Source organism: Escherichia sp. MOD1-EC6098 (genome assembly GCF_002965865.1).
Taxonomy (GTDB): Bacteria; Pseudomonadota; Gammaproteobacteria; order Enterobacterales; family Enterobacteriaceae; genus Escherichia; species Escherichia marmotae.
In genome coordinates, this window is sequence record NZ_PTSN01000013.1 from 115,045 (window position 1) to 161,786 (window position 46,742).

At 50.5% G+C, this 46,742-nt stretch carries 39 protein-coding genes and 3 tRNA genes (1 of these 42 running past the window's edge); 18 read left to right on the forward strand and 24 right to left on the reverse strand.

The genetic code is table 11. The features are described from left to right. Both csdA and csdE read left to right on the forward strand, forming a co-directional pair. A protein-coding gene (gene csdA / locus C0K55_RS14770; protein ID WP_016249142.1) for a cysteine desulfurase CsdA crosses the window boundary here: on the forward strand, window positions 1-273 show its final stretch. Its footprint begins 933 nt before the window's first position; only the last 273 of its 1,206 coding nucleotides appear in the window; its start codon lies off the left edge, out of view; it ends in the stop codon at window positions 271-273. Further along, window positions 273-716: a cysteine desulfurase sulfur acceptor subunit CsdE gene (gene csdE / locus C0K55_RS14775; RefSeq protein ID WP_000184239.1), complete on the forward strand. Its 444-nt coding sequence runs from the start codon at window positions 273-275 to the stop codon at window positions 714-716. The genes csdA and csdE overlap by 1 nt, the downstream gene beginning before the upstream one ends. Window positions 717-771: 55 nt before the next feature. Here csdE and tcdA read toward each other — a convergent pair whose 3' ends face one another. After that, window positions 772-1,578: a tRNA cyclic N6-threonylcarbamoyladenosine(37) synthase TcdA gene (gene tcdA / locus C0K55_RS14780; protein WP_000117724.1), complete on the reverse strand. Its 807-nt coding sequence runs from the start codon at window positions 1,576-1,578 to the stop codon at window positions 772-774. Window positions 1,579-1,816: 238 nt separating this feature from the next. Next, on the reverse strand, window positions 1,817-2,914 hold the full coding sequence (gene mltA, locus C0K55_RS14785) for a murein transglycosylase A (RefSeq protein WP_000678632.1): 1,098 nt from the start codon (window positions 2,912-2,914) through the stop codon (window positions 1,817-1,819). 208 nt (window positions 2,915-3,122) lie between these two features. Between mltA and C0K55_RS14795 the strand changes: the two genes are divergently transcribed. From C0K55_RS14795 to C0K55_RS14805, 3 genes are all read left to right on the forward strand, one after another. Further along, window positions 3,123-3,199, forward strand: a tRNA-Met gene (locus C0K55_RS14795). Window positions 3,200-3,233: 34 nt separating this feature from the next. After that, window positions 3,234-3,310, forward strand: a tRNA-Met gene (locus C0K55_RS14800). A gap of 34 nt (window positions 3,311-3,344) precedes the next feature. After that, window positions 3,345-3,421: transfer RNA gene (locus C0K55_RS14805), tRNA-Met, on the forward strand. Window positions 3,422-3,495: 74 nt separating this feature from the next. Here C0K55_RS14805 and amiC read toward each other — a convergent pair. Next, window positions 3,496-4,749: an N-acetylmuramoyl-L-alanine amidase AmiC gene (amiC, locus tag C0K55_RS14810; RefSeq protein WP_000016909.1), complete on the reverse strand. Its 1,254-nt coding sequence runs from the start codon at window positions 4,747-4,749 to the stop codon at window positions 3,496-3,498. Window positions 4,750-4,979: 230 nt separating this feature from the next. Between amiC and argA the strand changes: the two genes are divergently transcribed. Further along, window positions 4,980-6,311 carry an amino-acid N-acetyltransferase gene (gene argA / locus C0K55_RS14820; RefSeq protein ID WP_001516982.1) on the forward strand — a complete coding sequence of 444 codons (1,332 nt, stop codon included), beginning with the start codon at window positions 4,980-4,982 and terminating at the stop codon, window positions 6,309-6,311. A 391-nt stretch (window positions 6,312-6,702) separates the two neighbouring features. Here argA and recD read toward each other — a convergent pair whose 3' ends face one another. The 13 genes from recD to C0K55_RS26905 all read right to left on the reverse strand — a co-directional run bounded on the left by recD (window position 6,703) and on the right by C0K55_RS26905 (window position 25,546). Next, window positions 6,703-8,529: an exodeoxyribonuclease V subunit alpha gene (recD, locus tag C0K55_RS14825; RefSeq protein WP_000775997.1), complete on the reverse strand. Its 1,827-nt coding sequence runs from the start codon at window positions 8,527-8,529 to the stop codon at window positions 6,703-6,705. After that, the gene (recB, locus tag C0K55_RS14830) at window positions 8,529-12,071 is read right to left on the reverse strand and encodes an exodeoxyribonuclease V subunit beta (protein ID WP_001516984.1); all 3,543 of its coding nucleotides are present in this window, start codon (window positions 12,069-12,071) and stop codon (window positions 8,529-8,531) included. Before recB ends, recD begins: the two co-directional genes overlap by 1 nt. Further along, the gene (gene ptrA, locus C0K55_RS14835; protein WP_105266676.1) at window positions 12,064-14,952 is read right to left on the reverse strand and encodes a pitrilysin; all 2,889 of its coding nucleotides are present in this window, start codon (window positions 14,950-14,952) and stop codon (window positions 12,064-12,066) included. Before ptrA ends, recB begins: the two co-directional genes overlap by 8 nt. 175 nt (window positions 14,953-15,127) lie before the next feature. Continuing rightward, on the reverse strand, window positions 15,128-18,496 hold the full coding sequence (gene recC / locus C0K55_RS14840; protein WP_105266675.1) for an exodeoxyribonuclease V subunit gamma: 3,369 nt from the start codon (window positions 18,494-18,496) through the stop codon (window positions 15,128-15,130). A gap of 12 nt (window positions 18,497-18,508) precedes the next feature. After that, window positions 18,509-18,832 carry a prepilin-type N-terminal cleavage/methylation domain-containing protein gene (locus C0K55_RS14845; RefSeq protein ID WP_001276464.1) on the reverse strand — a complete coding sequence of 108 codons (324 nt, stop codon included), beginning with the start codon at window positions 18,830-18,832 and terminating at the stop codon, window positions 18,509-18,511. After that, window positions 18,817-19,224, reverse strand: coding sequence for a DUF2509 family protein (locus C0K55_RS14850; protein ID WP_016249147.1), 408 nt, complete (start codon window positions 19,222-19,224; stop codon window positions 18,817-18,819). Before C0K55_RS14850 ends, C0K55_RS14845 begins: the two co-directional genes overlap by 16 nt. Then, the gene (locus C0K55_RS14855; protein WP_000111600.1) at window positions 19,221-19,784 is read right to left on the reverse strand and encodes a prepilin peptidase-dependent protein; all 564 of its coding nucleotides are present in this window, start codon (window positions 19,782-19,784) and stop codon (window positions 19,221-19,223) included. The genes C0K55_RS14850 and C0K55_RS14855 overlap by 4 nt, the downstream gene beginning before the upstream one ends. After that, window positions 19,775-20,245, reverse strand: coding sequence for a prepilin peptidase-dependent protein (locus C0K55_RS14860; protein WP_000857060.1), 471 nt, complete (start codon window positions 20,243-20,245; stop codon window positions 19,775-19,777). The genes C0K55_RS14855 and C0K55_RS14860 overlap by 10 nt, the downstream gene beginning before the upstream one ends. Before the next feature lie 185 nt (window positions 20,246-20,430). Beyond that, window positions 20,431-21,225, reverse strand: coding sequence for a thymidylate synthase (gene thyA, locus C0K55_RS14865; protein WP_000816232.1), 795 nt, complete (start codon window positions 21,223-21,225; stop codon window positions 20,431-20,433). 6 nt (window positions 21,226-21,231) lie between these two features. Beyond that, window positions 21,232-22,107 (reverse strand): prolipoprotein diacylglyceryl transferase, encoded by an 876-nt coding sequence (lgt, locus tag C0K55_RS14870; RefSeq protein ID WP_000204650.1) that lies wholly within the window; start codon window positions 22,105-22,107, stop codon window positions 21,232-21,234. A 150-nt stretch (window positions 22,108-22,257) separates the two neighbouring features. Continuing rightward, on the reverse strand, window positions 22,258-24,504 hold the full coding sequence (ptsP, locus tag C0K55_RS14875; protein ID WP_000957931.1) for a phosphoenolpyruvate--protein phosphotransferase: 2,247 nt from the start codon (window positions 24,502-24,504) through the stop codon (window positions 22,258-22,260). A 12-nt stretch (window positions 24,505-24,516) separates the two neighbouring features. Then, window positions 24,517-25,047 carry an RNA pyrophosphohydrolase gene (gene rppH, locus C0K55_RS14880; protein ID WP_000564487.1) on the reverse strand — a complete coding sequence of 177 codons (531 nt, stop codon included), beginning with the start codon at window positions 25,045-25,047 and terminating at the stop codon, window positions 24,517-24,519. Between the two features lie 352 nt (window positions 25,048-25,399). Then, the gene (locus tag C0K55_RS26905) at window positions 25,400-25,546 is read right to left on the reverse strand and encodes a hypothetical protein (RefSeq protein WP_001516990.1); all 147 of its coding nucleotides are present in this window, start codon (window positions 25,544-25,546) and stop codon (window positions 25,400-25,402) included. A 185-nt stretch (window positions 25,547-25,731) separates the two neighbouring features. Here C0K55_RS26905 and mutH point away from each other — a divergent pair, with 185 nt between their 5' ends. The 6 genes from mutH (at window position 25,732) to C0K55_RS26615 (ending at window position 29,638) form a co-directional block, all read left to right on the forward strand. Beyond that, on the forward strand, window positions 25,732-26,421 hold the full coding sequence (gene mutH, locus C0K55_RS14885; RefSeq protein WP_000082178.1) for a DNA mismatch repair endonuclease MutH: 690 nt from the start codon (window positions 25,732-25,734) through the stop codon (window positions 26,419-26,421). A gap of 70 nt (window positions 26,422-26,491) precedes the next feature. Next, the gene (locus tag C0K55_RS14890) at window positions 26,492-27,205 is read left to right on the forward strand and encodes a TerC family protein (RefSeq protein ID WP_000895631.1); all 714 of its coding nucleotides are present in this window, start codon (window positions 26,492-26,494) and stop codon (window positions 27,203-27,205) included. Between the two features lie 137 nt (window positions 27,206-27,342). Continuing rightward, window positions 27,343-27,561, forward strand: coding sequence for a lipoprotein YgdR (gene ygdR / locus C0K55_RS14895; protein ID WP_061090702.1), 219 nt, complete (start codon window positions 27,343-27,345; stop codon window positions 27,559-27,561). A 107-nt stretch (window positions 27,562-27,668) separates the two neighbouring features. Beyond that, window positions 27,669-28,709 (forward strand): NADP(H)-dependent aldo-keto reductase, encoded by a 1,041-nt coding sequence (locus C0K55_RS14900; RefSeq protein ID WP_001199280.1) that lies wholly within the window; start codon window positions 27,669-27,671, stop codon window positions 28,707-28,709. A 157-nt stretch (window positions 28,710-28,866) separates the two neighbouring features. Then, the gene (locus C0K55_RS26610) at window positions 28,867-29,304 is read left to right on the forward strand and encodes a DUF4140 domain-containing protein (protein WP_236942228.1); all 438 of its coding nucleotides are present in this window, start codon (window positions 28,867-28,869) and stop codon (window positions 29,302-29,304) included. Next, window positions 29,264-29,638: a DUF4139 domain-containing protein gene (locus C0K55_RS26615; protein WP_236942154.1), complete on the forward strand. Its 375-nt coding sequence runs from the start codon at window positions 29,264-29,266 to the stop codon at window positions 29,636-29,638. The genes C0K55_RS26610 and C0K55_RS26615 overlap by 41 nt, the downstream gene beginning before the upstream one ends. 38 nt (window positions 29,639-29,676) lie before the next feature. Here the strand turns inward: C0K55_RS26615 and lplT are convergent, their stop codons facing one another. After that, on the reverse strand, window positions 29,677-30,870 hold the full coding sequence (gene lplT, locus C0K55_RS14910; RefSeq protein WP_000004668.1) for a lysophospholipid transporter LplT: 1,194 nt from the start codon (window positions 30,868-30,870) through the stop codon (window positions 29,677-29,679). Continuing rightward, window positions 30,863-33,022, reverse strand: a complete 2,160-nt coding sequence (gene aas, locus C0K55_RS14915) for a bifunctional acyl-ACP--phospholipid O-acyltransferase/long-chain-fatty-acid--ACP ligase (RefSeq protein WP_105266674.1) — start codon at window positions 33,020-33,022, stop codon at window positions 30,863-30,865. The genes lplT and aas overlap by 8 nt, the downstream gene beginning before the upstream one ends. A 587-nt stretch (window positions 33,023-33,609) precedes the next feature. Here aas and galR point away from each other — a divergent pair. Beyond that, on the forward strand, window positions 33,610-34,641 hold the full coding sequence (galR, locus tag C0K55_RS14925) for an HTH-type transcriptional regulator GalR (RefSeq protein WP_016249151.1): 1,032 nt from the start codon (window positions 33,610-33,612) through the stop codon (window positions 34,639-34,641). 6 nt (window positions 34,642-34,647) lie between these two features. On the opposite strand, the gene lysA is transcribed toward galR, so the two are convergent. After that, window positions 34,648-35,910, reverse strand: a complete 1,263-nt coding sequence (gene lysA, locus C0K55_RS14930; RefSeq protein ID WP_105263833.1) for a diaminopimelate decarboxylase — start codon at window positions 35,908-35,910, stop codon at window positions 34,648-34,650. A 121-nt stretch (window positions 35,911-36,031) separates the two neighbouring features. Here lysA and lysR point away from each other — a divergent pair, with 121 nt between their 5' ends. After that, the gene (gene lysR / locus C0K55_RS14935) at window positions 36,032-36,949 is read left to right on the forward strand and encodes a DNA-binding transcriptional regulator LysR (RefSeq protein WP_105266673.1); all 918 of its coding nucleotides are present in this window, start codon (window positions 36,032-36,034) and stop codon (window positions 36,947-36,949) included. 4 nt (window positions 36,950-36,953) lie between these two features. Here lysR and ygeA read toward each other — a convergent pair whose 3' ends face one another. The 5 genes from ygeA to C0K55_RS14970 form a co-directional block, all read right to left on the reverse strand. Then, window positions 36,954-37,646 (reverse strand): amino acid racemase, encoded by a 693-nt coding sequence (gene ygeA, locus C0K55_RS14940; protein WP_001516999.1) that lies wholly within the window; start codon window positions 37,644-37,646, stop codon window positions 36,954-36,956. 130 nt (window positions 37,647-37,776) lie between these two features. Next, a complete protein-coding gene (araE, locus tag C0K55_RS14945; protein WP_000256427.1) occupies window positions 37,777-39,195 on the reverse strand; it encodes an arabinose-proton symporter AraE in 1,419 nt (472 codons plus the stop codon). Between the two features lie 314 nt (window positions 39,196-39,509). Then, entirely contained in the window at window positions 39,510-40,271 is a 762-nt protein-coding gene (gene kduD, locus C0K55_RS14955) for a 2-dehydro-3-deoxy-D-gluconate 5-dehydrogenase KduD (protein ID WP_000602501.1), read from the reverse strand. 29 nt (window positions 40,272-40,300) lie between these two features. Next, complete coding sequence (kduI, locus tag C0K55_RS14960; RefSeq protein ID WP_105266671.1) at window positions 40,301-41,137, reverse strand: 5-dehydro-4-deoxy-D-glucuronate isomerase; 837 nt, start codon at window positions 41,135-41,137, stop codon at window positions 40,301-40,303. A gap of 288 nt (window positions 41,138-41,425) precedes the next feature. After that, window positions 41,426-42,607: an acetyl-CoA C-acetyltransferase gene (locus tag C0K55_RS14970; RefSeq protein ID WP_105266670.1), complete on the reverse strand. Its 1,182-nt coding sequence runs from the start codon at window positions 42,605-42,607 to the stop codon at window positions 41,426-41,428. A gap of 255 nt (window positions 42,608-42,862) precedes the next feature. On the opposite strand from C0K55_RS14970, the gene C0K55_RS14975 reads away from it, so the two are divergent. From C0K55_RS14975 to C0K55_RS14990, 4 genes are all read left to right on the forward strand, one after another. Continuing rightward, window positions 42,863-44,092, forward strand: coding sequence for an amino acid permease (locus C0K55_RS14975; RefSeq protein ID WP_105266669.1), 1,230 nt, complete (start codon window positions 42,863-42,865; stop codon window positions 44,090-44,092). Between the two features lie 458 nt (window positions 44,093-44,550). Continuing rightward, entirely contained in the window at window positions 44,551-45,183 is a 633-nt protein-coding gene (locus tag C0K55_RS14980) for a helix-turn-helix transcriptional regulator (protein ID WP_001517001.1), read from the forward strand. A gap of 342 nt (window positions 45,184-45,525) precedes the next feature. Further along, window positions 45,526-46,341, forward strand: coding sequence for a winged helix-turn-helix domain-containing protein (locus tag C0K55_RS14985; protein ID WP_010378573.1), 816 nt, complete (start codon window positions 45,526-45,528; stop codon window positions 46,339-46,341). Beyond that, the coding region (locus C0K55_RS14990) for a hypothetical protein (RefSeq protein ID WP_105283417.1) at window positions 46,328-46,742 on the forward strand (415 nt) is incomplete at its 3' end. The genes C0K55_RS14985 and C0K55_RS14990, both read left to right, overlap by 14 nt.

Here is a 46,742-nt window from a genome sequence, read left to right on the forward strand (position 1 = left end):
CTGGCAAAACGTCCTGGCTTTCGTTCATTCCGCTGTCAGGACTCCAGCCTGCTGGCCTTTGATTTCGCCGGTGTTCATCATAGCGATATGGTAACGCTGCTGGCGGAGTATGGCATTGCCCTACGCGCCGGGCAGCATTGCGCTCAGCCACTGTTGGCAGAATTAGGCGTAACCGGCACTCTGCGCGCCTCTTTTGCGCCATATAATACAAAGAGTGATGTGGATGCGCTGGTGAACGCCGTTGACCGCGCACTGGAATTATTGGTGGATTAATGACGAACCCGCAATTCGCCGGACATCCGTTCGGCACAACCGTAACGGCAGAGTCGTTACACAACACTTTCGCGCCGCTGACGCAATGGGAAGATAAATATCGCCAGTTGATTATGCTGGGGAAACAGCTTCCTGCTTTGCCAGACGAGTTAAAAGCGCAGGCCAAAGAGATTGCCGGATGCGAAAACCGCGTCTGGTTGGGGTATAGCGTCGCTGAAAACGGCAAGATGCATTTCTTTGGTGATAGCGAAGGACGCATTGTGCGCGGTCTGCTGGCCGTGTTGTTGACCGCAGTGGAGGGGAAAACCGCTGCCGAGTTACAGGCACAGTCGCCGCTGGCATTGTTTGATGAGCTGGGATTGCGTGCGCAACTTAGCGCCTCACGCAGTCAAGGGCTGAATGCGTTAAGCGAGGCGATTATCGCGGCGGCGAAGCAAGCTTGATGTTGCACGTTCAAGGTCGGATAAGACGCACCAGACGTCGCCTCCGACCTAATGTTTACCCCTGACGCGCCGCTTTCGCCATCATCTTCTTCAGCGCATGAGAAACCGCAACAAAACCAAAGGTGGCGGTTACCATCGTTGCCGCGCCAAATCCTGACGCGCAATCCATCCGCTTCGGCCCTTCTGCCGTGGCTTTCATCGCACACACCGTACCGTCTGACTGCGGGTACACCAGTGCTTCGGTAGAGAAAACGCAGTCCACGCCGAGCTTACCTTTACTGTTTTTCACCACGCCAAAATCACTTTTCAGGCGCTCGCGCAGTTTCGCCGCCAGCGGATCCTGAATTGTCTTTGCCAGATCAGTAACCTGAATCTGCGTCGGATCAATCTGCCCGCCTGCGCCACCGGTCGTGACCAATGGGATTTTATTGCGACGGCAATAAGCGATCAGCGCCGCTTTAGGTCGCACGCTATCAATGGCATCAATCACATACGAATAACCGGCACTCATATATTGCGCTACGTTATCCGGCGTCACAAAATCATCCACCACCGTTACCCGGCACTCCGGGTTAATCTGGCGAATACGTTCCGCCATCACTTCAGCTTTTGCCAGCCCGACGTTATCGCGCAGCGCGTGAATTTGCCGATTAGTATTGGTGACGCACACATCATCCATATCAATAAGTGTGATTGCGCCAATCCCCGTTCGCGCCAGAGCTTCCGCCGCCCAGGAACCGACACCACCGATACCGACGACACAAATATGCGCATCAGCAAACAGTTGCAACGCTTTTTCACCATACAGACGCGCTGTGCCGCCAAAACGCTGACGCCAGGCATCACTTATTACAACAGACATAGCACCTCAGAATTAAAAAGGGTGAGGTTATCCCTCACCCTAAACGCATAAATGCCTGATGCGCTACGCTTATCAGACCTACATAACTCCTGCAAAATATTGAATTTGCATAATTTGTAGGCCAGATAAGGCGTTCACGCCGCATCTGGCATGAACAACGCGCAGTTAGTCAACAATCAAAAGGTGAGGTTATCCCTCACCCTGGCTTATCCGTAAAAACGGCGTACAGAATATCACATCAGCCGCTAAAAACGTTACCTGCGCCCGGGGCCGTTTTCAGCACCCAGACACGACCATAGTGATTGTACCAACCGGCGCGGTGGCCAGCTTCAGGGCCAATCCCCTGATAGATATCGAAGTGTTGGCCTTTGATTGCGCCACCGACATCCAGAGCCACCATCAGACGCAGTTCGTACTGACCATTGAATTTGCCGTTATTATCCAGCAGCGGCACTTCTGCCAGCAAGGTAGTACCTGGTGGGATAAGCGAACGATCAGAGGCAACCGACGCACGGCCAACCAGCGGCACTGCACTTGCCCCTTTCACCGGCGCGAAAGATTGCGGTTTAAAGAAGACGAAAGATGGATTCTGTTCCAGCAGTTCACGAACTTCGGCTTCACTGTGCGTTTCACCCCAGTGACGAATCGCCTGCATCGACATATCTTCTTTTTTCACTTCGCCACGATCGATCAAAACCTTACCAATACTGCGATAGGCATGACCGTTCTTTCCGGCATAGCTGAAGAAGTTAAGCGGGCTGCCATCGCCAAAATCGATATATCCACTCCCCTGCACATCCATAATGAAGTTATCCATCAGAGAGTTGCTGTAAGCAAGGATATATTTATCGCTCAGTGCCCCCGCGTAGATCTCCGCACGAGACGGCAGACGACCGCGTTTTGGCGGCATACGGTAAATAGGGTACTGAAACTCGCCCTGGCGAGTATGGCGCGCCTGAATTACCGGTGTGTAGTAACCCGTAAACTGCACGTTGCCGTAGTTATCCGCCCCTTCCATCTGCCAGGCGTCAATACCAAACTGACGCATATTGCGGGTATCACCACCTGCGCGCAGCCACTCCTGCACCGCGTTATAAACATTACTCTGGTTGCCATACAGACGCGGCGACGCGTTACGGATATGGTTAATTTGCTCGGCAAAATCACCGGCGTTAATTGGCGCGCCAACGGCATCTGGCTGGTTCACCAGAGAGAAAGGCTGGGTAAATTTCCCGTCTTTATATTGCTGTCCGCGATCGGTTGGTTTGGAGGAGCAGGCGGCAAGTATCGTTACGACTGCGCCCATAAGAAGGTACTTTACCCAACGTCCTTTCATTGTTCTCTTCTTCAGGTTAAAAAATAAGGCGCAACGAAGATAACAAACCGTTGGGTTTAATGAAATGCGTAGCCGCTCCCTGACGCAAATTTTGCACAAAAAATAGGCTTTAATGGTTTGTTTTTGTTCAAAAACATCCCAATTCCGTGATCCGGGTAAAAAAAAGGTTGCATGAAAACGCGAGCGGAGTATAGTGCGCATCCACGGACGCGGGGTGGAGCAGCCTGGTAGCTCGTCGGGCTCATAACCCGAAGGTCGTCGGTTCAAATCCGGCCCCCGCAACCAATTAAAATTTGATGAAGTAAAAGCAGTACGGTGACGCGGGGTGGAGCAGCCTGGTAGCTCGTCGGGCTCATAACCCGAAGGTCGTCGGTTCAAATCCGGCCCCCGCAACCAATCAAAATTTGACGAAGTAAAAGCAGTACGGTGACGCGGGGTGGAGCAGCCTGGTAGCTCGTCGGGCTCATAACCCGAAGGTCGTCGGTTCAAATCCGGCCCCCGCAACCAATTATTAAGCACCCTTATGGGTGTTTTTTTATTTCTGCTCTTCCATAAAAAAAGCGCTATTCAGCGCTTTTTTACTATCCCCTTCTCGCCAGCGTCGCCCCATCAGAAAAATACGCTTTAATCCCCGCGAGGATAGACTCTGCAACTTCCTGCTGGAAAGTCGCCGTTTTCAGTTTGCGCTCTTCCTCAACGTTACTGATAAACGCCGTTTCGACGAGAATAGATGGAATATCTGGCGCTTTCAGTACAGCAAACCCGGCCTGCTCGACCTGATTTTTATGCAGCTTGTTGATTTTGCCAAGTTTATTCAGGACTGCCCTACCAAACTTCAGGCTGTCGGCAATGGTCAGCGACTGCACCATATCGAACATGGTGTGGTCGACATAGCGGTCACCGCTTTTGCTCACGCCACCAATCAAATCCGAGGCGTTCTGAGTTTGTGCCAGATATTTTGCCGCAGTACTGGTCGCGCCTTTGGTCGAAAGCGCAAACACGGAAGAACCGCTCGGCTGGCGGCTGGTAAAGGCATCTGCATGGATAGAAACAAAAAGATCAGCACGTTGTTTCTGTGCTTTTGCTACACGCACTTGCAACGGAATGAAGATGTCTTCATTACGCGTCATGTACACCTTCATATTGCCCTCTTTCTCGATCAGAGAGCGCAGACGGCGGGCAATTTGCAATACCACGTCTTTTTCACGCGTTTTGTATTTCCCCACCGCGCCGGAGTCTTCGCCGCCATGGCCCGGATCAAGCATGATGACAATAGGACGATCGCGCCCAGCCTTGCCAGGCTGTGGGCCACTCTGCGCAGGCGGCACCTGCTTTTCGAGATCGCCTTTGTTGTAATCCTCCAGCAGTGCCAACAGTGGATCCTGCATATCCTGGGCATTGACCGGGTAGAGATCCATCACCAGACGCTCTTTAAACCCGGCAACTGGCGCGAGGGCAAACATCTGCGGTTTTACGTTTTGCTTTAACTCAAAAACCATCCGCACGGTTTGCGGATCAAATTGCCCGACGCGTGCAGACTTGATGAACGGGTCGTCAGCACGAATTTGCGCAGCCATCCCCTTAAGCACCGAGTTCAGGTTTACATCTTCGATATCCACTACCACGCGTTCAGGGTTACTCAACGCAAACTGCTTATATTTCAGTTGACGATTTGATTCTACCGTTACACGGGTATAGCTGGACGCAGGCCAGACGCGCACCGCCACGACCTGACTGACCGCAGCCAGACTCACCTGACTTACGCTCAATAGCCACATGGCACCCGCGCCTTGCAGTAAACGACGACGGCTGATTGCAGTGTTGGATCCCGACATGCCTCTCCCGAGCAAATAAATCTAAGCTGTGTAACAAGTAAACGACTAATTTGACCGGAAACTTTAGCGAAAGACGCATATTCTGTCATCTATAAAACGGTAAACATTCTTTTTATATTCACGGCATTACTGATAAAAAAAATGTTCACGCATAAAATTTGCACTTGCACACGGCAAAAAAACAGAATAAAAATACATTAATTTCGAATAATCATGCAAAGAGGTGTGCCGTGGTGAAGGAACGTAAAACCGAGCTGGTCGAGGGATTCCGCCATTCGGTTCCCTATATCAACACCCACCGGGGGAAAACGTTTGTCATCATGCTCGGCGGTGAAGCCATTGAGCATGAAAATTTCTCCAGTATCGTTAATGATATCGGGTTGCTGCACAGCCTCGGCATCCGTCTGGTCGTGGTCTATGGCGCGCGTCCACAAATAGATGCGAATCTGGCAGCGCATCGCCACGAACCGCTGTATCACAAAAATATACGTGTGACCGACGCCAAAACACTGGAACTGGTGAAGCAGGCTGCGGGGACATTACAACTGGACATCACTGCACGCCTGTCGATGAGCCTTAATAACACGCCATTGCAGGGAGCGCATATCAACGTCGTCAGTGGCAATTTTATTATTGCCCAGCCGCTGGGCGTCGATGACGGCGTGGATTACTGTCATAGTGGGCGCATCCGGCGGATTGACGAAGAAGCGATTCATCGCCAACTGGACAGCGGTGCAATTGTGCTGATGGGGCCGGTGGCGGTTTCGGTCACTGGCGAGAGTTTTAACCTGACCTCGGAAGAGATTGCCACTCAACTCGCCATCAAGCTGAAAGCCGAGAAGATGATTGGTTTTTGCTCTTCACAGGGGGTCACCAATGACGACGGTGACATCGTCTCCGAGCTTTTCCCCAACGAGGCGCAATCGCGGGTAGAAGCTCAGGAAGAGAAAGGCGATTACAACTCCGGTACGGTGCGCTTTTTACGTGGTGCAGTGAAGGCTTGCCGCAGCGGCGTTCGTCGCTGTCATTTAATCAGTTATCAGGAAGATGGCGCGCTGCTACAAGAGCTGTTCTCACGTGACGGTATCGGTACGCAAATTGTGATGGAAAGCGCCGAGCAGATTCGTCGCGCAACAATCAATGATATCGGCGGTATTCTGGAGTTGATCCGCCCGCTGGAGCAGCAAGGTATTCTGGTGCGTCGTTCTCGGGAACAACTGGAGATGGAAATCGACAAATTCACCATTATTCAGCGCGATAACACAACTATTGCCTGCGCTGCGCTCTATCCGTTCCCGGAAGAGAAAATTGGCGAAATGGCCTGCGTGGCGGTACACCCGGATTACCGCAGTTCTTCCCGTGGTGAAGTCCTGCTGGAGCGTATCGCAGCCCAGGCCAGGCAAAGCGGCTTAAGCAAATTATTTGTGCTGACCACGCGCAGTATTCACTGGTTCCAGGAGCGTGGTTTTACCCCGGTGGATATTGATTCACTGCCAGAGAGCAAAAAGCAGATGTACAACTATCAGCGTAAATCCAAAGTGCTGATGGCGGATTTAGGGTAAGCGATGAAAATCGCCAGATGCGATATGCGCAATGCCCGGGTGCATAATAAACACGCTAGCATCGCATCAGGCATTGACGCTCATCGTCGGATGCGGCGTGAACGCCTTATCCGACCTACGTCAAGTCGAAGACGTTGATGGCGGATTTAGGGTAAGTGGTTGAAATCGCCGGATGCGATATGCGCAATGCCCGGGGGCATGATAAACACGCTAGCATCGCATCAGGCATTGACGCTCATCGTCGGATGCGGCGTGAACGCCTTATCCGACCTACGTCAAATCGAAGACGTTGATGGCGGATTTAGGGTAAGTGGTTGAAATCGCCAGATGCGATATGCGCAATGCCCGGGGGCATAATAAGACGCGCATGCGTCGCATCAGGCATTCGCGTTTATCCCCGCGAACTAAATAACGCTGCCAGTCCGCTACGCCGCTCGGTACGTGTGGCGATTGCCGCACTTAATATGCGCTCATCGGCATACAACGATAAACGGCGACGCGCACGGGTCACTGCGGTGTAAACCAGCTCTCGCGTCACGACCGGCGTGCGCTGGCTCGGCAAAATCAACGCCGCATGGTCGAACTCAGACCCCTGCGATTTATGTACCGTCATCGCCCACGTGGTTTCGTGTTCCGGTAAACGACTTGGTTGCACTGACTTGATATTACCGTCCGGCATTGCAAACCAGACGCGCGTTCCTTGCCCGCGATCCAGTGCAATACCAATATCACCATTAAACAACCCAAGGGCGCTGTCATTGCGGGCAATCATCACCGGCCTGCCTTCGTACCAACGCGAGTGCGGATGGCGATGGATTTTGCGCTTCTGTTGCATAAACTGCTCAATTCGCTCATTCAGCCCGGCTACGCCAAACGGCCCTTCCCGCAGGGCGCACAAAAGCTGGTATTCATTGAATGCCTGAATAATTAAATCCGGCTCGGCACGCGCTTGCAGCAGATCCAGATAGCGTCCGTAACCCGCAAGAGCTTCCTCAAGCATCGCAATATAATCTTCGCCACTCTGTAAAATCCGTTTTTCGATATCAGTAAAATCCTGCTGAAAAACGGTTTTTACTGCCGTTTTATCGCCGCGATTGATAGCCGCCGCGAGCTGACCAATGCCAGAATCGCTGCCGAAACGGTAACTTTTTTGCAAAAGGCAGAGACTATCGCGCAAAGATGCCGCCTCTGTGCCACTGCCCGCAGGAACGTAGCTCCCCGTCAGGCGACTTAGCTGCTCCGCTCGTTCTGCGGTAAAGCCCGCATTGGCATAAGCGCAAATATCGCCAAGAACAGCCCCAGCCTCAACAGAGGCCAGTTGATCACGGTCGCCAAGAAAGATCACTCTGGCATGATCGGGCAATGCGTCGATCAATCGTGACATCATGGGCAGATCGATCATTGACGCTTCATCGACCACCAACACATCAAGATGCAATGGGTTACCCGCATGATGGCGTAAACGCTGACTGCCCGGCTGCGCGCCCAGCAAGCGGTGCAGAGTGCTGGCATCTTCCGGAATACGTTTCTTTTGTTCATCCGTCAGCGGTAACTGGCGCAAAGCTTTGCCAAGTGATTCGGTTAAGCGCGCGGCGGCTTTCCCCGTCGGCGCAGCCAAACGGATGCGACAACGTTCACCGTCGGCCATCTGAATTAACGCTGCCAGCAACTTCGCCACGGTGGTCGTTTTACCGGTGCCGGGGCCACCGGAAATCACCGAGATCCGCCTCGTCAGCGCCACCGCTGCCGCCACTTTTTGCCAGTTAATGTCATCGCTTACTGGAAAAAGTTGGTCCAGGGTTTGCGCCAGTAGAGCTTCATCAACCTCAATGGCATGATTCACTTCATTGAAAAAGCGCGCCACCGTGCGCTCGTTACACCACATGCGGTTGAGATAGAGACGATCGCCACAAAGGATCATTGGTGTAGGTTCATCTCCCCGGCTGACCGCGTGTGAAGCCAGCAGACACTCTTCCCAGTTTTGTAGCTCACCGATTTCACTGACGCAGGTCGCCAGGAGCGGGTGCGAGGCTTCGTTGTTCTCCAGCCGTGAAAGCGGCAAACAGACATGTCCTTCCCCGGCATCATAACTTAACAGTGCCGCCGCAAGGGTGACGGCGGGATGTTCATCACCCGCCACGGTCAGGGCAAACTGCACGTCCAGCGGGCGTAGCTGTTTGTGCTCCACAGCTTCCAGTAATTGCTTTTGCAATTTCATTACGCCTCCTCCAGGGTCATACCAGCAAACATCTCATCCATCAGGGCAATCAACCCGGCATCGGGGCGGGTCGCGTAAATCCCTTGTTGCGGATGCTCTTTATCAACGCCGCGCAGGAACAGATAGATAACGCCGCCAAAGTGGCGCTCATAGTCGTAATCAGCAATGCGATGGCGCAGATAACGATGCAATGCCAGGGTATAAAGCTGATATTGCAGATCATAGCGGTGTGCTTGCATCGCCGCTGCCATAGCCTGTTGGGTGTATGCTGAGCTGTTTTCACCCAGCCAGTTGGATTTATAGTCGAGCAGGTAATAACGCCCTTCGTGGCGAAACACCAGGTCGATAAAGCCTTTTAACATGCCACGCACCTGCATGAACTCCAGCGACGGGCAGCCAGCAGAAAGCGGGTCAAACTGGCGGATTAGCGCATCAAGTTGGCTGGCGACGAGCGGTTCACTAATTGGCAGATAAAACTCCATCTCCACCTGTTTATCGCGGGCGGAAAGCTGACTCAGGCTGACTCCCGTTTCATTGAGCGGTGCCTGGAGAACAGCCATGATCCACTCGGTCAACACCGGTTCCCAATGCGCTTCAAAACCGCCAAGTTCCAGTTTTTCCCGCACCCAGTCAGGCTCAACCGGCTGGGTAAAATCCAGATCCTCAAACAAACTGTGCAAGAACGTCCCCGGTGACGCTCCGCGCGGAAACTGATGCGGTGTTAACGTCGGTTCTTCAACGACGCTGACCACACCTGCGGCGTCAACATCCAGCCGTGGCATCAAATCCTGAGCGATACCGTGACCACGCTGCTGCAAACCAGAGTAGCTGGTGACCCGCCAGTTATCGCCAGGTAAACGTTGTAACGTCTTCGCATTCAGTTCTGCTGTAGAAACATCATTAACCTGCCAGGGCTGATTATCACCGGTTTGTGCCGTTTGCCAGGCAATATCCTCATCGCACAATGCTTCAATACAGGCGCGAAGTCCTGCCGCATCCTTTGGTTCCCCTTTTTGCAGCAAGCGTCCGAGCGCACTTTGATGGACGTCGGTGTCACCTTTTTTATCGCCTCGACGGCGCACCAGTGGCGCGACGCCAAGACTGCAATGCCAGACCGAACGCGTCAGCGCCACATAAAGCAAACGCAGATCTTCCGCCAGACGTTCGGCCTCAGCGAGATCGACGCTTTCTGGCGCAGCGTTAAGATCCAGAACAGCCTCAAATGAGTGACGATCGTGATAGAACGCCTGATCCTGGACGCGGAAATTGGTAATAAATGGCAACCAGACTAGCGGATACTCCAGTCCTTTCGACTTGTGGATCGTAACAATCTGCACCAGATGTTTGTCACTTTCGAGGCGCATTTGCTGGCTGGACGCGTTACTGTCTGGCTCGAGGATATGCTGTGATAACCAGCGTACCAGCGCATGTTCACTTTCAAGCTGCGTTCCCGCTTCCTGAAGTAATTCACTGATATGTAAAATATCTGTAAGACGCCGCTCACCACCCGCCGTTGCCAGCAGGTTTTCTGCAATGTTGCGCGCCGACATCAGCGCCCGCAGCATTGGCATAACGCCGCGTTTTCGCCAGATTTGTCGATAACCATCGAACTCTTCAACGACTGCATCCCAGGCATGTTCGTCATTATTCAGCATTTCGATATCCAGCGCGTTCAGCCCCATCATTGACGTTGCCAGCGCGCTACGCAGAGTATTTTCACGTTCAGGCGTCATCACTGCCTGCAACAGCCAAAGCATCTCCTGCGCTTCCAGAGTTTCAAAAACACTGTCGCGGTTCGAAAGGTAAACGGAAGGGATTTCCAGCAGCGTTAAGGCATCACGTATCTGGGCGGCCTCCTGGCGGCTGCGCACCAACACACTGATGTCTGAAGCACGCACCGGACGCGCGTCATCGCCATTCATCAACAACGCGTCTCCGCGCTGCCCGGCCTGCAGCCAGTCGCGGATTTGCGCGGCGCATACCTGCGCCATGGTACTTTGATAATCGCCAACGCCGCAGCTTTCGCCTTCCATCAGCCACATTTTCATCGAAGGCTGCGTTTCACCTTTAAATACGAAACGCAGCGCCTGATTTTTCCCGGCTGATTTCACAGGAATAAACGGTATTTCGCGAAACATAAAAGCGTCATCAGTCTGGCTAAAAAGCGTGTTCACACTGTTCACCATTCCTGGTGCGGAACGCCAGTTGGTATCCAACGTGTAATGAGCGTGAACTTCGCTACGCGCCTTCATGTAGGTGAAGATATCCGCACCACGGAACGCATAAATAGCCTGTTTCGGATCACCAATCAGTAACAATGCGGTTTCCGGCTGATGGTGCCAGATGTGGCGGAAAATCCGGTACTGCTGAGGGTCGGTATCCTGAAACTCGTCGATCATTGCCACCGGGAATCGCGTGCGGATCGCCGTCGCCAGCGCCTCTCCGCTTTCGCTACACAACGCGGAATCCAGCCGACTTAACATGTCGTCAAAACCCAGTTCGCCACGGCGGCGTTTTTCACGCGCTACCGTTTCACGGATCTCAGCTAATGCGCGAGTGATCACCAGATCGCGGATCGATAATGGTTCGGCAAGTAATTGATCGATCGCCTCAAACAGCGGATGGCGCGGTGTCTCGCCCCCTGCTTTTGTGCGATCTTCTAAGAAACGCTGAGAGAATTTTTCCAGCGACTCCGGCAACTGATAACTGTTGGTCTCTTCTTCTGCCCAGGCGCTAATCTTGTCAATCCATTTAGCCTGATTGCTACGGTTAAACTTGCGTCGATCAATACCTGAAGATTCGATTAGCGCATCCAGTTCACCTACCGCATCACGCCACTGCTGTTTTACGGTATCGATACGCGCCACAATTTGCGCGTGGCGGGAAGCCAGCGTTTCATCATCGGGCGGCGGCGCTTTAATAACTGGCGCTTCCCCTTGCAGATATCGATTAATATCGCGCAGCAACGCCTGCGGCCCTTTCCATGTTTCAAAGACCACCTGAGCAATTTCACGCGGCAGAGGATAGCAGTGGCGACGCCAGAAATCGGCGCAGGCCTGGTAGCGCAGTAGCGATTCATCTTCAATCAGTTGCTGCTCAAACAACATACCGGATTCAAAAGCATTCAGGTTGAGCATTCGCTGACAAAAACCGTGAATGGTAAAAACTGCCGCTTCATCCATCTGTCGTTCGGCTAACAGCAGCCACTGCGCGGCCTGCGCTTTATCGTCAATCTCTTCCAGCAGGCGCGCATACAGAGGGTTGTCGGTGGTTTCACGTAGACAGGCGATGCGCAACTCATGAATATTGCTACGGATACGACCGCGCAACTCTGCGGTGGCAGCCTCGGTAAAGGTCACCACCAGCAGTTCTTCAACGGTCAACGGGCGGGGAAAGGCAGCAGAACCACCTAGTCCAAGTAACAGGCGCAAATAGAGCGCTGCTATCGTAAAGGTTTTGCCTGTGCCGGCAGAGGCTTCAATCAGGCGCTCACCCAGTAAGGGCAAGCGCAAAGGATCTAGTGTCTCAGCGACATCACTCATTCTTTTCACTCATCAGGGGCATTGTTTGCTGCAACGCGCTGACGTTCTCCCACACTTTCCAGCCTTCAGGATGCACATATTCAGCTTTCCCATTCTGGCTGCCGGAAATCTGCGACAGGATAGCCATGCCTTGCGGCTCGACCACTGCCTGATGGAAGAAATCGGCAAGTTTTTGCGGCGTCAGCAGTTTTATCTGTGCCACGATTTTATCACGCGAATCAAAGCGCATATTGCCGCGATCGAAATCTTTACTTAACTTCGATGCTTCTTCGCCCAGCGTTTGCGGTGCCTGTAGCATCTGGCTGATAACCGCCTGCTGGATTTGCGCGAACTCTTCTGGCTTCATCGCGCGCAGTTTCGCCTCAGCCGTTGGGAAAAAGGCCTTGTAACGATCCCACAGGTACGAAGGCTGTTTATCATTACTTTGCAGTAAGAAGCCCATGCCCCACTGACGTCCCACGCTCATTGGGAACGCGAACACGGCGTACCCCAACTGCTCTTCAGTACGCAACTGATTGTAGAACCACGGTTGTACAATCTGCGCCAACAGAGAACTGTAGGCTGAACTGGTGTATTCATCGTAACCAGTCGGTACAAATACTGCTGCCAGTGCGGAGTCGGTACTGTTACCGGCTTTTTCAAAAATGACGGACTGTTTTTTATCGACCAGGACATCTTTGTTACGACACCACTCTGAGCCATCAGCCCCTAACTGTTTTTGCACATCGCGCGCCAGCGTTGTTGCCTGGGCTTCGGTCATGTTGCCGATAACCATGAACTCTGGTCGTGCCCCGGATTTTAAGGCGTCGCGATAGGCCATCACCTCTTTCAGGGTGATAGTGGGCAAAATTTTACGTCGCTCATCTCGCGAGAAGTACGGCACCTGCGAGAGCATCTGCGCGGGCATAATCGCCTGCTCAAACGCTTTGCCTTTTTCTGCGGAATCCATCATCTGGTTATACCAGGATTTCGCCTGTTCAAGCTGCTCTGGTGTAGCGGTATAGCTAAAGTAGCCCTCCAGCAGAGCCTGAAAAAGTTGCGGCAGACGCTGAGTGTAACCATTAGCATTAACCATAAGGCCGTTGTTAGCATTGGTGGAAAAACTAATGCCGCCAACCGACGCCTGGTTGCTTAACTGATCAAGCGCCAACCCTGCGAGATAATCATTGAGCGCAAACATCACCTGGTTACGGGCGCTGTCCATCGCTTTCGGGTTACGCAAAATCAGGCTGACATCGGCTTTTGGTTCGCTGGCAAAATAGCGACTCGGCGCATACACCACACGCAAATTGGATTCATCAACAATCAGCTCTGGATGGTCGTATTTCTTCTCTGATTTAATCAGCGAGAAATCGTCAGGAATATAGGGATTAAGCTCCGGCAGGGAGAGCGCTATGTCGACAGCTTTTTTCTGCCAGTCAGCGAAAGTTTGCTCGCTGATTTTATCGACCTGATACGGCGCATCGACAAAGTAAGCCATTTTATTGTGCGGCTCTTTCGGGCTGATATACCAGATACGCGCGTTTTGCGGCGTCATCATCGCCAGACGTTCTTTTACTGCTTTAGCATCATACTGATCGGCTATATTGACCGCGTCCAGCGTATGCTCAACGGGAACGCGAATCATGGTATCTGCCAGCCACTCGACGTAATCCATATCACGAGTGATTGACGGATAACGGAAATCGATATCCAGCACATTCGCCAGTTCATCGAAATACTGTTTATCAATCCCTTTTTCGCGTAACAGATTGAGGTAGCTGAAAATAGCCGCTACAACCTGATCGCGATTAGCCAGACCTTTATCGGTTAAGGACGCAGAGATCGCTAACACGCCACTGTTGCCATTGACGATAGGATCGGAGTTGGCGCTAATGCCCTCAACTAATCCCTGTTTTTGCAACCAGTCAGAAAGCGTTCCTGGGCTGCGATTGCCAATCAGATAGGTAATTAACTCATCAGTTTTACTACGGAACTCCGCCGAATTGTTATCGATGCGAAACTCGACACGCAGCACTTTACGCGGCAACGCCGGGACGTAATGAATGATAATGCCCTTTTGTGCATCGGTGACTACCGGCACGGTGATTTCCGGTTTTTTGCTCTCTTTGTTCGGCACTCGACCGAAGGTGTCCGCCGCCATCTTCGCCAGCTCCTGCAGCGGTTTGTTACTGTAGATAACAGCCTTCATCAGATTGGCGGAGTAATATTTCTCATGGAAATTTTTCAGCGCCTGCTGCACCGGATTACCGGGTTTGTCGCTTAAGGTTTCCAGGTTGCCACCAGAAAACTTTGCACCAGGGTGGGCCGGGTTAATGGTTTCTGCGCTGGCCTGCGCCATACGCATCCCGTCACGCGTGCGCGCCATAGTTAATTCGGCGTTCACTGCATTACGCTCACGTTCGGCATATTTCTTGTCGAGTAAAGGTTCCGCAATGGCGTCCGCCAGGCGGTCTACCGCCCCTGGTAAGGCGTCATTTTCCACTTCCAGATAGAAAGCGGTGCGATACGGTGCCGTGCTGGCGTTATGACTGCCACCGTGCATTTTGAGGTATTCGGCCAGACTGTCAGCCTGCGGGTACTTTTTCGACCCCATCAGGCTCATATGTTCAAGATAATGTGCCAGCCCCTGATAAGCCTCGGGATCTTCCAGCGATCCAACGGGCACCACCAGTGCAGAAAGGGATTTTACCGCCTGCGGGTCAGAAACCAACAATACCACCATGCCGTTATCCAGACGCACAGCCTGATACTGACGGTTATCTTTATCACTTTTACGGATGGTTTCCTGAATCGGCTGCCATCCCGTTTCTGCCTGACTTAAGGGTGCCCAAAGGGCAACAAACAACAGTACTGCTTTGAACCAGGTGCTGCGGGGCATTCACGGACCTCATTATCAACTTTATTTTTCAGCCAGATTCAACACGTTAACGTAAATCATCCGGCAGAATTTAATCTCGCGCTGAACAAGTCAGCCTATGTCTATATAACCATCAGTCCGTGACTGGTGCGCATCATAAAGTAAGCAAATGGATTGCGCAATTTTTATACAACACTCATGACTGATTAAAACGAAACAGCGGTAACAGGAAACGTTGCGACTGCTCAACGATGGCTTCCATTGTCTCTGGCGTTAATTGCCGCCAGAGCCTCTGATACCAGATATCGTCACCTTCTCCACGCACCATCATGTTGCCTTCGTAAGCCTGAAGGAATTTCGTACGGGCTTTTTGCACAGTGGACTCGTCATCCAGCATGACATCGTGTTCAGCGTCATAACAGGTTTTTAGCCACGCGCCGCCACTTTCAGGTAACACCAGTAACGGCGCGGACATTCCTTCACGATACCCTTCAATCAGTTGTGAGAGGTAATGTAAAGCCTGTTCGGCTGCAAGCGGCGGAAAACGCCACTCACCGCCTTTACGCAGGAAAAGGCGACTCTCACCGTTACCACCGCTGGCACAGTAGACAAGGTGTTCCAGCCAAAGTTGCATTCCCTGTGCCACACTGAGCAAAGAGGGACGCCAGCGCAACAGACCATCCGGCTGGACCTGCGGCAACCAGCCCGTAATTTGCACGCCATTGCAGGTGAGATCGATTTCTAAACTCTGCCCCGGTTGCCGACAGGCAATGACTCTGTCGGCAAGTTGCTGCATCTCCTGGCACTGCGTTTCCCAGAAAATTTCACCAAATGCGCCATACGGCAAATCACCTGCCGCCCGGAACCGGCGGAACAAACGTTCGGCATCATCCTGCTCGACCAATGCATTTAATAGCTGCTGGTTGATCTGATAACGGCTAAGTCCCTCCAGAATAAATGGCTCGGTGTCGGGGATTTCGCTGTCTTCGGTGCGGAAGTTCACCTGCAAGCGCATCTGGAAAAATGCTCGCACCGGATGTGACCAGAATCGTTGTAGCGTCTCCAGTGACACAGTTTCCGGCAAGGTAAACGGCAGTGGCTGAACAAATTCAGAGTGCGCCTTGCCTGCCTGGCTGGCTGCCGGTAGCCACTCGCGCGCATAGCTTTGTCGCTCACCGGGTTGGTAGTTTTGCGGATCAAACGGCATCCGGGTATGGAGGCAAGTAAGATGCGCTTTCACCCTCGCCTCACTTTCATCGCAGTTAAGCGCTTCATCGCCCGGCAGATAATGGCTTTGCCCGATGTAGTCGATCAGTTCCTGCACCAAAACCGACGGGAAACGTTCGCTGTTATCCTGAATGGAGCGCCCAATATAGCTGATATAGAGTTTTTGCTGCGCGGAAATTAACGCCTCCAGGAACAGATAGCGGTCGTCATCGCGACGACTGCGGTCGCCACGCTTTGGTTTCTGGCTCATTAAATCAAAACCCAGCGGCGCGAGCTGGCGCGGGTAAACACCATCGTTCATTCCCAGCAGGCAAACTACTTTGAACGGGATGGAACGCATTGGCATCAGGGTACAAATATTGACCGGACCGGCAAGAAAACGCTGGCTGATACGTTCTTGATCCAGACGTTGTGCCAGTTCATCACGTAACAGTGACAGCGGCACCACGTCGCCATACTGCGCTCCCAGCCCTTCTGCGATGATAGCCAGCCACTGTTGTTCAATAAGCGTCATCGCCGCTTCGGTTTCCGCATCCGGCAGGAAGAAAGCATTGAGCATGTCGCGGCATACCGGCAGCCACTCTTCCAGCGGTCGCTCCTGTGCCAACCCGCGACGCCAGATGTTGAGCTGCATCAGCAGTGACGCCAGATGCCCCACCAGCTCTGCAATTAAGCCGCTCGACTCATCATAAGGAAGAACAGATTGCCATTCTCCCTGAGCACTCTCCATCGCGTAGCCCAGCAACATACGCGTCAGGCCAAATTGCCAGGTGTGTTGCCCGGTGGCGGGAAGTTCCAGCTCGCGAACGTTGTCGTCATCAATCCCCCAGCGAATGCCGGATTCATTGACCCACTGGCGTAAATAACGCAGCCCTTCTTCGGTGATATCAAACCGCGCCGCCAGCACCGGTACGTCCAGCAGCGCCAAAACGTCCTCCGATACAAAGCGGCTGTCAGGCAACGATAACAGGCTGATAAATGCTTCCAGTACCGGATGCGACTGTCGCGCCCGACGGTCGGAAATGGCGTAAGGCAGATAACGATCCGCCGGAGCACTACCAAACACCGCCTGAATAAACGGACTGTAGCTATCGATGTCAGCCACCATCACGATGATATCGCGCGGAGTGAGTGTCGGATCTTCTTCCAGCATCGCCAGCAATCGATCGTGCAAGACTTCAACTTCGCGCTGCGGGCTATGGCAAACATGGAAGGTGACGCTGTTATCCTGCGGATCGAGCTGCCGTTTGTTATCGCTGCGGGAAAACTCTTCAAGGTTCACGCCTGCGACGGCGCGGTTTTCCAGTTCCAGAATGTCGGACTGAATGTTATGCAGCAGGCTGTCTGGAGTAACATCGACAAAGGCATCCAGTTCCTGACTGCTCTGGAGATCAGCAAGCAGATAGATGTAGTCTCGCCCCAGCTTGCCCCATGAGGCCAGCAGAGGGTTGCCAATATCCTGTTCGCCGTCGCTGTTAAACAACTGCCCGGCATTTTCGCTATCGCGAAATAGCGGCAATTCGCGATCTTCAAAGCTGTGCCGACGCTGGCGGGTTAGCAGTTTCGCCAGATACGCAGGATCTTTAATATCGCCCCAGTAATAACGGCAAGGGTTGGTAAACAGAAGATGGATTTCAATATGTTTACCCAGCGCCTGTAACGCCTGTAGATAAACTGGCGGTAATGCGGAAATACCGCAGATAAATACGCGCGAAGGTAGCCCTGGCGGGCAGGTCGTTGCAGACTCCAGCGTTTCGATAAAGCGTTGATAGAGATTGGCACGGTGCCAACGAGGTTGCCCCAGCTCGTCAGTATATTCTACCAGCGCCTTCCACAATGGAGCTTGCCAGGCCTGCGCTTCTCCCAGCCCTTCAACCAGATGTCCCGCTTCCCACTGAGCCAGCCAGTCCGGGCGATAGACCAGATACTGGTCAAACAGGTCCGCCGCTTTTGAGGAAAGCTGAAACAGTTTCCGCTTGTCACTATCGTCAGTCAGGTAATGGCGCAACAGGGTAAAATCTTCGCAATCCAACAGTTGCGGCAGCAGAGTCATCAGTTTCCAGCTCATGCTCTGCTTGTTAAAGGCACTCTCTTTGGGGATCTCCGGCAATACGCGGACGAACATATCCCAGATAAAACTCGCAGGGAGCGGGAAATCAATGTTTGCCGCAATACCGAACTTCTGCGACAGGGTCATTTGCAGCCACTGTGCCATACCGGTACTTTGCACCAGAATCATCTCTGGCTCGAAAGGATCGTCCAGCCGCTCGCGTTCGACGATAAACTCCATCAACGCTTCCAGCACGTCCAGACGATTGGAATGGTAGACCCTTAACATAGCGGCTCCTGACTACTGACGATTCGGGCAATGCAGGCGGGTCATCTCGCCTTCTCTGCCCCCGGGTGAAACTAACGTAACGCTGATGCTGACACATCCCGCCTGCGATGTCTGCATTCGGTTGACCTGCCAGTTGGCAGGTGGCGAAATCGCGCGCAGTTGCGTTTGCTGCCAGCCATGCCGCCAGAGCTGTTGGTACTGGCCTCTGCTGGTAAGACTGTTCATTAATGTTCGCTGGAAACCGGATAACGCAGTGACAATCATCACCATCAGCACCATCGCCAGCATCACTTCCGGTAGACTAAAGCCTTGTTGATTCTTCAGGGAAGCTGACATAACGCCACCTCTTTCTGCGGACAAAAATCACTCCAGCCGTGTGGCGAAAAAGCAATATTTCCATCGTTCACTTCGCCTGTTCGCCATAATGAAACACCTTCATAACTGGCAATCAGCAAGATTTCACTATCAGCCAGTAAACGCAGACAAACTCGGGCACCGGTTGCAGCGAACTGTGAGCACTGAACTACGGGTTGCGTCTGCCAGGTGTGCATTTTTCCCCATTCCAGCGCCGACTGTACAATTGCCTGACGACGCAATGACTGGCTTTCCATAGTCACCCGAGAAGCAAAACTGCGCTCCTGTTGGCTCATTCCTTGTAGCAGCAAGCTGCCCAATACCAGCAACATCAGGACCAGTGCCAGCGATGAAACGCCCCGTTCACGGTTCACAGGTTGAATCCTGTTACGCTATAGCTGGCATCCACCACGGTTTGTGGTTCAGCCTTACTGGCACCACGCATACTAACCGTTAATACCGGCGAGAATCCGCTGACATCCTGACGCAGGACCTGAAAAGTGTCGATAATGACGGCGTCCGGGTTGGTGACTTTATCCCAGCCTTTACCTTCACAGGATGCGGCACCACGTAACGTTTCCAGCACATGCTCTTTCAAACGAAATCCAATCTGGTCGGACTCTTTTACCGGCTCACGATCCCAGATACCGTTACTGTTCGCGTCCCACTGCACAATGATGCAGTCACCCTGCCCGACAATTTCCAGCCCTTCACCAGTGCAGTTACCATGACAATAACCAGCCCTTTGAAGATGCTTCGCGACGGTGTAGACCCGCAGCCAGATCTCATCTTCCAGTGCCAGCTTGCGCGTTGTAATCAAGCTTTCCCGCTGTAATGCTGGCAGAAACCGCGCAGCCCCCAGCAGCAATACGCTACTGATAGCCATAGCAATCAGCACTTCCAGCAGCGAAAATCCTTGTTCTTTTACAGACATCCTTGTGTTTCTCCTTGCTGACAAAGCCGGAGTCTTCCCCACGGTGAAATCACCAGCCACCACTCGCCCGCTGAGTTTTTGAAGTGAATATGCCCGGCCCATGCGGTATTGCGCAGGCCAAAGAACGTAAGCGAAGGGGTCAGGTCACTCATTTCGACTTCGGGCCAGCGTGGCACAAAGACCAACGGTGAATGGCCATGACAGGTATTCGTCCCTGCGGCGGCACTTACAAGACACCATGACGTTCCCTCCCTGATGACGCTGATACTGTGGTCGCGGTTATGCCAGTTGGCATCCTCACGTAAATAGAGCAAATAATCCCGCGCCTGGCTGGCGGTTTGCCATAGCCGTTGCGACTGCTGCCAGTATTGCCAGCCATAGAGTCCAGTTGCGCTTAACATGACTAAAATCAGCATCGCAACCAGTGTTTCAATCAGCGTATAACCACGTTGTGTTTTCATGTCGGCAGTATGCGACGAGGAGAAAAAAAGGCGAGGCCCTGTTTCTATTTTCTCGGCGCGTCTTCCGCACTATTTACGTTGTTGCAGGGCGTTGCAAAATTTCGGGAAGGCGTCTTGAAGAATTTAACAGTGGGTAAAAAAAACCGACGCACACTGGCGTCGGCTCTGGCAGGATGTTTCGTAAATCAGATAGCAACCGGAGCCTTAATGCCCGGATGCGGATCGTAGCCTTCAATCTCAAAATCTTCGAAACGGTAGTCGAAGATGGATTCTGGTTTACGTTTGATAATCAGCTTCGGCAGCGGACGCGGCTCGCGGCTTAATTGTAGATGGGTTTGATCCATATGGTTGCTGTACAGGTGCGTGTCGCCACCGGTCCAGACAAAATCACCCACTTCCAGATCGCACTGCTGCGCCATCATATGCACCAGTAGTGCGTAGCTGGCGATGTTAAACGGCAGGCCGAGGAAGACGTCACAGGAGCGTTGATAAAGCTGGCAAGAAAGCTTGCCGTCTGCCACATAAAACTGGAAGAACGCATGGCACGGAGCCAGCGCCATTTTATCCAGTTCGCCCACGTTCCACGCCGAAACAATAATGCGGCGGGAGTCCGGGTCGTTTTTCAATTGATTCAATACCGTGGTGATTTGATCAATATGACGACCATCTGGCGTTGGCCATGCGCGCCACTGTTTGCCATACACCGGGCCGAGATCGCCATTTTCATCGGCCCATTCGTCCCAGATAGTGACATTGTTTTCATGCAGATAAGCAATGTTGGTATCGCCCTGCAGGAACCATAGCAGCTCATGGATGATGGAACGCAGGTGGCAACGCTTGGTTGTCACCAGTGGGAATCCATCCTGCAGGTTAAAACGCATCTGATGACCAAAAATGGAAAGCGTTCCGGTTCCGGTACGGTCGTTTTTCTGTGTGCCTTCGTCGAGCACTTTTTGCATCAGTTCTAAATACTGTTTCATGGTTCCTCAGGAAACGTGTTGCTGTGGGCTGCGACGATATGCCCAGACCATCATGATCACACCCGCGACAATCATCGGGATGGAAAGAATTTGCCCCATGCTGATGTACTGCACCCAGGCACCGGTAAACTGCGCGTCGGGCTGGCGGAAAAACTCAACAATGATGCGAAACGCGCCATAGCCAATCAGGAACAAGCCTGAGACAGCCCCCATTGGGCGCGGTTTACGAATGTAGAGGTTAAGGATGATAAACAGCACCACACCTTCCAGCAGCAGTTCGTACAACTGTGACGGGTGGCGCGGCAGCACACCGTAAGTGTCGAAAATGGATTGCCACTGTGGGTTGTTTTGCAGCAGCAGAATGTCTTCGGTACGGGAGCCAGGGAACAGCATGGCAAACGGGAAGTTCGGGTCAACGCGGCCCCACAGTTCACCGTTAATAAAGTTGCCCAGACGCCCGGCACCAAGACCAAACGGAATGAGCGGTGCAATAAAATCAGAGACCTGGAAGAAGGAGCGTTTGGTACGGCGGGCGAAGATAATCATCACCACGATAACGCCAATCAGGCCGCCGTGGAAGGACATGCCGCCGTCCCAGACGCGGAACAGATACAGCGGATCGGCCATAAACTGCGGGAAGTTGTAGAACAGAACATAACCAATACGTCCGCCCAGGAAGACACCGAGGAAGCCCGCATAGAGTAAGTTTTCAACTTCATTTTTGGTCCAGCCACTGCCCGGACGATTCGCCCGACGCCCCGCCAGCCACATTGCAAAAATGAACCCCACCAGATACATCAGGCCGTACCAGTGAAGCGCAACGGGTCCTATTGAGAAAATGACCGGATCAAATTCCGGAAAATGCAGATAGCTACTGGTCATCTGTCACCACAAGTTCTTGTTATTTCGCTGAAAGAGAACAGCGATTGAAATGCGCGCCGCAGGTTTCAGGCGCTCCAAAGGTGCGAATAATAGCACAAGGGGACCTGGCTGGTTGCCGGATACCGTTAAAAGATATGTATAGGAACCGCGCTATAATCCTCCGCGAATCAGCCCACCCATGCCGCGACGCTCCATAAATGCCGCAACCTGATGACGAACTTCAGTCGCCAGTTGCGCTTCCAGACTGCGCTGAGCAAGATTTTCTGCTTCGGCAAAATCAATGCGCCGCAGCAAGTATTTTACGCGCGCGACAGAGCGTCCGTTCATAGATAGATGGCGATACCCAAGCCCAATGAGGATCGCCACACACATGGGATCGCCCGCCATTTCACCGCACAAACGTAAGTCGATCCCCTGCGCTTCCGCTTCCCGGGCGATCATCGCCAGGGCTCGAAGCATTGCAGGATGAAGACTGTCATAAATGTTTGCCACCCGCGTGTTGTTGCGATCGACAGCCAGAATGTACTGGGTCAGATCATTGGTGCCTACCGAGATAAAATCGACCCGGTTTGCCAGATGCGGCAACATAAATACCATCGATGGCACTTCCAGCATGATACCGATACGCGGTTTAGGAATTGCGTAACCAATCATTTCTTCGACTTCACGTCCGGCACGCTCGATCAGGCGGCGTGCTTCGTCAACTTCATCGAGACTTGTGACCATCGGCAACAGGATGTTCAGGTTGCCCGTGGCGGCGTTAGCACGCAACATCGCCCGTACCTGAATCAAAAAGATCTCCGGCTGATCGAGCGTAATGCGGATCCCACGCCAACCAAGACATGGATTCTCTTCGCTGATAGGCATGTAAGGCAGTTGCTTATCAGCACCGACATCCAGCGTGCGCAGCGTGACGGGCTTATCATTAAACATTTGCAACATGCCCTGATACTGCGCCACCTGTTCTTCTTCCGACGGGAAGCCGCTTTGCAGCATAAAGGGAATTTCAGTGCGATAGAGTCCGATACCATCAATGCGGCTGCCTAATTTTTCTTCATGTTCCGGACTTAACCCCGCATTGAGCATAACTTTTATGCGCTCGCCGCTTTTTAGCTGCGCGGGTAAATTGACATCATCTTCTGCCAGACGGCTAAGCTCAATCTCTTCGCTAATCAGCCGCTGATATTCATGTAGCAGCACCGGCTCCGGGTCGACCAGCAATTCCCCACGATAACCGTCAACGATCAACGTCCGACGATGCAGCACCGAAGGCTGAATGTCCGCGCCCATCACGGTGGGGATCCCCAGTGCACGCACCATGATTGCGGCGTGGGAGTTGGCAGCACCATCGCGCACGACAACGCCGACTAAGCGATCCTGAGGCAGTTCCGCAAGGGTAGTCGCTGACAGTTCATCTGCCACCAGAATGAAACGTTCCGGCCAGGCGTTCGCCCCCTGATTGGCATCATCAAGATGAAACAGTAATCGCTGACCCAGCGCGCGTAGATCGCCCGCTCGTTCTTTGAGATAGCTATCGCTTAGTGTGGCGAACTGTTCGGCAAATTTTTCAATGACCGTTTTCACCGCCCACTCTGCGACCGAACCTTTATCCACTTCAGCAAACAGTTCGCGACGCAGACGCGTATCGGAAAGCAAGTGTGAGTAAAGATCGAAAATAGCCGCCGTTTCTTTTTGCGCCCCGGCGGCAAAGCGTTTGCTGTAACGGCGAAACTCATTGGCCGCCTCTTCCAGCGCCCCGGTCAGTCGCTCACGTTCCAGCGCCGGATCCAGCGTTGATGCCTGATACACCTGTTCCATTAAGGGTAACGTTGCATCCTGCCAACCTTCGGCAATCGCTACACCGGGCGCGGCCGGTAATGCGCGGATTCTCGTCTGGCGATATTGCCCGAACAACGCAGTCAACTGCGACTGGGATAGAATGGCGGCCATCTGGGTGGCGAGCGTCACCAGGAAGGATTCTTCGCTTTCGTTGTACTGCCGCAGTTCGCGTTGCTGCACCACCAGTACACCAAGCAACTGGCGACGTTGAATAATCGGCACGCCTAAAAACGCACGGAAACGCTCTTCTTTTACGGAGGGGATATATTTGAAGCTGGGGTGTTTTTGCGCATCCGCAAGGTTTATCGGTTCCGCCAGCCTGCCAACCAGACCGACGATCCCTTCATCAAACGCAAGCGTTACAGTGCGACCACGTGGTTTTTTTAATCCCCGGGTCGCCATCAGGTAGTAACAACGTCGGTCGTGATCGGCCAGGTAGACCGAACAGACCTCAGTATCCATCGCAAGACAGATGTCGGTAACCAGAATATTTAACGCCTCGTTCAGGCGTGGTGCGCTGGCTACCTTTTCGACTATTTCGCGCAGGCGAGTGAGCATAATTGGCGTGACTTAACCTCTTTTACGTCGATAAGCTGATGCGTTTTGTGGTTTAGGCGTATTTTCCTGAAGCGCCATCACAACACTCGCGAACTCTTTCATTACCCTACGGTAGACATCACGTTTAAATGACACCACCTGTCTGACCGGATACCAGTAACTTACCCATCGCCAGCCGTCAAACTCTGGTGTACTGCTGGTTTGCATATTGATTTCCGCATCACCGCTCACCAACTGCAAGAGAAACCATTTTTGTTTTTGGCCGATACAAACCGGCTTCGTGTCCCAACGCACCAAACGTTTCGGTAATTTGTAGCGCAACCAGTTACGTGTTGAAGCAAGGATTCGAACGTCTTTACGGCTTAATCCTACTTCTTCAAACAATTCACGGTACATCGCCTGTTCTGCGGATTCTCCGGGATTAATTCCGCCTTGCGGAAACTGCCAGGAGTGCTGACCAAATCGCCGGGCCCACATTACTTGCCCCTGACGATTACAAATCACGATACCTACGTTTGGGCGGTAGCCATCGTCATCAATCACCGGACTACCTCAAAATAAAGCTTTATATACGAATGATTGTTTCATACTCCAGGAAGACGGTAAACCACTCTCTGCAGGGCATTACACACTAATAACAATTGAATAACTCACAGTTAAGTGCAGAGTTATAAACAGAGGAAGGGGCGGATAACCGTTTTTATTCACCTTTTCGGTGGATAGAGTTGTGAAGAAGTACGGAATTACCACGGGAAAACCCAGAACACTCTGAATCAGCCGGATAAACGCGCTTTAAAATATTTTTTATTAATCAGTATATTATATACATAAAGAGTGATGAAACAGAGATATTTGTGACCATGGTCACACCACTCATTTACGCGTTGGCGAAAGATCAACCAACGTCGTATTTATCCACAGAATGTGCCACTAAGTTAAGCACCGTACCACTAAAAATTAGAGTTTCGTCGCACGTCAAGGCTGTAAATGGAAACAGTAGTGAGGGTTTTTCACAGTTATCCCAGCTTTCTGTGGATAACATGGTGTAAGATCCTGTTTATTTTCAGTGACCAGAATTGGAAAACCCACCTGGACGTTGCGCAACACAGTAGCCTGTAGATTAAAAAACAAGATAAATCATAGAATTGAACAACGCATGTGGAAAAAGTTACACTCTGAGTATTCGGCACAGAATAGCTGCTTGTTTTTTAATCAAGGTATTAAGCCATGTCCCAACCTCGCCCATTGCTCTCTCCCCCCGAAACTGAAGCGCAGTTACTGGCGCAAGCACAGCAACTTTCTGGTTACACACTAGGTGAACTGGCGGCGCTTGCCGGGTTGGTTACACCGGAGAATTTAAAACGCGATAAGGGTTGGATCGGTGTGTTACTGGAGATCTGGCTCGGAGCCAGCGCTGGCAGTAAACCTGAACAAGATTTTGCTGCTTTAGGCGTGGAACTCAAAACGATTCCTGTGGATAGTCTGGGACGTCCGCTGGAAACGACATTTGTTTGTGTTGCACCGTTAACCGGCAATAGCGGCGTGACCTGGGAAACCAGCCACGTGCGCCACAAACTCAAACGGGTGCTGTGGATACCGGTTGAAGGCGAGCGCAGCATCCCGCTGGCGCTACGTCGCGTAGGGTCACCGTTGTTGTGGAGCCCGAATGAAGAGGAAGACCAGCAGTTGCGCGAGGACTGGGAAGAATTGATGGATATGATTGTCCTCGGTCAGGTTGAGCGAATCACCGCTCGTCATGGGGAATATTTACAAATACGGCCGAAAGCAGCGAATGCGAAAGCTCTGACCGAAGCCATTGGCACCCGGGGCGAACGGATTCTGACGCTGCCACGCGGTTTTTATTTGAAGAAGAATTTCACCAGTGCGCTACTGGCGCGTCATTTTTTGATCCAGTAGCCATCGCTTTGACCTGCCGCATTCCGGGCATATAATTACCGCTTCATTTTTTTTTGGCAGGGCTTTTTAGATGTTATTTGCATGGATAACCGATCCTAACGCCTGGCTTGCGCTCGGTACGCTGACGCTGCTGGAAATCGTTCTTGGGATCGATAATATTATTTTCCTTTCTCTGGTGGTCGCAAAGTTGCCCACCGCACAGCGTGGTCATGCGCGGCGTCTGGGGCTGGCTGGAGCCATGGTTATGCGTCTGGCGCTGCTGGCATCGATTGCCTGGGTTACTCGCCTGACGAATCCGCTTTTTACAATCTTCAGTCAGGAAATTTCCGCTCGTGATTTGATTCTGCTGCTGGGCGGTCTGTTCCTTATCTGGAAAGCCAGTAAGGAGATCCACGAGTCTATCGAAGGCGAAGAAGAAGGGCTGAAAACACGCGTTTCTTCATTCCTCGGTGCTATCGTGCAGATTATGCTGCTGGATATTATTTTCAGCCTCGACTCGGTCATTACCGCCGTGGGTCTGTCGGATCATCTGTTTATTATGATGGCGGCCGTAGTGATTGCCGTAGGCGTGATGATGTTCGCCGCACGTTCAATTGGTGATTTTGTTGAACGCCATCCATCAGTGAAAATGTTGGCGCTCTCTTTCCTGATTCTGGTGGGCTTTACCCTGATTCTGGAAAGTTTCGATATCCACGTACCGAAAGGTTACATCTACTTCGCAATGTTCTTCTCCATTGCAGTAGAAAGCCTCAACCTGATTCGCAATAAAAAGAATCCACTCTGATGTTCCGTTCGCTCTTCTGCGGGAGAGCGAATGCCTTCCCTTTATCCTCACAGTTTAAGACTTTCCTGCTTTCAAGATGTATAACGTCAGATTATAAACAGACTATTATCATTGATGGGCTTAATGAGGATAACCGGATGAAAAAATGGGCAGTATTAATCTCTGCAGTCGGACTGGTATTTGCTGTTTCCGGTTGTAGCAGTGATTATGTGATGGCAACTAAAGATGGTCGAATGATCCTGACGGATGGAAAACCGGAAATTGACGATGATACCGGGCTTGTGAGTTATCACGATCAGCAAGGTAACGCTATGCAAATTAACCGTGATGATGTCTCGCAAATTATTGAACGTTAAAAAATAAGGTCAGCATCCGGCTGGCCTTAAGATTTTTCGCTTTCCCTTTTCCCTTCCCTCTGCCATTTTTATATTCCTTATGTCGTGATTATAAAAAGGAAACGGCTATGCAATATCACCGTATACCCCACAGCTCGCTGGAAGTCAGCACGCTGGGGCTTGGCACGATGACGTTTGGTGAACAGAACAGCGAAGCCGACGCCCACGCACAACTCGACTATGCCGTCGCTCAGGGCATTAATCTTATTGACGTTGCCGAAATGTACCCCGTACCGCCGCGCCCCGAAACTCAGGGTTTAACCGAAACCTATGTCGGTAACTGGTTGGCAAAACATGGCAACCGCGAAAAGTTAATTATCGCCTCCAAAGTGAGCGGACCGTCGCGCAATAATGACAAGGGCATTCGCCCGGATCAGGCGCTGGACAGAAAAAATATCCGCGAAGCCCTGCATGACAGCCTCAAACGTTTGCAGACGGATTATCTCGATCTTTATCAGGTGCACTGGCCACAGCGCCCGACTAACTGCTTCGGCAAGCTCGGTTATAGCTGGACGGATTCTGCCCCTGCGATTTCTCTGCTCGACACGCTGGATGCACTGGCGGAGTACCAACGCGCGGGAAAAATTCGTTATATCGGCGTGTCGAATGAAACCGCATTTGGCGTAATGCGTTATCTGCATCTGGCAGACAAACACGATCTGCCGCGCATCGTCACTATTCAGAACCCCTATAGTCTGTTAAACCGCAGCTTTGAAGTGGGTCTGGCGGAAGTCAGTCAGTATGAAGGCGTCGAGTTACTGGCCTATTCGTGTCTGGGTTTCGGCACGCTGACCGGGAAATATCTCAATGGTGCAAAACCGGCTGGCGCACGCAATACACTCTTTAGTCGCTTCACCCGCTACAGCAGCGAGCAGACGCAAAAAGCCGTCGCGGCGTATGTTGATATCGCCAGACGTCATGGTCTCGATCCTGCGCAGATGGCGCTGGCCTTTGTACGCCGTCAACCGTTTGTTGCCAGCACTCTGCTGGGCGCAACGACGATGGAACAGTTAAAAACCAACGTCGAAAGTTTGCATCTGGAGTTAAGCGAAGACGTATTGGCTGAAATTGAAGCGGTACATCAGGTTTATACTTATCCGGCACCGTGATCCTTTCGCCTGGTGTTATGCGCCAGGCGTCTCTTTTCTCCACTTTTCAGAATATATTCACTACTTTTCGCCGCATCTTTCCTGACAAAGCGCAATAGACTCTTTTGGTCAACGCCAGAGCGCGTTTCAATGTCTGTGCCCATTGTTAAGGATAACCATGTTGATTTTCAAACCTCTTCCCCTCGCCATGTTACTTACCGGGTGTATGTCCTCCGCTTGGGGGCTAACACTTAAAGACGTCACTGTTTATCTGCATGGTGCCAGCCTGCAAGGTGAAGAGACACTCAACTTACCGGCAGGTGAAAGCGAAATCATCTTCACCCATATTGCCAATTCGGTAACTGACGACAGCATCGCCATCTCTATCGATAACGGAGTGACGGTGCTTTCCTCACGTATCGAGCTACAGGAAACACAACCGAATGCGTTGCCGTCAGAGATTCAGCAACAGTTAAAAGCAGCAAAGGTGGAACAGGCAAAACTAACCGCCGAGAAAAACAATATTGCGGCTCAAATTAAGGTATTAGAGGCAAATAGCACATTAACCAATAAAAGTGCCGCCGGAAGATGGCAAGTCGCTGGATATTCAGCTTAACCGCGATCCTAAGTTGATTATTCAGCGTAAAGCCACTCTCAAAAAAGAGAATGCGTTATCTATCTTTAACGACAGCGCAATACGTAACTTCAGTTACACCCTTAATGTGAAGAACAGCTACGGCGAAGCGGTGGATATCACTCTGCTCGACCAGATCCCAGTCAGTACTAATAGTGATATTACGGTAGAAAAAATGCAGTACGGGCAGGCGCAGTTTGATGCAAAAACGGGTAAACTGACCTGGACGCTGAAACTGTCGGGCAAAGAGAACGTGAGTCTGCCATTCTCTTACAGCGTGAAGTATCCGAAAGGTATGCACCCTTCGGGAATGTGACCTTCACCAGATGGCTGAATGTGCCATCTGGCAAAAGATTAATGACGGCGTTGCCAGATCCACAGCGCCGTTATTGCCAGCGCAAACAGCGCACCAAAACCAATGCCAATGGGCACAACCGGAATTCCCACCATTACCGCCAATGAATAAATCCCCAGCATCAGCAACATAGCACTATTTTCGCCCAGGTTCTGTACCGCAATGGCATTCCCCGCCCCGACGCTTTTTTTGCCTCGCTCCTGTAATAACGCATTGAGCGGTACAACAAAAAAACCACCCAACATGCCAATCAACATCAGCAAGGCATAGGCAGGCAGCAGATCGTGTTGTAGGGAGAAAATCAGCACTACCACGCCAATCAAAATTCCAGCAGGCATACAGCGTGAAACGGTTTCCAGCGTAACCAGCTTCGCTGCCGCACCTGCGCCAACCACGATACCGATCGCCACCATCGCGTTGAGGTAGGTTGGTGTGGCGTTATCAGTAATGCCCAGCGCCACCGGCACCCACAGCACTAAAAGGAAACGCAGCGTGACGCCGGCTCCCCAGAACAAACTAGTGCCTACCAGCGAGAATCTCGTTTCGCCATTGCACCACAGTGAAGTGCAGGCCAGTAGGAAACTACGGGTCATGTTGATGAGATTCCACGACTGTCCCGGACGCGCCGCCGCCAGCTTCGGAATGTACAGATTTGCCGCGACCGCGCCAGCATAAGCCAGAGCACAAGCAGCCAGAGCAGCAAGAACATGCCAGTCAGCCAGCACACCACCAGCTACGGAACCGAGCAAAATTGCCGCAATGGTGGAAGCTTCCATTAAACCGTTAGCTTTCACTAACTTGCTGCCGGTGGTTAATTCACCAAGAATGCCGTATTTTGCTGGTGAATAGGCTGCCGCACCAACGCCCACCAGCGTATAACCGAGAAAGGGGTTGAGGCCAAAGCAGATACTGGCAGCACCCAGCAGCTTAAGACCGTTGGCAAACATCATCACCCGACCTTTGGCAAAACTATCGGCAACCTGACCGACAAACGGTGCAAAAAGAATGTAAGCACCTACAAACACCATTTGCAGGATGGGCTGGCTCCACTCCGGATAGAACTGCGCTTTCAGTAACGCCAGAGTGGCAAACAGCAGCGCGTTATCGCCAAACGCAGAGAGAAATTGCGCGACGATAACCGCTTTCATCCCTTTCGACCATAGCGAAGTGTTAGTTTGCACTGACTCACTCATCGTGTTTTTCCGCTTCGTCTACCCAGCTTTTCAACGTGACAAAGTCAGGTTTGCCGCTGCCCAGTAATGGCATCTGCTTCAGATAGCGAATGTCGCGCGGTACGGCAAGTTCCGGCACACCGTGCTCGCGGGCATATTGTTGCAGCTTATCGCGAGTCAATTCATTGTCTGTGGTAAAGAGCACCAACGCCTCGCCTTTGCTGGCATCACTCTTAATGGCGGTGGCATGCATCTTGTCTGGTGAAACACCAATAGCCAGTTGCTCAACCATTTCCAGCGACACCATCTCCCCGGCAATTTTGGCAAAGCGTTTCGCTCGCCCCTGAATCTGCACAAATCCCTGCTCGTCGAAACGCACAATATCGCCAGTGTCATACCAGCCGCGCTCCATCTCGCCGTGGATATTCTCGGCCGCAGGTACTTCCAGCACGCCCGGCTTCTCCACTCGCAGGTAGCCGTTCATAATGTTCGGCCCCTTCAGTTGCAGGCGACCGCCGTCTTCGATACCCGGAACCGCCAGCAGTCGCGCATCCATACCTGGCAAAATACGCCCTACCGTACCGGGTTTCGCCGCCATCGGTACGTTGATGGACACCACCGGAGCACATTCCGTCACGCCGTAACCTTCAAGAATGCGCAGGCCAAATTTATCCTGCCAAAGCTGTTTGGTGCTTTCTTGCAGTTTTTCTGCGCCTGCCACCACATAGCGTAGACGATAGAAATCATACGGGTTGGCAAAGCGCGCGTAGTGACCGAGGAAGGTCGAGGTGCCGAAAAGCACGGTGCAACTGCGGTCGTACACCAGTTCCGGCACAATTCGATAGTGCAACGGGCTTGGATAAAGGAACACTTCCGCCCCAGTCAGCAGTGGCGTAAACAGGCCAACAGTCAGACCAAAAGAGTGGAACAGTGGCAATGCCGACATAAAGCGATCATTGGTGGTGAAGTCGGCAATAGTTTTAATCTGCTCGACATTCGCCAGAATGCTTTTATGGCTATGAACCACGCCTTTCGGATGGCCTTCTGAACCGGAGGTGAACAGGATCAGCGCCTCTTCTTCCGGCTGCTGTTTTACCTGTGCCAGGCGCGGCATCAGCAAATGCGCGAAGATCCACACTTTGTCGGCGGTAGTGACATCCGCTTTTAAATCTTCCAGATAGACCCAGCGTACCTGGGTAAGCTGTTCCGGCAAATGCCAGAGTTTGCCTTTATCGAGAAATTGACGGGAAGTGAAAATGGTTTTGATTTCAGCCGCGGTAATGGCGCTGGTCAGCCCTTTTACCCCGGCGGTGTAGTTCATCATTACCGGGATACGGCGACGAGCGATAGCACCGAAAATTACTGCTGCGCTAATACCTGCGTTAGGCAGCATTAAGCCGATTCTTTCCCCTTCAGCAGTGTATTTTTCAAGTATACGCCCAACAAACAGTGTCTTAGTGAGTAATTTGCGATAGGTATCCGGGGTGAAGTTGACGTCTTCAACACACTTTTTTCCGGCCCCGAAACGGTACATCGCGCTCAGCAGCGATTCGTACAGCGTTTCACGTGGACGCACGGCCATACGCGCTTCCATCATAATTTGATGCAGCATTTCGCCTGCAATTTTGCGACGATCACGCGCGCGCGGCGCATCTGGCATCTGCACTTGTGTTGGCGGCAAAATATGCAGATGAATTGTCGGGAACAAGCGGCGTTTAACCAGCCCTTTCAGGCGGCTGAAGTGCGTAAGCTCCGCCCCTTCAATACGCAGCGGAACAACCGTCGCGCCTGACTTCGCCGCGATAAACCCCGCACCATCGTAGATTTTCATCAACGAACCGGTTGTCGTGATTCGCCCTTCAGGGAAAATCACCACCGGGCGGCCCTGTTCCACCAGACGCACCAGATGTTTAATCGCCATGGGTTGCGTCGGATCGAGGGGAACGAAGTCGATAAATGATTTCAGCCAACGCATATACCACTGCTGGCTAATGGAAGTATAAACGGCAAAAACAGGGCGAACGGGTAAAAACAGCGCCAGCAATATGCCATCAATAAATGAGACGTGATTGGGCGTGATAAGAACGCGCTCGCCCTTCAGTGCCAGGGTATCGCCTGTCACGCGAACGCGGTACAGAACACGGCACAAATTACGAAAAAAGCTAAAAAGCATTCCAACTCCCTTTGCTCATTCTTCAGTAATAATGAATGGTGCGAGATTACACCAGAAGGAGAACTCGAGCGACAGTAAAATAGGTATGAAAAAAAACCTGCGCATCCGCGCAGGTTGGTGCAAGAGACAGGGTACGAAGAGCGTACCGAATAATCTCACCAATCAATACCTCTGGGATCTTGATTGTGGTCTGCGCAAAGCATGTTCGCCAGCGAGAAAACGCAAAGGAATGAAGGGAAATGCAACGAGGTGTGTAAATTATCGGTTACTGTTACAGATTGATGTCAGGCGAAAAAAAACCTGCGCATCTGCGCAGGCTGGTGTAATTCATGTGCTCAACCCGAAGTTGACTTCACCTATCAATACCTCTGGGATCACCACTTTAGCAACCTGAAGCCAAACGCCACCAGCGGTCAATCGCAACAGCGTTTCGCAAAGTGTAACCAAAGGTTTGTAATCTCTTTTTTTGTCTTACTTATTCGCGTTTCGCTCACATTCCCCGCGCAGAAAACACCACACCCCTTGAACCAACGGGCGTTTTCCGTAACACTGACAGAATGTAAGCGTTTACCCACAAAGGTATTTTCATGGCGACCATAAAGGATGTAGCCCGACTGGCAGGCGTTTCAGTCGCCACAGTTTCCCGCGTCATTAATAACTCTCCAAAAGCCAGTGAAGCTTCTCGTCTGGCTGTGCATAGCGCGATGGAATCTCTTAGCTATCACCCAAACGCCAACGCCCGGGCGCTGGCACAACAGACAACTGAAACCGTTGGCCTGATCGTTGGCGATGTTTCCGATCCCTTTTTCGGCGCAATGGTGAAAGCGGTCGAACAGGTGGCTTATCACACCGGTAATTTCTTATTGATTGGCAATGGTTACCACAACGAGCAAAAAGAGCGTCAGGCCATTGAGCAGTTGATCCGTCATCGCTGCGCCGCACTGGTTGTCCATGCCAAAATGATCCCGGATGCCGATTTAGCCGCATTGATGAAACAAATGCCAGGCATGGTGCTGATCAACCGGATACTCCCTGGTTTTGAGAACCGTTGTATCGCTCTGGACGATCGTTACGGTGCCTGGCTGGCGACACGTCATTTAATTCAGCAAGGTCATACCCGTATTGGTTACCTTTGCTCTAACCACTCTATTTCTGACGCCGAAGATCGCCTCCAGGGGTATTACGATGCCCTTACTGAAAGCGGTATTCCAGTTAATGACCGGTTAGTAACTTTTGGTGAACCGGATGAAAGTGGCGGCGAACAGGCAATGACTGAACTGCTGGGAAGAGGCCGGAATTTCACCGCGGTGGCCTGTTATAACGACTCAATGGCGGCGGGCGCGATGGGCGTACTCAATGACAATGGGATCGATGTACCGGGCGAGATTTCGTTGATTGGTTTTGATGATGTGCTGGTATCACGCTATGTGCGCCCACGGCTGACCACCGTACGTTACCCCATTGTGACGATGGCAACCCAGGCTGCCGAACTGGCATTAGCGCTGGCGGATAATCGCCCCCTCCCCGAAATCACCAATGTCTTTAGTCCTACGCTGGTACGCCGCCATTCAGTTTCAACGCCGTCGCTGGAGGCAACGCATAACACCGCCAGCGACTAGCGGTGATTAAAGCAACTCTAGCGCCAGTAATTCTTCAATGGTCTGGCGGCGGCGAATCAACCGCGCCTGACCATTATCAAACAGAACTTCTGGCAACAGTGGGCGGCTATTGTAGTTTGATGACATTGACGCGCCATATGCCCCCGTATCATGCAGCACCAGATAATCACCCGCCTTCACTTCCGGCAAAGCGCGGGTTTCGACATTTCCCCCCTCCTGCTGGGTAAAAACATCGCCCGATTCACATAACGGCCCGGCGACAACGGTTTCCACCGTTGGTGCCTGTTCAAGAGAACGACCATCAGCCGCCAGGGCGCTAATATGGTGGTAACTGCCGTACATTGCCGGACGCATCAGGTCGTTAAATCCGGCATCAACCAGCACAAAGCGGCGACTGCCCATTTGTTTGACGCTCCGCACCTGAGTAATCAACACGCCAGACTGCGCCACCAGGAAGCGACCCGGTTCAATTTCCAGTTTCACGTGATGCCCCAAATGGCAAGCGATCTGCTCACGCGCGGCATTCCACAGACCATAATAATGTTCAGTATCAACCGACTCCTCTCCCTGCTGATAAGGAACAGAAAGCCCACCACCTGCAGAAATAGCCTGTAAATCCTGACCAAATTCGATGACCTGACGCACCATCGCCCCACACACCTGCTCCAGATGCGCGTAATCAACACCGGAACCAATGTGCATGTGAATGCCGACCAGTTGCAGATGATGACGTTGTATCACTTCCAGTGCGGCGGGAAGATCGGCATACCAGATGCCGTGCTTACTGTTTTCGCCACCAGTATTGGTTTTTTGGCTATGACCGTGACCAAACCCCGGGTTAACGCGCAGCCATACCCGATGCCCTGGCGAAATCTTCCCCAGTTGGTCGAGCATATCGACAGAGCCAGCATTCACTGGAATTTGCAATTCACTGACGCGCTCAAGCGTTGCCTGATCGATAACATCCGCGGTAAAGACGATGTCATCGGGATGCGTTTGCGGATTGTATCCCGCCGCCAGCGCACGCTCGATTTCACCCAACGAGACGGAATCTACTTTCACGCCCTGCTCACGCATTAAGCGCAAAATATGAATATTGGAACAAGCTTTCTGTGCGAAGCGCACCACATCAAACTGTTTCAACGCCGCAATCTGCCGACGAATAATTTGTGCATCGTAGACCCACACCGGGCAGCCAAATTCTGCGGGCAAGCGCAGCAGATTTTCGGCGCTGAGATCGGTATCAGTGCTGAACAGTGAATGTGGCATAACAAACTCCGAATAAGTGCTTTTTTATGATTACGCCACATCATAAAAAGAATAAAAAATATCGATTTATGCCGAGTCTATGCAAAAATGATATGGATTACCGAATTGCGAGAGAAAGTCGATGGCCGCCGTTAACTTACGTCATATTGAAATTTTTCATGCGGTTATGACCGCCGGAAGCCTGACTGAAGCCGCACAACTGCTGCACACCTCACAGCCAACTGTCAGCCGCGAACTGGCACGTTTTGAAAAGGTGATTGGGCTGAAACTGTTTGAGCGCATACGCGGAAGATTACATCCTACCGTGCAAGGACTGCGGCTATTTGAAGAGGTGCAGCGCTCCTGGTACGGGCTGGATCGCATCGTCAGCGCCGCTGAAAGTCTGCGCGAGTTTCGCCAGGGAGAACTTTCAATTGCCTGCCTGCCGGTCTTTTCGCAGTCTTTTTTGCCCCCGCTGCTACAACCTTTTCTGGCCCGTTATCCTGAAGTCAGTTTAAATATCGTGCCGCAGGAATCGCCGCTACTTGAAGAGTGGCTTTCGGCCCAGCGCCATGATTTAGGACTCACCGAAACGCTGCATACGCCTGCGGGTACGGAACGTACCGAATTACTGTCTTTAGATGAAGTCTGTGTTTTACCGCGGGCACATCCGCTGGCGATAAAAGAGGTATTAACGCCGGAAGATTTTCAGGGTGAGAATTACATCAGCCTTTCCCGTACTGACAGCTATCGCCAGTTGCTGGATCAACTGTTTAATGAACATCAGGTTAAACGCCGCATGATTGTGGAGACCCATAGTGCCGCGTCAGTCTGCGCGATGGTACGGGCGGGAGCGGGCGTTTCGATAGTTAACCCACTCACCGCTCTGGATTATGCAGCAAGCGGATTAGTCGTGCGGCGATTCAGTATTGCTGTTCCCTTCACCGTTAGCCTGATTCGCCCCCTGCACCGCCCGTCTTCAGCATTGGTGCAGGCATTTACAGAGCATTTACAAGTCGGTTTACCGAAACTGGTTGCCTCGCTTGACGCTATTTTGTAGTCAGTTACGACAGCATAAAGGCAACCGCATCCTCGGCATGGATCGCTGCAGTATCAAATACGGGAAGAACGCTGCGTTCTTCAGGCACCAGTAAACCAATTTCTGTGCAGCCGAAAATCACACCCTGCGCGCCCTGTTCTGCGAGGCGAGCAATCACTTGCGCATAATAAGCGCGCGATGCTTCGGTAAATTGCCCCAGACACAGCTCTTCAAAAATAATCTGATTAATTTTCGCCCGTTCATCCGCTTCAGGCACCAGACAATCGATAGAAAATTGCTCCGCCAACCGCCCACGATAAAAATCCTGCTCCATAGTGTAGCGCGTGCCCAGTAGCGCTACGCGCGTCATTCCGGCGCGGCTGATTGCTCGTCCGGTGGCATCCGCAATATGTAAAAAAGGCAGCGAGCAACGGGATTCGATGACATCTGCCACTTTGTGCATCGTATTGGTACATAACACAATGCCCTCTGCACCCGCCCGCTGTAAGCCAATCGCCGCCTCTGCCAGAATCTCCCCGGTTTTATCCCATTCACCACGACGTTGACACTCTTCTATTTCATGAAAATCGACGCTATGTAGCAGCACTTGCGCAGAGTGAAGTCCACCAAGCCGCTGTTTAATGCCTTCATTTATCAGGCGATAGTAAGGGATGGTGGATTCCCAACTCATTCCCCCCAGCAAACCAATTGTTTTCATTCCTCTCTCCTGTCTTGTGAGTTACCGCAGCGAGGCAGAATAAAGGACGTAACGAACGCCTCAACGGCCAGGTGCCCGATCTCTATTAGCGAAAAAAAGGCCGGATGTACAGCACATCCGGCCAGTGAAATCAGACGCCGATATTTCTCAACTTCTCGCCAGACATCAGTTTACGTTCGATATGTTCCAGCGTGACATTCTTGGTTTCAGGAATGAGCCAGAAAGTGATGCCCACAAACGCAATGTTCAATGCGGTGTAGAGCCAGAACGTACCGGCAGCGCCAATGCTGTCGAGCAACGTCAGGAAGGTCGCGCCGATAATCATGTTCGACACCCAGTTGGTGGTGGTCGAGCAAGTAATACCGAAATCGCGACATTTCAGCGGCTGAATTTCGGAGCACAGGATCCACACCACAGGTGCGGCACTCATCGCATAACCGGCAATACACATCATCGTCATGCCAACAGAGAGCCAGGACAAACCACTGGAAGCCGTTCCGTTATCAAACTGCATCAGGCAATAACCCAACACCAGAGTTCCCAACGCCATCACGCTGAAACCAATTTTCAGCGCCGGTTTACGCCCCGCTTTATCGACCGTAAAGACGGCAATAAAGGTGGCGAACATAAAGGTCAACCCCACCACCAGAGTCGCAATCATCTGCTGTTCGGTAGTCGTAAAGCCCGCCATTTTGAAGATACGCGGCGCGTAGTACATGATGATGTTCATACCAGTAAACTGCTGCATGGCCTGCAACAACATACCGAGGAACACGGCACGACGGACGTTACGGTTGATCTTAAACAGCGCCCAACCGCCCTGTTTTAATTTCAGGCTTTCACGTATTTCGTTGAGTTCTTCTCGCGCTTTTTCCGATGTATCGCGCAGCATACGCAGCACTTCTTCCGCCTCAATATGACGCCCTTTCTCCGCCAGCCAGCGCGGACTATTCGGCAGGAAGACCACCAGAATAATCAACAGGACTGCAGGTAAGGCAAGAACACCTAACATTGCGCGCCAGTTACCGCTATAGCTGAAGGCTGTATCGGATAAAAACGCCAGCACAATGCCGAGTGTGACCATCAACTGGTACATACTGATCATCTTGCCACGAACGTTTTCACTCGCCATTTCTGAGAGATAGAGAGGTGCAGTATAAGAGGCGATTCCGACAGCAATCCCCAGCACCACACGGGCGGCAATCAGCATTTCAACGCTGGTCGCAAAAGCCGACCCTATCGAACCGAGCACAAAGAGGATAGCCCCCGCCATCAGACTGTATTTACGCCCCAGGCGGAACGACAGCCAACCGTTAAACAGCGCACCGATTGCTGCGCCAAGCATCATGCTGCTGACCACCCACTCCTGCAAACGACTGGTCAGCACAAAGTGATCGGTGATGAACGGCAACGCTCCGGCAATAACTCCGATATCAAGACCGAATAACAATCCCGCGACCGCAGCAGCTACCGAAACAAACATATTCATACGCCGCGTATCGCGCAGAGGGCGCGGCGTTAAAGCAGATTCCGTATTGATAGTAACCATTTTTTCCTGCCAGCACAGAGTAAGACATAGTGAAAAAATACGTGAACAATTAACTCAGGTGTCAGGTCGGAAATATCATAAATATGGATTAAACTGCTGCTACATACTGTTATGTGATGGACATTACACTTTTAAAATTAAGTGAAATTAATGACATTATAATTAAGCACCTAATTTTAAAGCAGATAAAACTCATAAAGTTTATTAATTGATAATTCATATGGATTATTTCATAACCATGATATGGATTATGCTGATTATCAGAAATAAAAAACCCCGCCGTCAGGTAGGGTCTTAATAGCAAACTGAATAAATTAACGTGCCAGCCAGCCGCCATCCACAGCAACGGTATAACCATTCACATAGTCTGAAGCACTGGAGGCAAGGAATACCACCGGCCCCATCAGATCGCTCGGTAGCCCCCAGCGTCCGGCAGGAATGCGCTCAAGAATTTCCGCACTACGTTGTTCATCAGCCCGCAATTGCTGAGTATTGTTGGTCGCCATGTAACCCGGAGCAATCGCATTAACGTTGATGTTATGTTTTGCCCATTCGTTCGCCATCAGGCGCGTCACGCCCATCACGCCGCTTTTTGATGCGGTATACGAAGGCACACGGATCCCGCCCTGAAATGAAAGCATTGACGCAATATTGATAATCTTGCCGCCGTTGCCCTGAGCGATAAAGTGTTTCGCCGCGGCCTGAGACATGAAGAACACGCTTTTGATATTCAGGTTCATCACATCATCCCAGTCTTTTTCGCTGAACTCGAGGGCATCTTCACGGCGAATCAATCCGGCGTTATTCACCAGGATATCAATATGACCGAACTCTGCTACCGCACGATCCAGCAGTGCTGGGATGCCATCAATCTTACGCAGATCGGCAGTCAGACTTAAAAAGCGACGCCCCAGCGCAGTAACCTGTTCAATAGTCTCTGTTGGCTCAACAATGTTGATGCCGACAATGTCACAACCCGCCTGTGCCAGCCCCAGTGCCATTCCCTGTCCCAGCCCGGTGTCACAACCGGTGACTACCGCAACTTTACCTTCAAGAGAAAATGCATTTAAAATCATAATAATACCTTATTCATTTATACTCGCGACTAGCGCAGATCTTTAACGGCAACGTGGTCCATATCATCAAAGACCTGGTTTTCACCGACCATGCCCCAGATAAAGGTATAAGCTTTGGTTCCTACGCCAGAATGGATAGACCAACTTGGGGAGATCACTGCCTGTTCGTTATGTATCACAATATGACGCGTTTCTTGCGGCTGCCCCATCATGTGGAAAACGCAGGCGTCATCGTCCATGTTGAAATAGAAATAAACTTCCATCCGGCGTTCGTGGGTGTGGCACGGCATCGTGTTCCACAGGTTACCCGGTGCCAGCTCCGTCAGCCCCATACTCAACTGGCAGGTTTCCAGCACATCCGGCACAAAATATTTGTTAATCGTGCGGCGGTTGCTGGTGAGGTTATCGCCCAGCGTAACCGGAGACACTTCGGACGGAGTCACTTTTTTGGTGGGATACGTTGTGTGAGCAGGCGCACAGTTGTAGTAAAACTTCGCTGGAGTGGCACTATCGATGCTGGCAAAGACAACCTCTTTTGCACCTTTACCTACATACAAGGCATCGCGGTGACCGGTTTCATAGCATTGACCATCGACAGTAATCGTTCCGGCACCGCCAATATTGATAACACCCAGCTCGCGACGCTCAAGGAAGTAGCTCACGCCCAGTTGTTTTCCGACTTCCCCGCCAACGGAAACCGTTTTTGCTACCGGCATAATACCGCCAACAATAATACGGTCAATGTGGCTGTAAACCATGGTGTACTCATCCGCGACGAATACCTTTTCAACCAAAAATTCATTGCGCAGCCCCTGGGTATCCAGCGTTTTCGCGTGCGCACTGTGGATGCTCTGTCTTACGTCCACATCAACCTCCGATAATCAGTGAAGCATGAAATTACAAACGATAGTGAAACATCGTTTCGTTTTCTCTTTAAAGGGATGATATGCCCATGGGATATGGTTTTCAATTAAAAATAAAACATTGTTTCATTTTCTGAAAAGGGATTGAAAAAAGTGTAGTACCGATCACGAATCAGCCAGGTAGAAGGAGAAAAGTCAGGTTTTATATGAAATGTGCATAGCGGTGCCAGCCATCATCATAAAGCAGATTGATGGCGGCAGATGTTTAACGGATAAGGAAGAAATACAGATCTAATCGTCACGCTCAATAGTTAATGCCACCCCCTGACCACCACCAATGCAGAGTGTAGCCAATCCTTTACGAGCGTTGCGTTTCACCATTTCATGAACCAAAGAAACTAAAATGCGGCACCCGGAGGCACCAATCGGGTGACCCAACGCAATCGCGCCCCCATTGACATTGACCCGGCGTTCATCCCACTCGAGCATCTTGCCAACAGAAAGCGCCTGCGCGGCAAATGCTTCATTAGCCTCAATAAGATCGATATCGGCCAGTTGCCAGCCAACACGCTCCAGGCAACGGCGGGTTGCATACACCGGGGCAATGCCCATCAGTGCAGGATCGACACCAACGCTGGCAAAGGCGCGAATACGTGCGAGCACGGGTAAATTCAACGCTCGCGCTTTGGCTTCGCTCATCATCATTACCGCAGCAGCACCATCATTGATGGATGAGGCATTTCCCGCAGTAACAGAGCCGTGGCTATCAAATGACGGATCTAAACTGGCTAGCCCTTCTGCACTGGCATCAGTACGCGGCTGTTCATCGGTATCAACGATCAATAACTGCCCGTTGCTTTGCGTTCTGACCGGGACGATCTCATCTTTGAATCGTCCGGCGTCAATGGCCGCCCGCGCTTTTTGCTGCGAACTAAGTGCGTAGGCATCTTGTAACTGGCGGCTGATACCATATTCGCGCGCCAGATTTTCGGCGGTGACACCAATATGGTAATCATTGAATGCATCCCACAAGCCGTCATGCACCAGGCTATCAACCAATTGGCTATCGCCAAGCTGTGCTCCGGTGCGGCTATCAGTCAAAACATGCGGCGCGCGACTCATATTTTCCTGGCCACCGGCAATAACAATATCAGCCTCACCACACTGGATCGCCTGAGTGGCGAGATGCAAAGCTTTTAGTCCGGAACCACAAACATCATTAATGGTAATTGCCGAAACGCTGTTGGGAAGACCACCTTTAATCGCTGATTGCCGTGCTGGATTCTGCCCTGCCCCGGCGGTCAGAACCTGTCCCAGAATCACCTCATCTACCGCATGTGCTGCAACACCAGTGCGATCTAATAATGCTTTCACGACCAGGCTGCCTAATTCCACAGCGGAATGGCCTGCCAATGCTCCACGAAAGCAACCGATAGGTGTTCGTAACGCCCCGACAATCACAACGTCTTTCATCACAACCTCGCACCAATTAACCGCGTAATAGCAAATGATTGTTAACAACAATTATCTTAAATGTTTAAAAATAGTGATTTTTATCACAAAGGAAATTCGTCGGAATGAGGGATGGAGATACCAGGCTGGCACGCAAGGTTTGCATCTACTAACACACCAATCCACGGTTGATATAGCGTTAATCTCCCATGTCTGGCCTGGTTTATGGTAAATTGCCCTCCATTTTGTTTAATTTGTAGATGATACGTTCAAATAATGTCTAAGATTTGGTCAAAAGAAGAAACTCTCTGGAGCTTCGCACTCTACGGCACTGCCGTTGGCGCAGGCACACTCTTCCTTCCTATTCAGTTAGGTTCAGCGGGAGCGGTGGTCCTGTTTATTACTGCACTGGTCGCCTGGCCTTTAACATATTGGCCACATAAGGCCTTGTGCCAGTTCATCCTTTCTTCAAAAACATCAGCAGGCGAAGGGATCACTGGCGCGGTAACTCACTACTATGGCAAGAAGATTGGTAATCTGATTACCACTCTGTACTTCATTGCTTTTTTTGTCGTCGTGTTGATATATGCAGTGGCAATCACCAACTCACTCACTGAACAACTGGCGAAGCATATGGCCATTGATCTACGCATCCGTATGCTGGTGAGTCTTGGTGTTGTGTTGATCCTGAATCTCATTTTTCTGATGGGACGCCATGCCACAATTCGGGTAATGGGATTTTTGGTTTTCCCGCTGATTGCCTACTTTTTATTTCTTTCCATCTACCTGGTCGGTAGCTGGCAGCCTTCTTTATTAACAACCCAGGTAGAGTTCAATCAGAATACCCTTCACCAGATATGGATATCGATTCCCGTGATGGTTTTCGCCTTTAGCCATACACCGATTATTTCTACGTTTGCCATCGACAGACGTGAAAAATACGGCGAACACGCTATGGATAAATGCAAAAAAATTATGAAGGTCGCTTATCTCATCATCTGCGTGAGCGTGCTATTCTTTGTCTTTAGCTGCCTGTTATCAATTCCACCTTCATATATTGAAACGGCAAAAGAGGAAGGCGTCACCATTTTATCGGCACTGTCTATGTTGCCAAATGCCCCTGCATGGTTGTCAATTTCTGGGGTTATTGTCGCGGTAGTTGCAATGTCTAAATCATTTTTAGGCACCTACTTTGGCGTTATTGAAGGTGCGACGGAATTAGTCAAAACAACGTTACAGCAGGTAGGGGTTAAAAAAAGCCGTGCATTTAACCGCGCACTGTCAATTATGTTGGTATCACTGATTACTTTCATCGTCTGCTGCATCAACCCTAACGCAATTTCGATGATCTACGCAATCAGCGGTCCGCTCATTGCCATGATTCTTTTTATCATGCCTACACTGTCTACGTACCTCATCCCTACGCTTAAACCCTGGCGTTCCATCAGAAATCTAATTACGTTGATCGTGGGTATTTTGTGCGTTTCGGTAATGTTCTTTAGTTAATCTCTGAGGTGAATGGTTCAAAATAGTCATAATTTTGAACCATTCCAATTCTTACAATGCCTGCCCACCATTAATCCTCCCTCTGACTATTCATAGCATAAACAAGCATTATCAAGCTGTTATCATCAGTAAAAATCTGAACATCTTAAATAAGACTATTTAAGATGCTTCACTTAGATTTACAAGATATCTTCTGGTTATTCGAAAACAATTTGCAGTATAGATATTCCTAATGCATTAGGTAGTTATCTGATTTGCAATAAAGCCAATATGGTTAACCAAGTGAAATCAAACCATATTTAAAACTTAACGACGTATTCTTAAATAGTTTATTGAGAATAATATCAAATACAGATTAAACGCAAATTTCTATTAAAAGCTTATTAAATCAGAGTGTATTGACATCATCAATAACCAATGAAATTATGCGATTATCTATGAATAGGGAGGTTATTAACATGAGACTTTGTAGTAGATATAAAAGTCTTACATGCAATAGTTGCTCAATGCATTGTCAAATAATGCCAGAAAAGTCACCACGTTTGCAGTATTGTGCAAACGCATGCTTTTGTATGTGGCCCGAAGATAGTTCGTATTTTAATCGTGGTGTGGTTGAAGGCATATTAAGTAAAAACCATAACGCACGATTAAGCGGATACATTTTTGTAGATTTTTCAGTAAGTTTTTTACGTCTTTTTTTAGATAAAGACTGGATTGACTATCTTACGAGTACTGATATGGGAATTGTATTGGTAAGCGACAGGAATATGCAATCTCTTGCTAATTACTGGAGAAAACATAACCCAGCAATATCAGCCATTATATATAATGATGATGGACTGGATGTTGCTAACGAAAAGATCAGACAGTTGTTTATCGGTCGTTATCTGTCGTTTACCAGAGGCAATACGTTAACTCAAATGGAGTTCACCATAATGGGGCATATGGTCTCTGGCTATAATCCATATCAGATTGCAGAAACACTCAACATGGATATCCGTAGCATCTACGCCTACAAGCAAAGAATTGAAAAAAGGATGGGTGGTAAAATTAACGAATTGTTTATACGTTCAAACTCAGTTCAGCATTGAAACGTAACTATCAATAATCATAATTATTGTATATACGGGCATTTATAAAGATGCCCGTATTTTATATCACGCACTTTTAACGCCATTTGTTAAATATTTAGTTTAATCATGTAAGTTTTGTGTGTTATCTCAAAAGATGAAGAGACATCATGAGAGAAAAATCATAAAAACGTCGTTACAACTGTTAAATTTGTTAATATATAGAATTTTAAGTTACATTAACATATTGCAATCATGATTATCGGAATGAATATAAAATTAATATATATTTATTAGATAAATACTAATATACTTATCAAACTATTTAATTTCAATTTTCTTGATGCCGTATTTTATTGACGTATGTACTGGATTATTAACAATAATATTGAGTTCTGGCCGGAACACAGGAAATTAATTTCGGTACATGACGCCGAGCTGAACGTCGTTCTGACAACGCCAGCAAGCAGGTGTTTATCGTTGCTACTTGAAGCTTTTCCAGATGTGGTCGCACAACAAGATTTTTTCTCCAGAGTCTGGGAAGAAGAAGGTATGCGTGTACCGGTCAACACGTTATACCAAAACATATCGATTATCAGACGCGGATTTCGTGCGGTTGGTGAGACTACGCATTCGCTTATTGCAACCGTGCCGAGAAAAGGGTTCAAGATCAATAATGATATAAACATAGGAAGTCATACCCTCCCCTCTTCAGTAGATGTTCAAAAGAACAATTCTCCTCACAGCCTGAACGTTACAGATGAGCTTAGAGACATAAATGTTGCTCCAGATAATCATGTCAGGAACATACTCTGGCGCTCTAAATTTTATTTACCAATGTTAAGTGCGTTTGGTGTAGGTTTGCTTACCGCATTTTTACTATGGAATAATAGTCAACCCAGATCATTTTTCAAAGATTACAGAACTGTTGCACAAATAAATGGTTGTCATTTTAATGTTGCAGAAGATAGCATCGATGGTTTGAAAGATTTCGATAAATATAAGAACCGTATATTAGGGTCAGGAATTGACTGTAAAAAATATCCGTGGCTATATTTTTCACTCTCCAGGTCGTCTCCGGGTTTGATTGTTATGGCATGCAAAAAAAACTACAGTAATAACGAAGTTGCCGGCTGTTTAACTCTGTCTTATCGTGAGGTTAATCGTGACTCGCTGTAAAAAAGTCCTGCTTATTGTTTTATGCTTTATCAGTGGGTTTATTTTATTCATTGCCTATCATTATTCTAAAGAACAAATCTCATATAATGAAAAATGTACGGCTAATTGGGTGATTTTTAATGACCAGGGGCAAGCCAATCTTACTCTTGATTTTATGTATAATAAAAACCAAAAGACTGGAACAGTTGCACTGAGTGGCACATGGAAACAAAACACAAAGGTTTATAAAGCAATTCGACGAGATATTGAATATACATGGAGTGAAAATTATAATACTTTGCATCTCATCTCCAACAAAATAAACAAATTTGATATTATTGATCAAGTTGAGGATGATAAACTTGCACTACTCCTTCCTGATTTTTATGTCTTTTCAGGAAAAATAATAAGCTATAGTATAC

Bases quoted from the DNA above. Each gene is read 5' to 3' on its own strand.
- thyA (WP_000816232.1), bottom strand. From the start codon at position 21,225: ATGAAACAGTATTTAGAACTGATGCAAAAAGTGCTCGACGAAGGCACA.
- C0K55_RS14975 (WP_105266669.1), top strand. From the start codon at position 42,863: ATGTCTAAGATTTGGTCAAAAGAAGAAACTCTCTGGAGCTTCGCACTC.
- aas (WP_105266674.1), bottom strand. From the start codon at position 33,022: ATGCTTTTTAGCTTTTTTCGTAATTTGTGCCGTGTTCTGTACCGCGTT.
- C0K55_RS14845 (WP_001276464.1), bottom strand. From the start codon at position 18,832: ATGTCAGCTTCCCTGAAGAATCAACAAGGCTTTAGTCTACCGGAAGTG.
- recB (WP_001516984.1), bottom strand. From the start codon at position 12,071: ATGAGTGATGTCGCTGAGACACTAGATCCTTTGCGCTTGCCCTTACTG.
- recC (WP_105266675.1), bottom strand. From the start codon at position 18,496: ATGTTAAGGGTCTACCATTCCAATCGTCTGGACGTGCTGGAAGCGTTG.
- ptrA (WP_105266676.1), bottom strand. From the start codon at position 14,952: ATGCCCCGCAGCACCTGGTTCAAAGCAGTACTGTTGTTTGTTGCCCTT.
- lgt (WP_000204650.1), bottom strand. From the start codon at position 22,107: ATGACCAGTAGCTATCTGCATTTTCCGGAATTTGATCCGGTCATTTTC.
- C0K55_RS14890 (WP_000895631.1), top strand. From the start codon at position 26,492: ATGTTATTTGCATGGATAACCGATCCTAACGCCTGGCTTGCGCTCGGT.
- araE (WP_000256427.1), bottom strand. From the start codon at position 39,195: ATGGTTACTATCAATACGGAATCTGCTTTAACGCCGCGCCCTCTGCGC.
- C0K55_RS14985 (WP_010378573.1), top strand. From the start codon at position 45,526: ATGTACTGGATTATTAACAATAATATTGAGTTCTGGCCGGAACACAGG.
- ygeA (WP_001516999.1), bottom strand. From the start codon at position 37,646: ATGAAAACAATTGGTTTGCTGGGGGGAATGAGTTGGGAATCCACCATC.
- C0K55_RS14855 (WP_000111600.1), bottom strand. From the start codon at position 19,784: ATGTCTGTAAAAGAACAAGGATTTTCGCTGCTGGAAGTGCTGATTGCT.
- C0K55_RS14900 (WP_001199280.1), top strand. From the start codon at position 27,669: ATGCAATATCACCGTATACCCCACAGCTCGCTGGAAGTCAGCACGCTG.
- C0K55_RS14970 (WP_105266670.1), bottom strand. From the start codon at position 42,607: ATGAAAGACGTTGTGATTGTCGGGGCGTTACGAACACCTATCGGTTGC.
- kduD (WP_000602501.1), bottom strand. From the start codon at position 40,271: ATGATTTTAAATGCATTTTCTCTTGAAGGTAAAGTTGCGGTAGTCACC.
- lplT (WP_000004668.1), bottom strand. From the start codon at position 30,870: ATGAGTGAGTCAGTGCAAACTAACACTTCGCTATGGTCGAAAGGGATG.
- lysA (WP_105263833.1), bottom strand. From the start codon at position 35,910: ATGCCACATTCACTGTTCAGCACTGATACCGATCTCAGCGCCGAAAAT.
- csdE (WP_000184239.1), top strand. From the start codon at position 273: ATGACGAACCCGCAATTCGCCGGACATCCGTTCGGCACAACCGTAACG.
- tcdA (WP_000117724.1), bottom strand. From the start codon at position 1,578: ATGTCTGTTGTAATAAGTGATGCCTGGCGTCAGCGTTTTGGCGGCACA.
- amiC (WP_000016909.1), bottom strand. From the start codon at position 4,749: ATGTCGGGATCCAACACTGCAATCAGCCGTCGTCGTTTACTGCAAGGC.
- C0K55_RS26610 (WP_236942228.1), top strand. From the start codon at position 28,867: ATGTTGATTTTCAAACCTCTTCCCCTCGCCATGTTACTTACCGGGTGT.
- lysR (WP_105266673.1), top strand. From the start codon at position 36,032: ATGGCCGCCGTTAACTTACGTCATATTGAAATTTTTCATGCGGTTATG.
- mutH (WP_000082178.1), top strand. From the start codon at position 25,732: ATGTCCCAACCTCGCCCATTGCTCTCTCCCCCCGAAACTGAAGCGCAG.
- ptsP (WP_000957931.1), bottom strand. From the start codon at position 24,504: ATGCTCACTCGCCTGCGCGAAATAGTCGAAAAGGTAGCCAGCGCACCA.
- galR (WP_016249151.1), top strand. From the start codon at position 33,610: ATGGCGACCATAAAGGATGTAGCCCGACTGGCAGGCGTTTCAGTCGCC.
- ygdR (WP_061090702.1), top strand. From the start codon at position 27,343: ATGAAAAAATGGGCAGTATTAATCTCTGCAGTCGGACTGGTATTTGCT.
- C0K55_RS26905 (WP_001516990.1), bottom strand. From the start codon at position 25,546: ATGTTATCCACAGAAAGCTGGGATAACTGTGAAAAACCCTCACTACTG.
- recD (WP_000775997.1), bottom strand. From the start codon at position 8,529: ATGAAATTGCAAAAGCAATTACTGGAAGCTGTGGAGCACAAACAGCTA.
- C0K55_RS14860 (WP_000857060.1), bottom strand. From the start codon at position 20,245: ATGAAAACACAACGTGGTTATACGCTGATTGAAACACTGGTTGCGATG.
- mltA (WP_000678632.1), bottom strand. From the start codon at position 2,914: ATGAAAGGACGTTGGGTAAAGTACCTTCTTATGGGCGCAGTCGTAACG.
- C0K55_RS14980 (WP_001517001.1), top strand. From the start codon at position 44,551: ATGAGACTTTGTAGTAGATATAAAAGTCTTACATGCAATAGTTGCTCA.